The 57671-nt window shown below is 48.4% G+C and carries 58 protein-coding genes and 1 other annotated feature (2 of these 59 cut by a window edge); of the genes, 38 read left to right on the top strand and 20 right to left on the bottom strand.

What is annotated here, in order from left to right:
- Window positions 1-800, top strand: partial view of an aminodeoxychorismate synthase component I gene (pabB, locus tag DFR62_RS07370; RefSeq protein WP_121299184.1) — the end only. Its footprint begins 961 nt before the window's first position; the window shows 800 of its 1761 coding nt (coding positions 962-1761); its start codon lies off the left edge, out of view; its stop codon occupies window positions 798-800.
- Between the two features lie 78 nt (window positions 801-878).
- On the opposite strand, the gene DFR62_RS07365 is transcribed toward pabB, so the two are convergent.
- The 4 genes from DFR62_RS07365 to DFR62_RS07350 form a co-directional block, all read right to left on the bottom strand.
- Entirely contained in the window at window positions 879-1187 is a 309-nt protein-coding gene (locus tag DFR62_RS07365) for an inner-membrane translocator (RefSeq protein WP_121299182.1), read from the bottom strand.
- Window positions 1188-1322: 135 nt separating this feature from the next.
- On the bottom strand, window positions 1323-2069 hold the full coding sequence (locus DFR62_RS07360) for an ABC transporter ATP-binding protein (RefSeq protein WP_058382408.1): 747 nt from the start codon (window positions 2067-2069) through the stop codon (window positions 1323-1325).
- 1 nt (window position 2070) lies between these two features.
- Window positions 2071-3702, bottom strand: a complete 1632-nt coding sequence (locus tag DFR62_RS07355) for an ABC transporter permease (protein WP_121299180.1) — start codon at window positions 3700-3702, stop codon at window positions 2071-2073.
- 75 nt (window positions 3703-3777) lie between these two features.
- A complete protein-coding gene (locus tag DFR62_RS07350; RefSeq protein ID WP_121299178.1) occupies window positions 3778-4854 on the bottom strand; it encodes a Fe(3+) ABC transporter substrate-binding protein in 1077 nt (358 codons plus the stop codon).
- A 278-nt stretch (window positions 4855-5132) separates the two neighbouring features.
- Between DFR62_RS07350 and DFR62_RS07345 the strand changes: the two genes are divergently transcribed.
- From DFR62_RS07345 to DFR62_RS07320, 6 genes are all read left to right on the top strand, one after another.
- Window positions 5133-6626 carry an amidase gene (locus DFR62_RS07345; RefSeq protein ID WP_121299176.1) on the top strand — a complete coding sequence of 498 codons (1494 nt, stop codon included), beginning with the start codon at window positions 5133-5135 and terminating at the stop codon, window positions 6624-6626.
- Window positions 6627-6767: 141 nt separating this feature from the next.
- On the top strand, window positions 6768-7412 hold the full coding sequence (locus DFR62_RS07340) for a nitrous oxide reductase accessory protein NosL (RefSeq protein ID WP_121299174.1): 645 nt from the start codon (window positions 6768-6770) through the stop codon (window positions 7410-7412).
- A gap of 36 nt (window positions 7413-7448) precedes the next feature.
- A complete protein-coding gene (locus tag DFR62_RS07335; RefSeq protein ID WP_121299172.1) occupies window positions 7449-8717 on the top strand; it encodes a right-handed parallel beta-helix repeat-containing protein in 1269 nt (422 codons plus the stop codon).
- Window positions 8714-9163, top strand: coding sequence for a nitrous oxide reductase accessory protein NosL (locus DFR62_RS07330; protein WP_121299170.1), 450 nt, complete (start codon window positions 8714-8716; stop codon window positions 9161-9163). The genes DFR62_RS07335 and DFR62_RS07330 overlap by 4 nt, the downstream gene beginning before the upstream one ends.
- Window positions 9160-9972, top strand: a complete 813-nt coding sequence (locus DFR62_RS07325) for an ABC transporter permease (RefSeq protein WP_241663077.1) — start codon at window positions 9160-9162, stop codon at window positions 9970-9972. Before DFR62_RS07330 ends, DFR62_RS07325 begins: the two co-directional genes overlap by 4 nt.
- Window positions 9969-10547: an ATP-binding cassette domain-containing protein gene (locus DFR62_RS07320; RefSeq protein ID WP_158290792.1), complete on the top strand. Its 579-nt coding sequence runs from the start codon at window positions 9969-9971 to the stop codon at window positions 10545-10547. Before DFR62_RS07325 ends, DFR62_RS07320 begins: the two co-directional genes overlap by 4 nt.
- Before the next feature lie 61 nt (window positions 10548-10608).
- Here the strand turns inward: DFR62_RS07320 and DFR62_RS07315 are convergent, their stop codons facing one another.
- Both DFR62_RS07315 and DFR62_RS07310 read right to left on the bottom strand, forming a co-directional pair.
- Window positions 10609-11892, bottom strand: coding sequence for an L-lactate MFS transporter (locus DFR62_RS07315; protein WP_121299166.1), 1284 nt, complete (start codon window positions 11890-11892; stop codon window positions 10609-10611).
- A gap of 565 nt (window positions 11893-12457) precedes the next feature.
- Window positions 12458-13387, bottom strand: coding sequence for a LysR family transcriptional regulator (locus DFR62_RS07310; RefSeq protein WP_121299164.1), 930 nt, complete (start codon window positions 13385-13387; stop codon window positions 12458-12460).
- Window positions 13388-13545: 158 nt separating this feature from the next.
- Between DFR62_RS07310 and DFR62_RS07305 the strand changes: the two genes are divergently transcribed.
- The 6 genes from DFR62_RS07305 to DFR62_RS07280 all read left to right on the top strand — a co-directional run bounded on the left by DFR62_RS07305 (window position 13546) and on the right by DFR62_RS07280 (window position 18318).
- Window positions 13546-15150: a gamma-glutamyltransferase family protein gene (locus tag DFR62_RS07305; RefSeq protein ID WP_121299162.1), complete on the top strand. Its 1605-nt coding sequence runs from the start codon at window positions 13546-13548 to the stop codon at window positions 15148-15150.
- A 32-nt stretch (window positions 15151-15182) separates the two neighbouring features.
- On the top strand, window positions 15183-15713 hold the full coding sequence (locus DFR62_RS07300) for a chromate transporter (RefSeq protein WP_121299577.1): 531 nt from the start codon (window positions 15183-15185) through the stop codon (window positions 15711-15713).
- Window positions 15710-16249, top strand: a complete 540-nt coding sequence (locus DFR62_RS07295) for a chromate transporter (protein WP_121299160.1) — start codon at window positions 15710-15712, stop codon at window positions 16247-16249. Before DFR62_RS07300 ends, DFR62_RS07295 begins: the two co-directional genes overlap by 4 nt.
- A 94-nt stretch (window positions 16250-16343) precedes the next feature.
- Entirely contained in the window at window positions 16344-17024 is a 681-nt protein-coding gene (locus DFR62_RS07290; protein ID WP_121299158.1) for a FusB/FusC family EF-G-binding protein, read from the top strand.
- Between the two features lie 12 nt (window positions 17025-17036).
- Window positions 17037-17324: a hypothetical protein gene (locus DFR62_RS07285; protein ID WP_121299156.1), complete on the top strand. Its 288-nt coding sequence runs from the start codon at window positions 17037-17039 to the stop codon at window positions 17322-17324.
- A 103-nt stretch (window positions 17325-17427) separates the two neighbouring features.
- Complete coding sequence (locus tag DFR62_RS07280; protein ID WP_121299154.1) at window positions 17428-18318, top strand: fumarylacetoacetate hydrolase family protein; 891 nt, start codon at window positions 17428-17430, stop codon at window positions 18316-18318.
- Between the two features lie 40 nt (window positions 18319-18358).
- Here DFR62_RS07280 and DFR62_RS07275 read toward each other — a convergent pair whose 3' ends face one another.
- A complete protein-coding gene (locus tag DFR62_RS07275) occupies window positions 18359-19108 on the bottom strand; it encodes an SDR family NAD(P)-dependent oxidoreductase (protein ID WP_121299152.1) in 750 nt (249 codons plus the stop codon).
- Between the two features lie 172 nt (window positions 19109-19280).
- Here DFR62_RS07275 and DFR62_RS07270 point away from each other — a divergent pair, with 172 nt between their 5' ends.
- The 4 genes from DFR62_RS07270 (at window position 19281) to DFR62_RS07255 (ending at window position 21490) form a co-directional block, all read left to right on the top strand.
- Window positions 19281-20537: a Y-family DNA polymerase gene (locus DFR62_RS07270; RefSeq protein ID WP_121299150.1), complete on the top strand. Its 1257-nt coding sequence runs from the start codon at window positions 19281-19283 to the stop codon at window positions 20535-20537.
- A 116-nt stretch (window positions 20538-20653) separates the two neighbouring features.
- Window positions 20654-20803, top strand: a complete 150-nt coding sequence (gene rpmG / locus DFR62_RS07265) for a 50S ribosomal protein L33 (protein ID WP_058382433.1) — start codon at window positions 20654-20656, stop codon at window positions 20801-20803.
- Window positions 20804-20842: 39 nt separating this feature from the next.
- On the top strand, window positions 20843-21112 hold the full coding sequence (gene rpsN, locus DFR62_RS07260) for a 30S ribosomal protein S14 (RefSeq protein WP_058382434.1): 270 nt from the start codon (window positions 20843-20845) through the stop codon (window positions 21110-21112).
- Window positions 21113-21136: 24 nt separating this feature from the next.
- Entirely contained in the window at window positions 21137-21490 is a 354-nt protein-coding gene (locus DFR62_RS07255) for a hypothetical protein (RefSeq protein WP_121299147.1), read from the top strand.
- A 113-nt stretch (window positions 21491-21603) separates the two neighbouring features.
- On the opposite strand, the gene DFR62_RS07250 is transcribed toward DFR62_RS07255, so the two are convergent.
- Complete coding sequence (locus tag DFR62_RS07250; protein WP_121299145.1) at window positions 21604-22791, bottom strand: M20 family metallopeptidase; 1188 nt, start codon at window positions 22789-22791, stop codon at window positions 21604-21606.
- A gap of 168 nt (window positions 22792-22959) precedes the next feature.
- Here DFR62_RS07250 and DFR62_RS07245 point away from each other — a divergent pair, with 168 nt between their 5' ends.
- The 8 genes from DFR62_RS07245 (at window position 22960) to DFR62_RS07210 (ending at window position 32367) form a co-directional block, all read left to right on the top strand.
- Window positions 22960-24351: a M20/M25/M40 family metallo-hydrolase gene (locus DFR62_RS07245; RefSeq protein WP_121299143.1), complete on the top strand. Its 1392-nt coding sequence runs from the start codon at window positions 22960-22962 to the stop codon at window positions 24349-24351.
- Complete coding sequence (locus tag DFR62_RS07240; protein ID WP_121299141.1) at window positions 24335-25570, top strand: M20 metallopeptidase family protein; 1236 nt, start codon at window positions 24335-24337, stop codon at window positions 25568-25570. The genes DFR62_RS07245 and DFR62_RS07240 overlap by 17 nt, the downstream gene beginning before the upstream one ends.
- Window positions 25567-27114 carry an ABC transporter substrate-binding protein gene (locus DFR62_RS07235; RefSeq protein WP_121299139.1) on the top strand — a complete coding sequence of 516 codons (1548 nt, stop codon included), beginning with the start codon at window positions 25567-25569 and terminating at the stop codon, window positions 27112-27114. Before DFR62_RS07240 ends, DFR62_RS07235 begins: the two co-directional genes overlap by 4 nt.
- A gap of 49 nt (window positions 27115-27163) precedes the next feature.
- Window positions 27164-28078 carry an ABC transporter permease gene (locus DFR62_RS07230; RefSeq protein ID WP_121299137.1) on the top strand — a complete coding sequence of 305 codons (915 nt, stop codon included), beginning with the start codon at window positions 27164-27166 and terminating at the stop codon, window positions 28076-28078.
- A 71-nt stretch (window positions 28079-28149) separates the two neighbouring features.
- Window positions 28150-28995, top strand: coding sequence for an ABC transporter permease (locus tag DFR62_RS07225; RefSeq protein WP_121299575.1), 846 nt, complete (start codon window positions 28150-28152; stop codon window positions 28993-28995).
- A gap of 18 nt (window positions 28996-29013) precedes the next feature.
- The gene (locus DFR62_RS07220; protein ID WP_121299135.1) at window positions 29014-29976 is read left to right on the top strand and encodes an ABC transporter ATP-binding protein; all 963 of its coding nucleotides are present in this window, start codon (window positions 29014-29016) and stop codon (window positions 29974-29976) included.
- A gap of 17 nt (window positions 29977-29993) precedes the next feature.
- On the top strand, window positions 29994-31019 hold the full coding sequence (locus tag DFR62_RS07215; protein WP_121299133.1) for an ABC transporter ATP-binding protein: 1026 nt from the start codon (window positions 29994-29996) through the stop codon (window positions 31017-31019).
- A 16-nt stretch (window positions 31020-31035) separates the two neighbouring features.
- On the top strand, window positions 31036-32367 hold the full coding sequence (locus tag DFR62_RS07210; RefSeq protein ID WP_121299131.1) for a hypothetical protein: 1332 nt from the start codon (window positions 31036-31038) through the stop codon (window positions 32365-32367).
- A gap of 93 nt (window positions 32368-32460) precedes the next feature.
- Here the strand turns inward: DFR62_RS07210 and DFR62_RS07205 are convergent, their stop codons facing one another.
- On the bottom strand, window positions 32461-33684 hold the full coding sequence (locus DFR62_RS07205) for an MFS transporter (protein ID WP_121299130.1): 1224 nt from the start codon (window positions 33682-33684) through the stop codon (window positions 32461-32463).
- Window positions 33681-34355 carry an ArsR/SmtB family transcription factor gene (locus DFR62_RS07200; RefSeq protein ID WP_121299128.1) on the bottom strand — a complete coding sequence of 225 codons (675 nt, stop codon included), beginning with the start codon at window positions 34353-34355 and terminating at the stop codon, window positions 33681-33683. The genes DFR62_RS07205 and DFR62_RS07200 overlap by 4 nt, the downstream gene beginning before the upstream one ends.
- Before the next feature lie 157 nt (window positions 34356-34512).
- Between DFR62_RS07200 and DFR62_RS07195 the strand changes: the two genes are divergently transcribed.
- From DFR62_RS07195 to aldA, 3 genes are all read left to right on the top strand, one after another.
- Window positions 34513-34755, top strand: coding sequence for a hypothetical protein (locus tag DFR62_RS07195; RefSeq protein ID WP_121299126.1), 243 nt, complete (start codon window positions 34513-34515; stop codon window positions 34753-34755).
- A gap of 19 nt (window positions 34756-34774) precedes the next feature.
- Complete coding sequence (locus DFR62_RS07190) at window positions 34775-35473, top strand: Type 1 glutamine amidotransferase-like domain-containing protein (RefSeq protein ID WP_121299124.1); 699 nt, start codon at window positions 34775-34777, stop codon at window positions 35471-35473.
- Window positions 35474-35572: 99 nt separating this feature from the next.
- Entirely contained in the window at window positions 35573-37012 is a 1440-nt protein-coding gene (gene aldA, locus DFR62_RS07185) for an aldehyde dehydrogenase (protein ID WP_121299122.1), read from the top strand.
- 51 nt (window positions 37013-37063) lie between these two features.
- Here aldA and tyrS read toward each other — a convergent pair whose 3' ends face one another.
- Together tyrS and DFR62_RS07175 are read right to left on the bottom strand one after the other, a co-directional pair.
- Window positions 37064-38278 carry a tyrosine--tRNA ligase gene (gene tyrS / locus DFR62_RS07180; protein ID WP_121299119.1) on the bottom strand — a complete coding sequence of 405 codons (1215 nt, stop codon included), beginning with the start codon at window positions 38276-38278 and terminating at the stop codon, window positions 37064-37066.
- A gap of 79 nt (window positions 38279-38357) precedes the next feature.
- Window positions 38358-38599 (bottom strand) — a binding site (T-box leader).
- A gap of 295 nt (window positions 38600-38894) precedes the next feature.
- The gene (locus DFR62_RS07175) at window positions 38895-39434 is read right to left on the bottom strand and encodes a helix-turn-helix domain-containing protein (protein WP_121299117.1); all 540 of its coding nucleotides are present in this window, start codon (window positions 39432-39434) and stop codon (window positions 38895-38897) included.
- A 499-nt stretch (window positions 39435-39933) separates the two neighbouring features.
- Between DFR62_RS07175 and DFR62_RS07170 the strand changes: the two genes are divergently transcribed.
- The 4 genes from DFR62_RS07170 (at window position 39934) to DFR62_RS07155 (ending at window position 42941) form a co-directional block, all read left to right on the top strand.
- On the top strand, window positions 39934-40362 hold the full coding sequence (locus DFR62_RS07170; RefSeq protein WP_121299115.1) for a DoxX family protein: 429 nt from the start codon (window positions 39934-39936) through the stop codon (window positions 40360-40362).
- A gap of 148 nt (window positions 40363-40510) precedes the next feature.
- Window positions 40511-41266, top strand: a complete 756-nt coding sequence (locus tag DFR62_RS07165; RefSeq protein ID WP_121299113.1) for a GTP cyclohydrolase II — start codon at window positions 40511-40513, stop codon at window positions 41264-41266.
- Complete coding sequence (gene ribD / locus DFR62_RS07160; protein ID WP_121299111.1) at window positions 41259-42353, top strand: bifunctional diaminohydroxyphosphoribosylaminopyrimidine deaminase/5-amino-6-(5-phosphoribosylamino)uracil reductase RibD; 1095 nt, start codon at window positions 41259-41261, stop codon at window positions 42351-42353. Before DFR62_RS07165 ends, ribD begins: the two co-directional genes overlap by 8 nt.
- A gap of 12 nt (window positions 42354-42365) precedes the next feature.
- Window positions 42366-42941, top strand: a complete 576-nt coding sequence (locus DFR62_RS07155) for a 5' nucleotidase, NT5C type (protein ID WP_121299109.1) — start codon at window positions 42366-42368, stop codon at window positions 42939-42941.
- Between the two features lie 195 nt (window positions 42942-43136).
- Here the strand turns inward: DFR62_RS07155 and DFR62_RS07150 are convergent, their stop codons facing one another.
- Window positions 43137-44624: a DHA2 family efflux MFS transporter permease subunit gene (locus tag DFR62_RS07150; RefSeq protein ID WP_121299107.1), complete on the bottom strand. Its 1488-nt coding sequence runs from the start codon at window positions 44622-44624 to the stop codon at window positions 43137-43139.
- A gap of 21 nt (window positions 44625-44645) precedes the next feature.
- The gene (locus DFR62_RS07145) at window positions 44646-45221 is read right to left on the bottom strand and encodes a TetR/AcrR family transcriptional regulator (protein WP_121299105.1); all 576 of its coding nucleotides are present in this window, start codon (window positions 45219-45221) and stop codon (window positions 44646-44648) included.
- Window positions 45222-45387: 166 nt separating this feature from the next.
- Between DFR62_RS07145 and DFR62_RS07140 the strand changes: the two genes are divergently transcribed.
- Window positions 45388-46383, top strand: a complete 996-nt coding sequence (locus tag DFR62_RS07140) for a YhdH/YhfP family quinone oxidoreductase (protein WP_121299103.1) — start codon at window positions 45388-45390, stop codon at window positions 46381-46383.
- An 84-nt stretch (window positions 46384-46467) separates the two neighbouring features.
- On the opposite strand, the gene DFR62_RS07135 is transcribed toward DFR62_RS07140, so the two are convergent.
- Window positions 46468-47124, bottom strand: coding sequence for a Type 1 glutamine amidotransferase-like domain-containing protein (locus DFR62_RS07135; protein ID WP_121299100.1), 657 nt, complete (start codon window positions 47122-47124; stop codon window positions 46468-46470).
- A gap of 140 nt (window positions 47125-47264) precedes the next feature.
- On the opposite strand from DFR62_RS07135, the gene DFR62_RS07130 reads away from it, so the two are divergent.
- Window positions 47265-47876: a TetR/AcrR family transcriptional regulator gene (locus DFR62_RS07130; protein WP_121299098.1), complete on the top strand. Its 612-nt coding sequence runs from the start codon at window positions 47265-47267 to the stop codon at window positions 47874-47876.
- A gap of 26 nt (window positions 47877-47902) precedes the next feature.
- Complete coding sequence (locus DFR62_RS07125; protein WP_121299096.1) at window positions 47903-50230, top strand: MMPL family transporter; 2328 nt, start codon at window positions 47903-47905, stop codon at window positions 50228-50230.
- Between the two features lie 164 nt (window positions 50231-50394).
- Here the strand turns inward: DFR62_RS07125 and nhaC are convergent, their stop codons facing one another.
- From nhaC to DFR62_RS07105, 4 genes are all read right to left on the bottom strand, one after another.
- On the bottom strand, window positions 50395-51858 hold the full coding sequence (nhaC, locus tag DFR62_RS07120; protein WP_121299094.1) for a Na+/H+ antiporter NhaC: 1464 nt from the start codon (window positions 51856-51858) through the stop codon (window positions 50395-50397).
- A 245-nt stretch (window positions 51859-52103) separates the two neighbouring features.
- A complete protein-coding gene (locus DFR62_RS07115) occupies window positions 52104-52871 on the bottom strand; it encodes an ABC transporter permease (protein ID WP_121299092.1) in 768 nt (255 codons plus the stop codon).
- Window positions 52868-53758: an ABC transporter ATP-binding protein gene (locus tag DFR62_RS07110; protein WP_121299089.1), complete on the bottom strand. Its 891-nt coding sequence runs from the start codon at window positions 53756-53758 to the stop codon at window positions 52868-52870. Before DFR62_RS07110 ends, DFR62_RS07115 begins: the two co-directional genes overlap by 4 nt.
- On the bottom strand, window positions 53733-53984 hold the full coding sequence (locus DFR62_RS07105) for a PLD nuclease N-terminal domain-containing protein (protein ID WP_101191920.1): 252 nt from the start codon (window positions 53982-53984) through the stop codon (window positions 53733-53735). Before DFR62_RS07105 ends, DFR62_RS07110 begins: the two co-directional genes overlap by 26 nt.
- A 180-nt stretch (window positions 53985-54164) precedes the next feature.
- On the opposite strand from DFR62_RS07105, the gene DFR62_RS07100 reads away from it, so the two are divergent.
- Window positions 54165-54683: a helix-turn-helix domain-containing protein gene (locus DFR62_RS07100; protein WP_121299087.1), complete on the top strand. Its 519-nt coding sequence runs from the start codon at window positions 54165-54167 to the stop codon at window positions 54681-54683.
- Between the two features lie 122 nt (window positions 54684-54805).
- On the opposite strand, the gene DFR62_RS07095 is transcribed toward DFR62_RS07100, so the two are convergent.
- Window positions 54806-56464, bottom strand: coding sequence for a M4 family metallopeptidase (locus tag DFR62_RS07095; RefSeq protein WP_121299085.1), 1659 nt, complete (start codon window positions 56462-56464; stop codon window positions 54806-54808).
- A gap of 410 nt (window positions 56465-56874) precedes the next feature.
- Here DFR62_RS07095 and DFR62_RS07090 point away from each other — a divergent pair, with 410 nt between their 5' ends.
- Window positions 56875-57345 (top strand): peptide-methionine (S)-S-oxide reductase, encoded by a 471-nt coding sequence (locus tag DFR62_RS07090; protein WP_121299083.1) that lies wholly within the window; start codon window positions 56875-56877, stop codon window positions 57343-57345.
- Window positions 57346-57366: 21 nt separating this feature from the next.
- On the top strand, window positions 57367-57671 hold the 5' portion of the coding sequence (locus DFR62_RS07085) for an ion channel (protein WP_121299082.1). It continues 88 nt past the right edge of the window; 305 of the gene's 393 nt are visible here — the first part of the coding sequence; the start codon lies at window positions 57367-57369; its stop codon lies beyond the right edge, outside the window.

The raw sequence follows: 57671 nt of genomic DNA, 5'->3' as shown, positions 1-57671 counted from the left end.
AAAAAAACGCCGTCTTCAACGTGCCGATCCGTACCGTCGTCATCGATCAGGACAAATCGGCTGCGCGCTACGGCGTGGGCGGCGGCATCACCTGGGATTCGACATCTGAAGGCGAGTACGAGGAGCTATTGACGAAAGCCCGCGTGCTGACCGACCAGCGCCCGGAATTCGCCTTGCTCGAATCGCTCAAGCTGGAAGACGGAAACTATCCGCTGGTCGCGCTTCACCTCGCGAGGCTGAAAAAAAGCGCGGCATATTTCCGTTTTGCATGGGATGAAGAGGCTGTGTTGAAACAATTGGAATCACTTGCCTCACAGCATGCGACAGGCCTTTTCAAAGTTCGCCTGACGTTTGAGCGCAGCGGCAGGATGGAGCTGACTGCACAGCCGGCAGCCCGAATCGAGCAGCCGATCCGCTGCGCACTCGCCAAATCGCCGGTCGACAACCGAAATGCATTTCTCTATCACAAAACGACCAACCGCGGCATCTATGAACAGCACCAACAGCACGCACCTGACGCTTTTTCCGTACTGCTATGGAATGAACGTGAAGAATTGACCGAGTTCACCATCGGCAACCTGGTCGCAGAAAAAGACGGCCGTTTCTACACGCCGCCCGTCTCAAGCGGACTGCTCGGCGGCACCTACCGCAAACAGCTTCTTGAAGAAGGGCGCATTGAAACGAAAGTGCTGAAAAAAGACGAGCTCGACACATTCGACGCCATCTGGTTCATCAATAGCGTCCGTGGGTGGATGAAAGTGGATCTTGATGATATCAATCAAACGGATGAAAATCTTTAAAGCGACGAGCTTTTTCAGCAGGCTATATAAATCAAAAAATGCCAAGCCACGCTTAACATCTGCGTAGTTTGGCATTTTTTATGCTCGCGCACGACGCTTATTGGCAACTAGTTTTACGATAGCCAATACAAGCCCTATCACGAAATGGATCGTGCCATTGGCCATTACAACGAGACCTATGAATACCGCCATTATGGCGCCTCCTTGGCCGGTAGCCCCAATATCAACCAGGATGAAACGGGCAGCATAGCCAAGGCCAATGCCAAAAACAGCCAATAATACGCCCGAAGCCCAGAGCGGAAATTTTCCGCTTCTGTGCGATTTTATGATAAAAAGATTTACTGGGATCAACAATGCTGCAAGAAATAAATACATCAATACATCCATACAATCCCCCCGTCTATTCTTACTATTTAATGTACGGCAAAAAGGAAGATTTTTCAAAAGTGCTAAGACAGCTCTTTGTTTAGCTGATCAACAAAAAAGCCGGCCCTCCATAACGGAAGGGCCGGCTTTTCTGTATTACACATTGACGACGGGCTGGGATTTCAATACTTCTTCGGATTCGGCAATGGCTTCTTGGCGGAATGTATCGAGCATATCGCACGGACGCCCGACAAAATCCATTTTTCCGTCTTTCAACTTCACAATGCGGTCGGCAAGAATATGCGCGTCTTTTTCATCGTGTGTCACGAAGATGGATGTGATGTTCGCCTTTTTCAAAATCTCCCGAAGATCTTTGCGGATTTTTCCTTGCAGCTCGGCGTCCAAATTACTGAACGGTTCATCCAACAGGATCAAATGAGGGTTCGGCGCAATCGCGCGGGCAATTGCCACACGCTGCTGCTGGCCGCCGCTCAATTGATGCGGATAACGCTTTTCGTATTCCTCTAATTCGACGAGTTCAAGCATTTCATGCATGCGTCTCTTCTTATCGGCTTTTTTCATGCCTGACAAGCCGAACATGATATTTGCGGCAACCGTCATATGAGGGAACAAGGCGTAGTCCTGGAAGACCATGCCGATGCCGCGTTTTTCAGGCTGCAGAAATGTCTTGTCGTCGAACAAGGTTTCGTCCTGGATGACCAGGCGTCCATTTTTCGGCCGCTCAAGCCCTGCGAGCAAGCGCAAAATCGTGCTTTTTCCGCTGCCGCTGCGCCCCAGTATCGAAATGACCTCACCTTTTTTTATGTCCAGCGTGAACCGATCAAGTGCAGGGGCCTGTGTATTCGGATAGGAAAAACTCACATCTTCAATGGCGACAAACATATCAATCCATCTCCTTCTCGAGTATCTTATAGAAAATCACAATGGCCAAGGCGCTAATACCGACAATCAAAAGGGAAGCCTGGGAAGCCTCCATGATTTTTTCATCACTTGCGTACTGGAAAGCTTTTGTTGACAATGTATCAAAATTAAACGGTCTGAGGATCAATGTCAAGGGAATCTCCTTGAGCACATCGATGAAGACCAGGATAAATCCACTGATAATCGCGCCTTTCATCATCGGTACGTCGACTTTGAAAAAGGTCTTCGTCGGGCCGGCACCGAGGAGCCTTGAAGCATCCCGGAAGTTCGTGCCGATTTTGTCATAGCCTGTTTCGATCGAATTATAACCGATGGCGAAGAACCGGATGATGTATGCCGCGAGCAGCAGAACGATGCTGACGCTGAGCACCAGCGTGGTCTCAAGGCCGATCGCCATATAAACAGGAGCGAGGTAGCCGTCGAGTGCGACAAAAGCCGTGACGACGGCAACTGCAATAACCGCTCCCGGAATCGAATAGCCGAGCACCGTCAGTTTCGGCAACAGTTTTGTATACTTGCCCTGCACCATGCGGGCGAAATTTCCGACGATGAGCGCAAGGATGACGATCAACGTGGCGCTGAGCCCGGCGACAAACACCGAATTCTGCACGTAGCGCAAGAATTCTTCCATCGGGATTGTCCCGAAGGTCAAAATCGTCCAGTCAATCAGCTGAATGACTGGGATGAAGAATCCAAGGCTCAAAATTAGCATGCCGTAGCCTGCCGCCGCAAAGCCTTTCCATCCGCTTAGCGGGATGAGCTGGAGCGGGCGCACTTTCGTCGAGAAATAACTGTATTGGCGCCTGCCGCGAAGCAATTTCTCGATGAGCAGGATGATGATGACGAAGCCCATGAGTGAAGCGGCCAGTTTGATCGACGTATCCAAATCCCCAAGGCCGAACCAGCTTTGGAAGATGGCAGTCGTAAAGGTTTGAATGCCGTAATATTTCACGACGCCGTAATCATTCAGTACTTCCAATACGACGAGGCTTGCGCCGGCGATGATGGAAATTCGTGAAATCGGCAGCACCACTTGGAAAAACGTGCGCCAAGGGCCTTTGCCGAGCAAACGCGTGCTTTCGATCAATGATGCCGATTGTTCGGACAAGTAAACTTGCGTAATCGTATAAACATACGGGTACAAAAACATTGTGTAAATGAAAATCGCCCCGGGCAAGTTCATGATATCGAAATACGCCGGGTCCAGTTCCATTCCGAATCCCTCGCGCAGCGTCGTCTGCACAGCGCCGGTGAAATTCAAGATGCCGTGGTACGTATAAGCACCGATAAACGGCGGGATGGAAAGAGGGAGGATCAACGCCCACTTCAAAAAGCGGCGGAATGGAAAATCGTATTGCGCGATCAGCCAGGCAAGGCTCAGCCCGATGAGAATCGTGAAGAACGCTGTCGCGAGCGTCAGGATCAGTGAGTTGATGACAAACTGACGCAATACGAACTCTTTCATATGTTCCCAATTGTCATTCGAGGGCGTGAAAAACCCGGTGACAATGGTCAAGTTCGGCAGGAACAACATCAGGATGATGACGACTGCCCCTACAGTCCAGATATTGAAATTGGCCAATCTGCGTTGCAAAATCCAGGCACCTCTTTCCAACTCGCAAGAAATCCCTTGCCGCACTAAACCAGCGGCAAGGGGAGATCATTTAGGTTATTTCCAGCCGACTTCGTTGAACAATAGAATCGCCTTGGCGTTGTTTTCGCCGAGTGCAGACATCGAGATGTCCTGCTCTTTGAAGTCACCCCAAGATTGTAGCAATTCGGATGGTTCCACTGCTTCGTTTACTGGGTATTCATAATTGACAGAAGCGAATGTTTCTTGTGCTTCCGGTGCGGAGAGAAACTCCAGCAATTTAATCGCATTTTCTTGGTTCTTAGCTGATTTTACCACACCAGCGCCGCTGACGTTAACGTGCGTGCCTGTTGTATCCTGGTTCGGGAAAAATACATCGAGGCTTTCAGCGACTTTAACTTCTTCAGGGTCTTCAGAATTCAGCATTTGGCCGAAATAATACGTGTTCATGATGGCCACATCGCCGACGCCCGCTGCGATCGCTTTCGCTTGGTCACGGTCGCCGCCTTCAGGGTCGCGTGCAAAGTTCTCGACCATGCCGGCTGCCCATTCTTTCGCTTCTTCTTCACCGTTCAATTCAATGAAAGAAGCGAGCAAGGATTGGTTATAGATGTTCTCTGAGCTGCGGATCAAGACGCGTCCCGCCCATTCGTCTTCCGTCAAAGCTTCGTAAGTGGAGAGTTCGGACGGATCGACTTTTTCTTTATCGTACATGATGACACGTGCGCGTTTTGTCAGGCCATACCACATTTGGTCTTCGTCCTGGAAGTTGGCAGGAATCTGTTCATCCAGCACATCGCTTGAAACCGACTGCAAAATGCCGTCTTCTTTCGCGCGGTGCAGGCGGCCTGCATCAGCTGTCAAAAACAAATCGGCTTGCGTTGCATCGCCTTCGCGCTTGATGCGCTCTAGAAGCTCATCTGCTTCGCCTTTAATCAAGTTAACCTTGATGCCGGTTTCTTCTTCGAATTTCTTGTAAAGCTCATCGTCCACATCGTAGTGGCGTGCGGTATATAGGTTAACTTCGTTACTGGCAGTTTCAGTTTCGTCACCGGACGTTTCCGCCGGTTCTTCTTCTGAGCTGTTCGAGCTGCCGCATGCAGCAAGCACGAGAAGCGTGCCGAGCACTAATAAGAATGAAAGCAATTTCTTCATGGATGTCTCTCCTTTGAATTGGTTGATGAATCTTATTCAAATGAAAACGATTCTCATTTACTAGTATAGCCAGCCATGTATTAAAGTCAACGGTTTTAGGGGAAAACTTGTTTTAAATGTGTCCATTTTCGTTATATTTTAGATAACAAATGGAAGCGCTTAGTTCGAAAGCTTCCCAAAGTCTCATCGAACCCTTGGCTATTTGCCAGTCTCAGGAAATGCTACACTTGAGAATGAGCAACAATGGGACTGATCTAATGGAAACGGGGGCATACGGAATGGATATGAAAACATACTTGTCGCTCGATGCGACAGCGCTTGCGGAACTGGTGAAAAAAGGGGAAGTCAGCCCAAAGGAATTGGTGGAACTGAGCTTTCAGCGTCTGGATGAAGTGGAGCCGAAACTTCATGCTTTCACAGCGGAGCGCCACGAGCAGGCCTTGCTGGATGCGGAGAATGGAGGAAGCGGCATTCTCGGTGGTGTGCCGGTTGCCTTGAAGAACATCTCCCAGGCACTCGCGGGACAGCGCTTGAGTGCGGGATCGAAATTGCTGGCAGACTTTCGCCCGGAACGCGATTCTCATTTCGTCGCGCGCTTGAAAGCGGCCGGGCTTATCCCGATCGGGCACACGAATACGCCGGAATTCGGCTTGAAAAATATTTCAGAACCGGAGCTGTTCGGCCCGACGCACAATCCGTGGAATACGGATCATTCACCAGGCGGCTCAAGCGGCGGGGCGGCGGCCGCTGTCGCATCTGGCATCGTGCCCTTCGCCGGTGCGAGCGACGGGGGCGGCTCGATTCGCATCCCAGCTTCGTTTACCGGATTATTTGGGCTCAAGCCGACGCGCGGCAGAACGCCTGTGGGACCGGGAGCCGGACGGCAATGGCAAGGGGCATCGATCGACTTTGCGCTAAGCCGGACGGTACGGGACAGCGCTGCGCTACTGGACGAATTGCAGATCATCCAACCGGAAGCTGCGTTTCAAACGCCGCTATTTCCAGGGAAATATACGGAACAGCTGGACCGGAAGTTTGATAAACCCCTGAATATCGCGTTCTCGCTGGAATCGCCTGTCGGCACGCTAGTGTCGGAAGATGCGAAACAAGCCGTGCTGAAGACGATGCGCTGGCTTGAAGGACAAGGGCACAGAGTTGAAGAACAAGCCCCTGATATCGACGGCATCCAATTGATGCGTGAATATTATTTGATGAACAGCGGGGAAATGGCGCTGCTTCAGAAAAACCTCGAGAAAACATTCGGCCGCCGTTTGACGGAAGACGATATGGAAATCGAGTCCTGGCTGTTGGCGACTGCTGGCAAACGGGTTTCGGCCGCCGATTATTCAGCGAGCCTCGCTGCATGGGACGCGGCCGCTGCGAAAATGGCAGAAATGCACGCGCATTTTGATTTCTACATTACTCCCGCGACAGCGCACCCTGCCCCAGAAATCGGCGAATTGAGCCATTCTAAAGAATCGCGTACGCGCTTATTGCAAGCACTCGACATGGCGCGTGATACTACCGATCAGCAAGAACTCATCTATGCGATGTTCTTGCCGAGCCTCAGCTATACGCCGTTTACGCAGCTGGCGAATTTAACCGGCCAGCCGGCGATGTCCTTGCCACTTCATGTGACCGAGGCGAACTTGCCGATCGGCGTCCAAGTGATGGCGCAAAAAGGAGAAGAGCATCGCTTGCTCCAATTGGCGAACCAGGTCGAACAAAGCGACTTATGGATCGGCCAGCGCGGCAACCCGTTCTTCGCTTGAAACAACTAACGATATCCTAGGCTCCCTGCATGCTGCAGGGAGCTTTTTTTGATTGTTAGCCATCAATCAGTCACCAGGATTTCAAACTTATTTCACAACTGGCCCCTATGCTGAAACCATTGAAAAAGGAGGCATATTCAAATGAAATCATTTTATCTAACAGCATTAATCCTCGCAGCCGTGCTCATGCTCGGTGCGTGCGGAAGTGAAGAAACAACCGGAGAGGCGCAGGCATCGCCAACGCAGCCACAAACCACCAACACAATAGAAGAAACGAAAACACTGGCTCATCCGCAACTGGCAGAACCGGATGAAGACACGGTATGCGAATATTGCCAGATGACGGTCTATATTGCGACCCATGAACTCGGCGCTTTCACGGCACAAGGCATCAAAGCGGACGGCTCGAATGCATTCTTCGATGATGCCGGCTGCATGCTCAACCAGGAGCGTGTCGATGGGGAGGAAATGGACAAATTCGTCCGCGATTACAATTCACTCGAATGGATTCCGCTTGAAGAGGCGGTCATCGTCAAAAGCGGCTTGAAGACCCCGATGAACTACGGTTTTGCGTTCTTCTCGGAATCCTCCGCAGCGGATGCGTTCATTCAAGAACAAGGAGACGCAGAACGGTCGGATCTGGCCGCCCTCGATGCGATGTCTTATGAGCGGCACGAAATGCGCATGGAAAAAATGGGGGATGGCCATGGCCACGGCGAATCATCAGAACATATGGAGCAAGGGCATAGCCATGACGGGGACGGCATGAAAGATGGAGAAGAATAAGCCTGGGCATTCATCACTGCACTGGGGTGAGGTCACATGAAACGGATCGTTCTGCTGTGGATGCTGTTCTTGCTATGGCCGGGAATTGGCTATGCGGAGAGTTTGCAACAAACGATCGATGCATTACCGGATGGGTCGGAACTGGTGCTCGAACCCGTTGTCTACCATGAAGAGGTCAGCATCACAAAACCGTTGAGGATTATCGGATCGCCCGGCACGATCTTTCGCGTAGACGGCGAAAGCCCAGCGATTTCTATTGAAAATACACAAGACGTGCAGATGCGGAATGTCGATATCGAACAAGGCGACACGGCTGTGCTGATCAAAAGTAGTGAAAATATCACTATCGAGGAAATCGAGGTCAGCGAGGCGGAGCAGGCAGTGGAAGTGCATGATTCCAAAACACTGACCTTTCGTGAGCTTTTAGTGGAAGGTCCAGCCGGGCATTATTCAGCTAAAGGGAACGGCGTAGCGCTCTATAATAGTGAAGATATTCAAGTGTCAGACAGCGCCATTCGCCATATGCGGGACGGCATCTACGCAGAAAAAACAACGAATCTGCAGACGAGCGGCAACCGGATTGAAAATAGCCGGTACGGCGTCCACCTCATGTACAGCAGGCAAGCGGATCTTTCCGGAAATGTGCTGTCTGAAAATGTAGCGGGTGTCATGCTGATGATGACTGAAGACAGCCGCATCCAGGAAAATACGATCCATGAACACACCTCGCCGAATGCTTCGGGGTTAGTGCTCTACGAGGCGCAAAACATCCAGGTAACCGGAAATGTTATTAACGCCAATGCCCTTGGCTTATCGCTTCAGAAAGTGAAAAATTCACAAATTGAGAACAACAAATTTTACGGAAACCAGATCGGCATGGAATTCATCCGTTCAGCGGAAAACAACACTAGAGGTAACGAATTCACTGGCAACATCGTGCAATTGCGTTCGGACGCCCTTGGCGGAATGCTGGCCGGGAATTATTACGACGATGCCTCCTTGCTCGACCTCGATGAAGACGGCTACGGCGACACACCTTACACAGCGCTGCAGAGCTACGGGCAATGGATGGTGAGAGAACCCGCTTATCAGTATTTCATCGAAGCGCCGGCAGTGGTCCTGTTAAATGAAATGGATCGCCAAATGAACAGCATGGAAAGTGCGGTATTGATGGATTCCAAACCTTTGGCCAAGCCGCCCTCAGAAGCGACTGGCAATCCGCCCATGTCACTTTGGCGGCTGTTTTTGGGGGCAATGCTCTTGGCGTTCGGTGGCTGGATTTGGAAAAAGGAGAGTGTGGCATGAAGAAATGGATCCTGATCGCGATAACAGTGATGATCCTGTCAGGGTGCGGCGAGACGGATTTCACTCCTCGCGCTATCGAGGCAGAGACGGATATCTGCGCCGTCTGCAATATGAGCATTACACATGAAGAATACGCAGCCCAGCTGATCGAAGAGGACGGGGATCATCTGGTATTCGACGATTTAGGCTGCCTGATTGAACATATCAATGAGATGGACCAAGCGGAACTCGGCGCCGCGTTCATCAAAGACGCGCAGACAAATGAATGGCTTAATATCGAACGCGCGGCGTATGTGTACGCTCCGGGCGAATGGACGCCGATGAGCTATCACGTACTGGCTTTCGAAAACACGGATGCGGCGCAGCAATGGCTCGATGGCGGACAGCAAGGCGAGTTATTGGCGCTCGATGACCTTTATGGATTCGATTGGGGGAACCATCATTGAACAGCGGATTCATGAGGCTGGAATGGCGGCAAATGCTGAGAAGCCGCTGGTTGCAGCTGGTCGGGCTGTTATTCGTTTTCGTCTTTGCGGCAGTCATGGCCATCCAGCAGCTGGCGATTCCGCCGTCTTCCGGGTTCAGCAGGCAGGCTGCAGCGATGTTCAATGTCCAATTGTTTTTGCTGCCATTATTCCTGTTGACCATTGGCAGCATGAACATCGCAGGCGATGCCGAATCGGGCTGGCTTCACTTATTGAAAACCTATCCGATGAAAATGAGCCGTTATATCGCCGGCAAATACATGGCGTTGGCCGGCGCTTTTCTGCTCATCGCGCTATTGTCCATGGGCGCAGTGCTCGCCATTAGCGGCATCGCGGGTGCGCTGTCGGGGATGGGCGTCTATATCGTTACGTCGCTTTTACTGATTTTCATCTTCTCGGCACTTGCTTTATTGCTCGGATCGATCGCGAAAAACCGGCTCCATGCGCTTGCCTTGTCGCTCGTCTTTTGGGCCTCCTGGCTTCTATTGATCCCATACGCCTTGATGGCTATCGGCACGGCCCTTGCAGGTCATGTCGTCAAAACGTTCATTATCTTCAACATTCATGTGAACCCTGTGGAATGGGTGCGCTTTTGCTTTTTTCTCGCCACCGGAAACGGGGATGCGCTCGGGCCGGCGTTTTACGGTTTGACCGGTTTCTATACGGAACCTTTAGGCGTTGTGACGGCCATTGCGGTTACGTCATTATGGATCGTCTTGCCGCTATCGGTTGCGGGGATGGTCTTGAAAAGGAGGGAGCGGCAAACATGAGGCTGAAAGTCGATAAATTGACGAAAATCTATAAAGGCGGCCAAGGGATACGCGACCTGGAGCTGCAGCTTCAAAAAGGAGAAATCACGGCCTTGACCGGTGCGAACGGCGCCGGGAAAAGCACCTTGCTGCGGCTATTGACGAATGAAGAGTCGCCGACTTATGGTACGGTCGACTGGTGCGGTGATCAAACGGTCAATTTCATGCCCGATGAACTTCAGTTTCCCCCTGAACTGCGCGCAGGCGAAGTCATTCATCTGCTTGCCGGGCTCAAGAAGCTGCCTGTCTCGGAAGAAGAGCGTGTACTTCGCCGCGTCGGGCTTTATGAAGCGAAGGGGCAGAAAGTGAGCCGTTTTTCAAAAGGCATGCGCCAGCGCCTGAACCTCGCGCAATGTCTACTGGGACCGGCGAGCCTGCTATTGCTCGATGAACCGACCAATGCACTCGATGTCGAGTGGATCGCAAAGCTCCAGGGCATTCTGCAAGAAGAGCGGGCGCTTGGCAAAACCATTTTATTTACGACTCATCTCGAGCGTTTTGCGGAAGAGACAGCTGACAGGATTGTGAAATTATAATATAGAAGGAAATAGAAAAAGCCCTGGAAAAGGAATTCCTTTTCCAGGGCTTTCATTCGTTTTAAGAAGAAACGGCTTGTTGGGTCGCTTGGACCTTGTCGTCTTTTTCGTAATTGCGTTCCACGCGGCGGATGTCCATGCGGATCAAGATGGACAAGACGAGCGCAACGGAGATCAATCCGATGAAGATGTAGAAGACCGGGACATAGCTGTTGGTTGCAGCGTAGACTTGTGAAACGATCGCCGGCCCGATGATCCCGCCGAGAGACCAAGTCGTCAGCAAATAGCCGTGGATGGCGCCAAGCTGTCTAGTGCCGAACATGTCGCCGATGAAGGCAGGCAAGTTCGAGAAGCCGCCGCCATAGCAGGAAACGATGAGCAAGATGAACACTTGGAAAATGATGACGTTCGTGATGCCCGGAAGCATGACGAAAGCGACGATCTGGATGATGAAGAACATCATGAACACAGTCGGGCGCCCGATATAATCGGAAATCGCGGCCCAACCGAGGCGTCCGCCGCCGTTGAAAATCCCCATGATGCCGACAAGTGTCGCGGCACCGGCTGCCGTCAAGCCGACCAATTCCTGCGCCATCGGAGAAGCGACTGAGATGATCATGATACCGGCGCTCACGTTGATGAGCATCATAGTCCACAGCATCCAGAAGCGGCGTGTTTTCACGGCCTGCCTGGCTGTCAGTTGTGCCAAGTCTTTTTTCATGACTTTTTTGCCGGAAGCAAGGTCCGCTTCCATTCCTTTAGGCATGAACCCTTCAGGCGGCGGTGCGATATAGGAAGCGCCGAGTGAGATTAAGATGAAGTAGCTGATCCCGAGAATATAGAAAGTCGTCGTTACGCCGACAGAAGCAATCAAGCTCGCTGCAACCGGTGCGGTGATGAGTGCACCGGCACCAAAGCCCATGACGGCCATGCCAGTTGCGAGGCCGCGGCGGTCAGGGAACCATTTGACGAGTGTCGAGATCGGCGCGATATAACCGACACCGAGCCCCATTCCGCTCATGAATCCATATGTAAGCAAGAACAATACGAGCGAATCGATTTGTGTCGCGAAGCCTGCGCCCGCTTGTCCAAGACCGAACAAGAAAGCGGCCACCATGGCGGATTTCCGAGGCCCGTTCTTTTCGACAAAGCCGCCGAAGAACGCAGCGGAAATCCCGCCGAGTGCCATCATGATCGTGAAGGCGTAAGTGATTTCTGTTGGAGACCAACCCATCGTTTCGCTGATGGGTTTCGTATAGACGCTGTAGGCATAAGCCGCTCCGATCGACAATTGGATCGCGATGGCGGATAACGCGATCAACCATCTGTTTTTAGTAGTCTTCATTGTGAAATTCCTCCTTTGTGAGTGAAACTGTTCTTTCGAGAATACATGCTTTTCACTATTTCGACAAACTAATTTTCAGAATAGAAAAACTAATCTAATAAAAAAATGATATTGCTGTTAATGCAGACTAGTGATTTGCGCGTCTCAGGAGGTAAAAATCACTCGTTTTTAATGAAAAAGGAATAAAATAGGTGTTTTAAAGTAAGCGTTTTCAGAAAAGGGCAATTTAGATTGGGAATATATACTCATTTTTCACTGAGGGAGAAATTTTCTGGTTTAAAGGAGAGATTTTATGTTTGGGAGAGATGAGGAGTGTTTGGAATCCAGTGTTCATGCGGTTTTGAAGGTTCTTAGAAAAAGAATTTCAATTATTCTAAAATATTCTGCTTCAGTCTTTATTTTCTCTCTTTTAGTCCAATAAATGCTATTTCAGGCAATATAATTATCGGAACATAAGAAAACCGGAAACCCTTGGCTTTTGAGGAGTTTCCGGTCCTTAAATGTAGCGGTTTATTTAAACTTACAGCTGGGGCCCAGTTCAATTAAAGTAAAGTGAAAATGCTCCTTACAGTTCCGCCACTCCCTTTTTCGTATGCACCGATACTTTTTCGTCGAGAACGTAAGAGTCGAGAAAGTCCAAGAACAGCTGGGCAGCTTGTGTATGGAAGCTCGCGCGATGGGTGATGTAATGGAAACGGCTCTTGTTCGGGAAATCGGCCAGCGTAATGGCGCCGATCGACCCGGTTTTTGTTTCGCTTTTGACGGTGGATTCCGATAGATAGGAAATGCCGAGGCCGAGCGCGACCGATTCCTTGATTGTCTGGGAGCTGCCGAAGCTCATCACTTTCTTCGGCGCAATGCCAAGCTGTGCGAACAGTTTATCGGTGACATCACGCGTGCCGGAGCCGGGTTCGCGGATAATCCATGTTTCCGCTTCAAGCAAACGCCGATCGACCTGTGAATTGCGGATGATCGGATGGTTGGGGCGTGCGATGATGACCATTTCTTCTTCCGTGAATAATTCGATGTCGATATCCGGATTGCCGATATCACCTTCGACGATAAAACCGATGTCGAGTTCCTGTTTATGGGTTTGCTCGATGATGGTCTTGGAGTTATGGATCGTAACGGTAGGTGTGATGTTGGGGTGACGCTTATTGAATGCATAGATGATGCCTGGCAGAAAGTACTCGCCGAACGTATAGGCTGCCCCGATCGACAATGGCATGGCCGCCGACGGTTCAAGTTCCATCAGGGCGATTTTCAATTGATCGTATTTCAGGAGAATCTCTTTGGCCTGTGCGTAACTTACTTGCCCAGCTTCTGTTAACTGGACGTATTTATTGTTGCGGTCGAACAGCCGGACGCCGAGCTTTTTCTCTAGTGCCTTGATGCTCAGAGAAATAGCGGAAGGCGTCATGTGAAGCAGCTCGGCTGCGCGCGTGAAACTTTTTTGCTCTGCTGTGGTCACGAAGATCTCTAGTTTATGGTCCATAATTTCACCTCAATGAGTTTTTTTAATCATACTATTAAATATATTTAATTTTACTTATGAAAGATATTTTTGTAAAATTTGAATAATACAAAAATGACATCTTTATTCGGAAAGGTGATAGTTTATTCATCTGGATGAAAGTAATAGGAGGAAATGATATGGATTATTCGAACCATCCCTTTCCAGGGAAACGCCATACGGTCTTCGGCAAAAAAGGCATGGTCGCAACATCACAGCCGCTTGCCGCACAGACTGGGCTTGAGATCTTGAAAAAAGGCGGCAACGCCATTGATGCAGCGATTGCGACAGCCGCAACCTTGACAGTCGTTGAACCGACTTCAAATGGCATTGGGGGAGACGCATTCGCCCTTGTCTGGGTGAAAGGCGAGTTGCATGGCCTGAATGCATCAGGGCCATCTCCTCAGGAACTCACGATTGAATCGGTGAAGGCGAAAGGGCACGATAAGATGCCGACCCACGGCTTGGTGCCAATTACGGTGCCGGGCGTCCCGGCGGCATGGGCGGAGCTGTCGAAACGATTCGGCAAATTATCGCTCGCGGAAACATTGGAGCCAGCGATACGTTACGCGGAAGAAGGCTATCCGCTGACGCCGATTCTCGGCAAGTTCTGGAAAAAGGCATATGACAATTTCAAGAAGACTTTCACCGATAAAGAATTCGAAGCCTGGTTCGAAACTTTCGCACCAGATGGCCGCGCGCCGGAAATCGGCGAAATGTGGAAATCACCAGGCCATGCCGACACGCTCCGTAAAATCGGCGAAAGCGATGCAAAAGCCTTTTATGAAGGGGAGCTGGCAGAGAAAATCGACAGCTTCATGACTGAACATGGTGGCTTCCTGAAAAAAGAAGATTTAGCCGCATACAAAGCTGAATGGGTCAAGCCAATCTCAACGAGCTATAAAGGGCACGAAGTATGGGAAATCCCGCCGAATGGCCAAGGCATGGTCGCGCAAATGGCGCTCAATATCTTTAAGCAGCTGGACGCACCCGTTTGGCAACAAGCCAACACGCTGCATCAGCAAATTGAATCGATGAAACTGGCTTATACAGATGGCCAGGCATTCATTACCGAACAAATGGATATGCCGGTGACGGCTGAACACTTATTGTCAGACGATTATGCAGCGAGCCGTGCGAAAGAAATCGGCACGGAAGCGATCGACCCGGTCGCATACGAACTGCCAAAAGGCGGTACCGTCTATCTCGCAGCGGCCGACGAAGAAGGCAATATGATTTCATATATCCAAAGCAATTATATGGGCTTCGGTTCAGGGATTGTCATTCCGGGAACAGGCATCGGCTTGCAGAACCGCGGCGCGGATTTCTCGCTTGATGACAGCCACCCGAATGCCTTGAAACCCGGCAAGCGGACATTCCATACGATCATTCCCGGATTTTTGACGAAAGCGGGAGAAGCGGTCGGGCCGTTCGGCGTCATGGGCGGCTATATGCAGCCACAGGGTCATTTCCAAGTGGTCGTAAATACGCTCGATTACCTGTTGAATCCGCAAGCGGCACTCGATATGCCGCGCTGGCAATGGATGGGCGGCAAAAAAGTCACTGTAGAAGCTGAGTTCCCGAACTATTTGGCACAGGAATTGCAGCGCAAAGGGCATCAAGTGGAAGTGATGGCAGATCCGGGTAGCTTCGGACGCGGCCAGATCATCTGGCGCAATCCCGAAACAGGCGTGCTTGCAGGAGGCACGGAATCCCGGACGGACGGAGCGATTGCTGTTTGGTAAAAGAACAAGGCGTCAAATCGATCGATCTCACCATGGCCTTTTTTCGGGCGGGCATGCTCGGATTCGGCGGCGGTCCGGCAGTCATCCCGATCATGCAGCGTGATGTCGTGGATCGCTACGGTTGGTTGACGGACGAAGAATACGGCGACACGATCGCCTTATCGAACACGATGCCGGGACCGATCGCGACCAAGCTCGCAGGTTATATTGGCTACCGTGTGGCGGGGCTTCGCGGCTGCTTGATCGCACTCGCTGCTTCTATCATCCCGACCGTCGTCCTAATGATTCTCCTGCTCGGCATCCTGCAAAATTATAAAGACGTGCCGTGGGTTGCGAATATGTCGAATGCAGTCGTTCCGGTCGTTGCCGTCATGCTCGGTGTCCTGACCTGGAATTTTATCCAGCAATCCGAGAAGGCGCTCGGCTGGAGCAAAGCCATTCTATTGATCGTGGTTTCCGTCATTTTGCTCGAAGTGCTCGGCATCCACCCGGCCTTTCTCATCGCCGGCTTGATTCTTCTGGTCCTCGTGCCATTCATTAAAAGGACGGTGAAGAGAACATGATTTACTGGCAGATATTCCTGGCGTTTTTCATTCCCGGCATCCTTGGTTACGGGGGCGGGCCGGCATCGATTCCGCTTGTCGAGAAGGAAGTGGTCGACCGCTATGGCTGGATGGATACCCAGGAGTTCAGTGAAGTACTGGCGCTCGGCAACTCTTTGCCTGGACCGATCGCGACAAAAATGGCGGGCTATGTCGGCTATGCCGAGGGAGGCGTTCTAGGGGCAGTGGTTGGCCTGTTCGGCGCCGTCGCCCCTTCGTTGATTTTGATGATTGCGCTGATGGCGATTCTCTTCAAATACAAAGATTCCCGCGAAGTGAAAAACATCTCGAAAGTCGTCAAGCCGGTCATCGCTGTATTGATCGGCGTCATGACACTCGATTTCATCCTGACCTCAGAAGCGTCGCTCGGCGGCATCCAGACCGCAATACTGATGGTGGCCAGCTATCTAATGCTCGAGAAATGGAAACTGCATCCCGCATTGGTCATTGGTTTAGCGCTGCTTTACGGCGCTGTCACGGGAATTTTCATAGCTTAACGAAAGGCATCCTGGCTTCAGGGTGCCTTTTCTGCGATGACGGACAAAATATGGTAAAATCACAGGAAAGTCATACCTTTCAAGGAGGCTAGCGATGGCTATCATCAAAGAATCGACGGATCGGACGAATGTTTCAGGCCAGCCCGAAGCGTTTATCCGCAACCATCAATATAATTTCATTAAAGAGCAGGCCTTGGCGCTTGTGACGGCACATGCGACAGCGAACGATGCTGAAGTATTGAGCGTGCTGCGCCATTTAAGCCATGAGAAAGTATTCGCCATGTTCCCGGCGTTAACGGAAGAGCAGAAGAATGTATTGCGCCCGCTGACGGCCGTCAAAGACACTGACGCTGCGGAAGAGTTTCTGTCGGGGCTGCGCCCTTACTTGATTCCCTTTCCAACCGTCAACCTCGACAATTTGAAACGTTTGTTTCCAAAAGCGAAAAGGCTGAAAGGGCCGAATCTCGCAGCAATGGATTTTCACGCCTTATCGTATTTGTCCTGGCAGGAAAACACCAATCGCTTTTTGGTGGCCGAACGAAACGGCCGCCTGCAAACCGTGAGCGGCCAATTCGGCGCGAGCCGCAAGCAGGGCGTCTGCATGATTTGCCATAAACACAGTTCGGTCGGCTTATTCATGGCCAAGACCAAAGGCGCGAATCTCGACAGCTACGTCAAGCACGGCCAGTACATCTGTGCAGATGAAGCGGCGTGCAATGCGCGACTGACGACCGTCGACCGCCTCGAGAAATTTCTGGATCGGCTGGAACGCTAAATGGAGAATGGCATGGATTGGGTATGGCTAATCGGCTTGTCATTAGGTGCTGTTGGTGCGGTGTATGTATTGCTGAGCCAGCAAATCCAGGCATTGGAGGTGCGCATGAAGCATATGTCAAAACGCATAGAGCAATTGGAAGCGGAAGTGACGTTGGAAGAACCTGCGATCAATGACGAGCTGCGGCGCTTGATCGCTGAAGGTCAGGAAGTCCGGGCCGTGAAAGCGGCGCGTGTCGCATTCGGCTATTCGCTCATAGAAGCGAAGCAGTATATCGATGGATTAAAAGAAAACGATTGAAACCAACAGGCTTTCCTCTAAAAGGAAGGCCTGTTTTTCTGTCTTTCGGCAGGGTTTCGGCCGGAAGAAACCGAAATAAAGGGAAAGGAAAGGGGGAGGTGTCATGCGCCTCGCGACAATCCAGTGGAACGGCACAGAAGAAGCAGCGCTGGTCATGAAGGACGGCTTTTTGCCATTGCGCAAATTCAACGAACATACGGCAGAAAACTGGCCGACCGATTTGTTTGCGCTGATCGAAACAGGAGAACTCGAGCTCTTGAAGAGATGGTTGAGAGAGGAATTCGAACGCATGCCTGAAGGGGCGCTCGAAGAATCGCTCATGTCGTTTTCCGAAGCGGATTACGCGCCTTTATACCGCCATCCGCGAAAAATCTGGGGCATCGGGCTGAATTACGCCGAGCATGCGGCCGATTTGAAGGAAGTATCACCAGACACCGAACCGGCGAGTTTCATGAAACCCGATACGACGATTATCGGACTGGGCGATGCAATCGAGCTGCCGAAGCAGTCTAACCGGGTGACGGCGGAAGCGGAGCTCGGCATCATTATCGGAACCGAATGTAAGAACGTCTCAAGAGAAGATGCATTCGATGTGGTGGCGGGTTTCACGACGGTTATCGATATGACCGCTGAAGACATTCTCGAGAAAAATCCGCGCTATTTGACGCGCGCGAAGAGCTTTGACACTTTCTTTAGCTTCGGGCCGGAACTCGTGACGCCTGACGAAGTGGAGGCTGTGCTTGAACTGACGGTGGCGACCGTCAAGAACGGCGAAGTCCACCGGAAAAACAGCGTCTCAAATATGACGTTCCGGCCGCGGGATCTCATTGCGTTTCATTCGGAAGTGATGACGCTATTGCCTGGAGACATCATCTCAACTGGAACGCCGGGGGCAGTCGTCATCCGCGACGGCGATGTGGTCGAATGCCGCATCGATGGATTTAAGACTTTGTACAACGCGGTTGAAGATTTGAAGTTGCCAGGCCGCGAATAAAAAAGACGGACACCCCCGAATGGTGGGTGGCCGCCTTTTTCTATAATGCGGCCATGCCGCCATCCACGCGGTACTGGGCGCCTGAGATGAACGTGCTTTCATCGGAAGCGAGGAACAGCACCAGATTGGAGATGTCTTCGGATTCGGCGTAGCGGCCGAGCGGAATCGTTTTCGACAAAGTTTTTTCGGTTGTACCGAGTCCTTCCTCAAGCGAGCGCATCATGCGTGAATTGACTGGCGATGGGTGGATCGAATTGACGCGGACTTGATGGCGTGCACTTTCGTAAGCGGCGGCTTTCGTCAAACCGACGACCGCGTGCTTTGATGTGATATATGGGCTGACGTTCGGTGAACCGCTAAGGCCCGATACCGATGACATATTAATGACGCTCCCGGTGCCTTGCTTGTACATGACTGACAGCACATGTTTCATGCCGAGAAAGACGCCACGCACATTGATGGCGATGACTTGATCGAAATCTTCCACTGTCTGCGCGGTGAGCGGAGCAACTTTTCCTTCGATCCCTGCATTGTTGAAGAACACGTCGATCTTGCCGAATGCTTCGACCGCTTTGTCGACATAGTTTTTGACGTCCGTTTCTTTGGAGACATCGGCTTGGACAATTTCCACGCCGCCCCCGAGTTCTTGCTTCGTATCTTGGAGCGCTTGTTCAGAAATGTCGACGAGTACGATTTTTGCCCCTTCCTCCAAAAAGCGTTTCGCCGTCACTTTACCGATAGCGCCAGCGCCTCCGGTAATGACGGCCACTTTCCCTTCCAATCTTGCCATTATCCCACTCCTCCCTTGAATTGTTCTTTCCATCTTTGCTCTATCAGTTTACTGATTATCCCAAATTAGTTCAAAACATTCCGTCTTTCTTGAAGTTCCTTTCTTTTGTCTCTTGCCGCTTTCTACCTTTTCCATTAAAATAAGAACAAACGTTCTATATGGGAGTGGCGTCATGAGAAAACAAACAGGAAAGCCCCGCTATATCGCCTGTATCGACATGCGCAGCTTTTACGCCAGCTGTTCAGCGGTCGAGCGCGGCCTTGATCCGATGGAAGCGTGCATCGCCATCGTCGGGAACCAGGAGCGAAAAGGCAGCGTCGTGCTCGCAGCCTCGCCGGAAATGAAAAAACGCTTCGGTGTCAAAACCGGCACACGGCTATTTGAAATTCCGGATCATCCGGATATCCTGCTCATTGAACCAAGGATGCAGTTTTATTTGGAGATCTCGATGGCCATTACCGACCTGTTCGCCCAGTATGTCCCGAAAGAAGACATCCATGTCTACAGCGTCGATGAGAGTTTCATCGATTTGACAGGCATCATCCATTTGTATGGAACTCCTGAAAAAGCAGCGGTCGACATGCAGGATTCGATCATGCGCCAGTTCGGCTTGCCGTCCGCAGTCGGCATCGGGCCGAATATGCTGCTGGCCAAGCTCGCACTCGATCTCGAAGGCAAGAAAAAAGGGCTCGCGCATTGGACGATGAAAGACGTGCCGAGAAAATTATGGCCGGTTTCACCGCTCAGCAAAATGTGGGGCATCGGCAGCCGGATGGAGCGCAACCTCAACAATATGGGGATATTCACAGTCGGCGATTTGGCGAGGGCGGATGTCAAACGGTTGGAGGACCGCTTCGGCATCATGGGCCACCAACTGCACCAGCACGCGAGAGGCATCGATTATTCGGAGCTCGGGTCGTTGCTTATCGAAGGGCAGAAAAGTTTCGGGAAAGGCCAAATTCTTTACCGCGATTATGAAACGCGTGAAGACATCCTGACGATTGTGCTCGAAATGTGCGAAGACGTCGCGATGCGCACACGCGAAGCGCGCATGGCCGGGCGTACGATTCATCTCGGCATGAGCTACAGCAAAACCTCATTCGGCGGCGGCTTTTCGCGATCGCGTTCGATCGACGAAGCAACCAACGACACCTTGAAAATCTACGCCATGTGCAAAGAACTGTTCCGGGAATTCTACACCGGGCAGCCCGTCCGGCAAATCTCGCTGTCCATCACCAACCTGGAAGACGAGACCTCGATGCAGCTGAGCTTGTTCGAAGCAGATAAATGGCAAAGGCGGCGCCTTGGCGCGGCGATGGATGCGATCAAGCGCAAGCACGGGCCGACCGCGATTTACCGGGGCGTTTCCGGTACAGACGCCGGCACGGCGATTGACCGCACGAAGCTGATCGGCGGGCATAAAAAATAAGGAAATGGCAGCTTCGGCGCTGCCTTTTTCGCTGCAGGAAAAATTCTTGTGCTTTCCGGGGGAAGAGTATATAGTGTAAATAGTAATAATTACGATTTATAGGAGTGGAGAAACAAATGAGAGTGAACATTACATTGGCCTGCACAGAAACGGGCGACCGCAATTACTCGACGACCAAAAACAAGCGCAACAACCCGGAGCGCATCGAATTGAAAAAATATTGCCCGCGCTTGAAAAAAGTGACTTTGCACCGCGAAACCAAGTAATCTAGCAAAAATTATTGCATAATAGAGAGGAGCCTATCGATGGCCAAGAAATCAAAAGTAGCACGCGATAAAAAACAACGTGACATGGTGGCGCGCTATGCGGAACTCCGCAAAGAACTGAAAGCGCAAGGCGATCACGAAGCATTGGCGAAACTGCCGAAAGATTCGTCGCCGACCCGTTTGAAGAACCGTTGCGAAGTGACCGGACGCCCGCGCGGCTTCATGCGCAAATTCGGCATGTCCCGCATCGCATTCCGCGACCTTGCACATAAAGGGCAGATCCCCGGCGTCAAAAAATCAAGTTGGTAAGACAGTGAAAGAGGAGTGGGGGCAATGAACGACGGCATGATTGCCTATTTGCTGAAAAGCGAAGTAGCAAAACTGGGTGAGGAGCAGCGGCAACTGTACCGCTTTATCATAGAACTGGAAGATGCGCTGGCTGAACAAGCGGATACAGTAGAGGAGTTTCGCCGTTTGCTGGTGCTTCATTCGCCATTCGAGCAGGCAGCTTACCGCTACAACCGCTCGCTCAAGGAAGTCTCCGCCATGATGCAACAAATCGAAGCGGAGCTCGGCGATAAGATCGAAGCCCGTCGAGAACGCGCGAAATGGCTCGACTACACAGATCGTTTCGCCGGTGAAACAGGACGGGAAGACAAGCAGTTTTTTTTATTCGTTAGTGAATGAATTCCCGTATAAAATAATATTTTTATCGTAAAAAAACGAAATGTCCTCGCTTTGAAAAAGTGGACATTTCGTTTTTTTCTTATTCAATTGATTTATCTTCCGGAGTGTAAGTCTCAAGAAATACTGCTCTTATCAGTTGTTTGAACCGCTTCGGTGCTGTTCCCCCCGATTTCGATGCAGAGTTCCGCTAAAAGTGCGCAACGTTCTGTAAAACGGTCGAATTGGATGTGTTCATGGATTGCGTGAGGGCCGTCTCCAGGTATGCCAAGTCCATCAAGTGTAGGGATACCAAGCGCCGATGTGAAATTCCCGTCACTTCCGCCGCCAGCTTTTGCTTCGGAAACTTCAATTCCAACTCGTTTGCCTGCTTTAACGGCTTTAGCGTAAAGGGGGCTGTTATTGTTGTTTTTCTCTAACGGTGGCCGGTTTAATTCGCCTTCAATGGAAATTTTTGCACTAGGGTGATAAGCAGTTAAATTTTCGAGCGATTTGATGATTTTATCAGCTTCTTCATAGGAAGTGACACGGAAGTCGATATCAGCTTCAGCATAATCAGACACGACGTTGCTGCTTGTACCTCCTTTTATAGTCCCAACATTCACAGTGGTTCCTTTTTCATAATTTGTCAGCTTTTCCAGTTTTATAATATGTTGCGCTATTTCATGAATGGCACTGACCCCATCTTCATGGTGGTTTCCGGCATGGGCACTGATCCCTTTTACTTTTAACGTATATCTACCGACGCCTTTTCTTTCGGTCTTCAATGCGCCTGATCCGGTCACGGGCGGCTCCATCACTAATACGACATCGCAGGTTTTGGCTACTTGTTCGATAAGCTTCCTCGAGGTTTTGCTACCGACTTCTTCATCGGATGTAAATAAAAAAACCGGTGAAAAAGGCAGTGTCTCTAAGTTGGATTTTAATGAATGAGTGGCCCAGATAGAAGACAAAAGCCCTGCTTTCATATCGAAAATCCCTGGTCCATGAATATTATTTTCTTTTTCCGTTAATGGGATGGCATCTACTTCCCAGACCGTATCAAAATGGCTGAGAAACAGAACCCTTGGCCCGTCTTGAGGCGAGGCTTGGGAAAATAGCAGATGATCTCCAGCAGTTTCGTTTTTGATAGTTTCTAAGTTCCATCCGCCCCCTAATCTTTTTAGGAATATTTCCTTTAATTTATCCCCGCAGCGATCAACCAGCTCTTTATTATGGCTAGGGGACTGGGCCTCCACTAATGCTACTAAATCCGTTTTGATTAAATCTTCGTTTTCCCTCAAATATTTTAAATTCTCGTTCAAGTCAACATCTCCTCACAAATTTAATTAAATACCATACTAAATAAGAAAAACATATAAATCAATAAATTCAGAAAATATTTAATATTCTATTGACTCGACTTTTTACTCACTGTAAAGTTATAAAAAAGATTACGGCATTTTTCCTAAAATGCAGATGAGGAGGATAATTTGGTAAATAAAATTGAGCAGATAATTGAAGAGAATCGGCATATGTATATAAAATGGCTCACAGATTTTTGTGAAATCCCAAGTGTGGCTGCACAAAAACGAGGCATGACAGAAGCGGTAGATTATTTGGACTCTTTATTTGAGCGAGCGCTAGAAACAACTCCTGAAAAATTGGAGACGGACGGCTTTCCGGTAGTGTTTGCTGAACTGCCCGGGAAAAGTGATAAAATATTGAGCTTTTACAACCATTACGATGTTCAGCCGGAAGACCCGGTGGAACTTTGGAAGACACCTGCTTTTCAACCGGATATTCGCGAAGGCAAAATTTTCGCAAGAGGAGTAGCGGATAATAAAGGCAATCTCATCGCCCGTGTAGCGGCATTGCATGCGATCAAACAAGCTGGCGAAGAATTGCCGGTCGCCATCAAGTTTATCTTTGAAGGAGAAGAGGAAATCGGCAGTTTACATTTGCCGGCATTTGCCAGAAAATATGCTGATAAAATTCGCGCCGATGGCAATGTCTGGGAATTCGGCTACCGCGATGCCGACGGAGCGCTGCAAGTGTCACTGGGCGTCAAAGGCATGTTGTATGTGGAGCTGAGCGCACAGGGCGCGAGCAGCGATTTACACTCGGCGCAAGCGGCTATCATCGAAAGTCCGGCGTGGAAACTGATTTGGGCTTTGAACAGCTTGAAAGGCCAGGATGAAAAAGTGCTCATTCCAGGGTTTTATGATGACATCACACCTATCTCGGAGCTCGATCAAGAAATGCTGAAGCATTACCGCTTTGATGAAGAAGAAACTTTGAATAAATTGGCGCTCGACAATTTTCTGTTGGACCTGGAAGGATCAGAGTTGAAAGAAAAGCATATATTTGAACCGACCTGCAATATATGCGGCATCCATTCCGGCTATGCAGGGGAAGGAACCAAAACCGTGTTGCCGTCACAAGCGAAAGCCAAAGTCGACTTCCGGCTGGTGCCTGGTCAAGATCCAGACAAGATTCTCAAGCAATTGCGCCAGCATTTGGACGACCAAGGATTTACCGATATCGGCATACAAGTGACAAGTGCAGAAAGGGCAGCACGTACGAGCCCGGATGCAGCAATTGTCGAAGCCATGCTCAATGTAGTGGAAAAGCATTCCTCCACAAAGCCGAATATCGTCCCAAACACTCCGGGGACTGGTCCGATGTACGATTTGTGCCAGGCTTTAGGCATTCCTTCTGCTTCTTTCGGTGTCGGCAACTTTGAATCGAATACGCACGCACCAAACGAAAACATCAATATTGAAGATTATATTGACGGAATAAAAATGGCAGCAGCTTTAGTCTTTGAGTTCGGCGAAAAAATCAACTCAAAAGGGGCGCGGTATAGTGACAGCATCAACTGAACAGCGGCAGACGTTTTCTGACCTGAAGCATTCCCATCCGGACTGGCACCATCCAATAAAATCAGTATTCAAAGAAGTGGTAGAAATACGAAGAGACTTGCGGAAACATCCGGAACTGGCTTTTGAAGAAACTCGGACAGCGACAATCGTCGCTGAAAAGCTGAAAAATTGGGGCTACGAAGTGCAAGAAGAAGTCGGGAAAACCGGCGTCGTCGGCATATTGCGCAGCAATAAACCCGGTCCTGTCGTAGGGTTGAGAGCAGATATGGATGCTCTGCCGATGATGGATGAAATTGATAAACCCTACAGTAGCGTCAATGATGGACTGGCCCATACGTGCGGCCACGATGCCCATACAGCGATTTTATTAGGCGTTGCCAAAGTGTTAGCGGAAAAGGGCATAACCGGGGGCACCTTGAAACTGGTTTTCCAGCCCGCAGAAGAGATCGGGGCAGGCGCTAAAGCGATGATCGAAGACGGAGCACTCACCAATCCGCAAGTGGAAGTCATGGCCGGCTTGCACGTCCACCCGACTGTACACACGGGCATGTTTGCGATAACGAAAACCGAACACAGTTGCGCAGCGGTGGATATTTTTGAAATGGAAGTGACGGGACAAGGGGGACACGCAGCGCATCCGCACAAGACGGTGGATCCCATCGCCATTTCCGGCCAGGTACTGGTCTCGCTGCAACAAATCGTCAGCCGGCAAATCGATCCGCTCGATTCGGTCGTTATCAGTTTCGGGCAAATAGAAGCGGGCACCAAAGCGACGATTATCCCTAATTCAGTCAAACTTAAAGGAACAGTCAGAACTTTGAATCCTGAGACACGAGCACAAATGCCGAAGCGGATCGAAATGATCGCCAAAGGCATTGCCACAAGCTTCGGCGGCGATTGTTCCTTGGACTATCATCATGTGACGCCTTCAAACAGAAATGATCCAGCGGTCAGAGAAAAGCTGTTATCCACTATTGAAAGCTTGTATGGCAAAGATTCGATTAAGCGGACGACGCCTTCGATGGGCGGGGAAGATTTTTCCTATTATTCGGAGCAGGTGCCCTCGGTCTTTTTCCAGCTCGGCACGAACGGCGGCGATAACACCGCCTATCCGAACCACAATACGAAGTTCAATGTAGATGAAGAATCCTTTTTATACGGCATTTCGGTATTGAGCATATTTGCAAATAACTATTTAAATAAGGGGGAAACGGAATGAAAAAGTATGTATGGACAACAGTTTTAGGGTGCGGCCTTGTCATAGCGGGCTGTTCATCGGAAGATGCGGGTGAGTCGGGTGCAGGAGAGCCGGTAGAAACGAGCGACAGCAAAACACTGACGATCGCCAACGGAACAGATATTGTGACATTTGATATTCATGACCACAATACGACTTCAACAGAAGCAGTGCATGTCAATATGTTCAACTATCTGCTAACAAATGAAGGGGAAGAGGGCTTCCAAAGTGATCTGGCGGAAAGCTGGGAGAACGTAGATGACCGGACGTGGGCATTCGAATTACGTGAAGGCGTAAAATTCCATAACGGCGAGGACCTCACAGCAGAAGACGTAAAGTTCACCTTGGAACGTGTAGCCAATGATGACACACTTCTTGAACACGGAAACTATAACCAAATCTCTGAAGTGAACGTCATCGACGATTATTCATTTGAAATTGTTACGGAAAACCCGGAGCCCGCATTGCTGAACCGCTTGTCGCGTCTAGGTTCAAGCATTTTGCCAAAAGACTATATCGAAGAGGAAGGTTGGGAAGTATTCCTTGAAGAACCGGTCGGGACCGGCCCTTATAAATTGCAAGAGTGGAGAAAAGATGACCGCTTAGTACTCGAAGCCAATGAAGATTATTTTGGCGACGAACCGAAGTGGGAAGAAGTTGTTTTCCGCAGTATTCCGGAAGACTCTACCCGAGTTTCTGAACTGTTGACGGGTGGTGTCGATGTAGCGGTAAACATTCCACCGACCGATGTGGAACGAATTGAGTCCACTGAAGGCGTGACAGCCGTTCAATCCCCGACCCAGCGCGTCATGATGATGGTGTTGCGAACAGATGAAGACAGTGTTACGGGAGATCCAAAAGTGCGTGAGGCTATCGATTTGGCGATCGATAAACAGGCAATGGTCGATTCGTTGCTTGAAGGCGCAGGCACTGTAACCCGCACAAGAATAACACCTGGAAATACTGGTGCTAATGAAGACCTGTACGGCGAATCTTTATATGATCCTGAAAGAGCGAAAGAGTTATTGGCAGAAGCGGGATATGCGGATGGTGTGGAATTGACGATGAGTGCGCCGAATGGCCGTTACCTGAAAGACAGAGAAAGTGCCGAACTGATGGCTGCGATGTTATCGGAAGTAGGTATTACGATTAACTTGGAATTCCTTGAATGGAGTGCATTTGCCCAGAGATACCAAGAGCGTTCGTTTGAAGATATTTTCTACATTGGTTATGGCAACTCGATGTTTGATGCCTCACTTGGTTTAGAGCGTTTGACAACCGAAAGTGCAGAAGGTGAAACAGATTATGATAATGAAAAAGTAAACGAATTACTTCTAGAAGCTGAGCAAAACATGAATGCAGAAGAACGAATCGAGCAGTTCCAAGAAGCTCAAGAATTAATTGCAGAAGACCGTCCGCAAATCTATACATTCCAACTTGACGCCATTACAGGCATCAACGACCGAGTGGAGTTTGAGCCGCGCTTGAACGAGATGTTCTATGCTGATTCAATCACATTGAAATGATGAAAAAAGGAGGGAAAACCTCCTTTTTTTCAATAAGGGAGGAATGTAGATGAAGTATTTCTTGAAAAGCTTATTAAAAACCATTCCTGTACTTTTCCTTATCACGCTTATTGTCTTTTTACTAGTGAGAGTAACGGGAGATCCGGTGTCGTTGATGCTGCCGGAAACAGCCACTGCAGAAGAGCGTGATTCATTGAGGGAATCTTTGGGATTCAATGAACCTCTCCCTGTTCAATATTTCACTTATTTAGGGAACTTGGTACAAGGGGACTTTGGGGACTCATTCAGATATAACACCGATGCTTTGTCGCTCATTTTGGAGCGGCTGCCGGCCACATTGGAGTTGGCCATCGCATCGATGGTTATTGCGGTCATCATTTCGGTGCCGCTCGGAATTTTGTCAGCCGTAAAGCGCAATAGCTTTTTTGACCTCTTCATTACAGGTGGAGCAGTTTTAGGAAAAGCAATGCCAAACTTTTGGCTTGGCATTATGCTGATTCTTTTGCTATCAGTGACATTTCAGGTATTCCCTGTTTCGGGCCGAGGTACATTATGGCATTTAGTGCTGCCAGCTCTGACCTTAGGAACCGGAATTGCAGCGGAAATGACTCGGTTGATCCGTTCCAGTATGCTGGAGATTTTGGGACAGGATTTTATCCGTACGGCCAGAAGCAAAGGATTAGGCGAGGCGATTATCGTCAATAAACACGCTTTCCGTAATGCATTGATTCCAGTAGTAACGATTATGGCTCTACAAACATCGACCTTGATCGGTGGAACTTTGATTACTGAGACGGTTTTTGCATGGCCTGGTCTTGGGCAATTACTTGTTCAATCGGTGAACTTGCGCGACATGGCAGTGGTTCAGGCAGCCACTTTCATTATTGCGATATTTGTTATTTTGAGTAATTTATCAGCGGATTTGATTTACAGATTCTTAGACCCGCGTATCAAATATGATTAAAGGGGGGGACAGATTTGGCCCAACTTACTGATACTGCAGCGCTGCCGAAGGCGACAAAATACAAGAGCTCCATGAAGAAGCTAGCGAAAAGCTTGTTGAGGAGCAAGACAGGGATGGCAGGGCTGATAATTGTAGTGACTGTAGTATTGATCGCCATTTTAGCTCCCGTACTAGCACCACATGACCCGGCACAAACCAATGTCGTGGACCGCTTATTGCCGCCGTTTTGGCTTGGCGGTACGATGGAATTCCCGCTGGGCACCGATAATTTGGGGCGTGACATTTTAAGCCGCATTATTTTCGGCTCCCGCATATCGCTATTAGTTGGAATCAGTGCGGTTTTACTGGCTGGGGCTATCGGTATGGCCTTAGGTTTGATTGCCGGATACTACGGGAAGTTTTGGGATTTCCTTATAATGCGGACAGTCGATTCCTTATTGGCCATCCCGAATATCTTGTTCATGCTTATTATCCTTGCTGTGATGGGACCAAGCTTGATCACTTTAATTCTGGTGCTCGGCGGAACATCGTGGGTTGTTTATGCAAGGATGGTGCGAAGCGAAACACTTAGTGTTAAAGAACGTGATTATGTGCGTTCGGCAAGAGCGATTGGAGCAAAAAACGGGCGAATTATCAGGAAATATATTTTACCAAATGTCATTTCTTCTTTTATTGTCATTGCGACATTGAATGTAGCGACGACCATTATTTTAGAAGCCAGCTTAAGTTTCCTTGGATTAGGAATTCAATCACCCGATGTTTCCTGGGGATTGATGTTGAGCGATGGCAGGGAATATATTGCAACTAGCTGGTGGGTAGCCACATTCCCAGGTATTGCTATTACCATTACAGTGCTAGGCGTCATTTTTCTCGGAGATTGGTTGAGAGATGTACTTGATCCTAAAATTAAAGAGTAATTGAAAGAAGGTGAGATCATGACGAAAAACTTGTTGGAAATAGAAGATCTCAAAGTGCGCTTCAAAACTGAAGATGGATATATTTCTACAGTAAATGGTGTGTCATTTTCCGTTAAGCAAGGTGAAACTTTGGCGATTGTTGGAGAATCTGGTAGCGGCAAAAGTGTTACATCTCTAGCATTAATGGGGATTTTACCAGCAAATGGGGAAATATATGACGGGAAAGTAACATTCGAAGATAAAAATCTGCGCACCCTCAGTAAGAAAGAGTACCGTAAAATTCGCGGCAATGAAATTTCAATGATATTTCAAGAACCTATGACTGCGCTGAATCCGGTATTCAATATCGGTTATCAATTAAGGGAAACCCTGATTCTGCACTATGATATGACAAAAGAGCAGGCAAACAAAAAAGGAATTGAAATGCTAGAGACGGTAGGGATTCCTGATGCAGACAAAGTAATGGGCCGCTTTCCGCATCAACTATCAGGTGGGATGCGGCAACGTGTGATGATCGCCATGGCCCTTTCCTGCAACCCTAAACTTCTAATCGCGGATGAGCCTACTACTGCTTTGGATGTCACTATTCAAGCACAAATTCTCACCTTGATGAGAAATATAAAGGAAAAATCCAATACCAGCACAATCATCATTACCCATGATCTTGGGGTGGTTGCAGAACTGGCGGATCGTGTCATTGTCATGTATGCGGGGGAAGTGGTGGAAGAAGCGCCAATTTACGAGCTTTTTGAAAATCCTCTACATCCCTATACAAAAGGATTGATGGCTTCAATTCCGAAAGTCCACGATGTGGTGGATGAACTTTATTCGATTGAAGGAACAGTCCCCAATCCTTCCAACATGCCGAGTGGCTGCAAATTTTACCCGCGTTGTCCGTTGGGGAATATTGAATGTACGAAAATCCATCCGCCTTTGGAATATATTTCAGCAGATCATGCAAAACGGTGCATCAAAGTTTAAAGGCAGGAGATGACTTCATGAATGTGATTGAAAAAAATATTATAATGGAAGTAGAAGATCTTAAAAAGCATTTCGATATCTCCAAAGGTTTTATAAAAAAGGTGAATTCAAAAGTACGTGCAGTCGATGGTTTGAATTTTCAGGTGTATAAAGGCGAGACGCTGGGCATCGTAGGGGAATCTGGTTGTGGGAAATCTACTACGGGGCAGTTGATGCTTGGGTTATTGGATGCAACGGAAGGCCATATTTATTTTCAGGATAGAGATTTGGCTGAGATGACTCAAGAAGAACTTCGCCTTGCCAGAAGAGACTTGCAGGTAATTTTCCAAGATCCCTATTCTTCACTCAATCCGCGAATGACTGTAGAAGAGCTCATCGGGGAACCATTGATTGTGCACGGTATCGCTAAAGGCGAGGAGTTGAAGAAACAGGTACTGGATTTGATGAACCTGGTAGGTCTGCAGAAACACCAAATGACGCGTTTTCCTCATGAATTCAGTGGCGGACAAAGACAGCGCATCGGCATTGCACGAGCTTTAGCGTTAAAGCCTAAAGTCATCGTATGCGATGAGGCAGTTTCTGCACTGGATGTCTCAATTCAAGCGCAAATCTTGAATTTGTTGAAAAAGCTTCAAAAGGAACTGGACTTGACGTATATTTTCATTGCCCATGGCTTGCCAGCAGTAAGGCATATTAGCGATCGGATTGGGGTAATGTATTTAGGGAAGATGGTGGAGATGGCGGATAGAGATGAAATATTTCATCACCCGCTCCATCCGTATACGCATGCATTGCTCGATTCTGTGCCGATTCCAGATCCAAGATTAAGGAAAGAGCATTTATTAATAGAAGGAGAAATCCCCAGTCCTACCAATCCTCCTTCAGGGTGTGCATTCCACCCAAGGTGCCCGTTTGCCACAGAGCATTGCAAAAAAGTTACCCCAGAATATAGGGAGATATTGCCTGAACATTATGTAGCCTGCCACTACCCTTTAGTGGATAAAGATACAGATGTTCTGCCACATTCCTCCGACAAGGCATAAAAAGGAGAGAATACGCGTGAAAGTACGAATTGGAGCCGTTGGGCCTGCAGATTCACTTGAAGTGATCCGCCAAGTAGCAGCCTTAGACAATAGAATAGAGTTAGTGGAATTTGAGTATTCCGCTGCAGAGCAATTGCCTGATATTCTAGGAAAGCATCGCTATGAATTCACCCAATGGATTTTCTCAGGGCCTATCCCTTATGACTATTGTGTCAAAAACGAACTGATTACACCTGAAGAAGCGGCATATCCCCCTCTTCACGGAATGGCGCTATTAGGGACATGCCTGCAAGTCATGCATAATCATGATCAATTCATTAAAAATATGAGTCTCGATGTAGTGGATGAGAGTATTGTCCATTCACTTTTCTCGGAATATCAATTGAATAATATCCAGTTTGAACTGCACCATTACGAAGGAACTGTAAACTACCAAGAAATCATCAACTTTCATGTGGGGAATTACCGATCTGGAAAAACAAAAGCCGCTTTGACTTGTTTAGCGAAAGTATATTGGGAGTTAACTTCATTAGGCATTCCTTGTTATCGCGTCAAACCTTCAAAGCTGGCAATCCAGACGATTTTCAATTTGCTGGTTTCTAGAGCCCAAAGCCACGTATATGAAAAACAAAAGGTGGCTGTGGTAGGTTTCGAGCTTCTGAAAAGCGAAAAGACGCCTAAAAAAGCAGATTACAGTTTTTATGAAAGAGAAAAAGCGCTGGAGTTCGAACAGGAATTGCTTCAAATCACGAAAAAGTTAAATGGATCTCTGATCAATAAGGGAAGAGGGATTTATTTCATTTACACTACACAGGGCGATTATGAATTACTATTCTCTTCGAATTCGATTATGCAAATCGCTAAAGAAATAAGTATGCGCACGGCTCTTGATTTCCATATCGGGATCGGTTCCGGCTATACGATACATGGAGCAGAGTTAAACGTCCAAACTGCATTTGAACATGTTGCCGGAAAAAATGAAATGAAGGCGATTTATGTCGATGAGAGTGGGGTAATAGAAAATCTGTCTGACTCAGAAACTACGAGTGATTCAGAAAATGCCAGTCAATTACCCGAATATTGGATTGTTATTTTAGCGAAGCATAACTATCGGGTAACCATCCCAATAAAAATCTATCAATATGTAAAATTGAAAAACATCCCTTGTTTTACCAGTGATTTAATTACAGGACTTCTAAAAAGTTCAGAAAGAAATTCTAGAAGAATATTGAATGAAATGGAACAGATGGGTTTAATCCAGGAAGCAATGGAAGAACAAAAATCGGGCAAACGCGGCAGACCGAAGAAAGTATATGAATTTATCCTGAACAAGGAAAAAGCTGAATGACTAAAATCCCCGGCACAAGGATATCCTTGTGCCGGGGATTTTAGTTATCGCTCGAATGCTTTGCCCTAACTCGCGTTTGCTGAACGAGAAATACTAAAGGGAATTTGGAAGCGTTTCTTTCATGCGAAGCGCAGCCATCACACCGGCAATCATCGGCAGAAGGGCGACCAAGCCGATCGCCCATTCGACATTGATGACGTCAGTCAAGATGCCGGCGAACAAAGCGCCGAATGCATAGCCGCTGTCGCGGAATGAACGGTAGACGCCCATTGAAGAAGCACGCCAAGAAGGTGGGGCCACGTCGCTGATCGCTGCTTGCAAGGTCGGATAGACCATTGCCGTCCCAAGGCCGAGAAGGATGGATGCCACAATCCATAAGCTGTATTGGTCGACCATCAGCAAAAGCCAAAGCGAGGCAGCCTGCAGCCACATGCCGCCGGCGATCAGCCATTTCCGGCCCCAGCGGTCACTCAAGAATCCGGTGAATAATTGGAAAAATCCCCAGGCGGCCGGATACAAAGCGACGAGCAAGCCGATTTCCGGGACGCTCAATCCGACACTTGCGAAAAATAGCGGAAACAAGCCCCACGCCATGCCATCTTTCAAATTCGTGGAAAGCCCGGCGAAGGTAGCGGTCGACAGTGTCGGGTTTTTGAACGCTGTGCGCTTGAACACTTCACCTGCGGAAAGGGCCGCCTCTTGTGATGACGACTTGGCCTGACGCTTCAAGTGTTCGCCGGTATCCCGGACGAGAAACGATAGCATAAGGCCGATCGCTACGACTGCCAATCCAATATAGAACGGTTCGGGGCGGTTTGAGAAAGTCGAAGCAACGTAACCGGACAACGCGGCCATGACGGCAACACCCGTATAGCCCGCAAATTCATTGAGCCCGACCGCAAGCCCGCGCTCTGTCGGCTTCGCGAGGTCGATCTTCATATTGACCGTCATCGACCAGGCGAGGCCTTGGTTAATGCCAAGGAAAATATTGGCGACGACGATCATCCACCAGGCGTCGGCGAAAATGACGAGCAGTGGTACAAAAAGCCCCGCACTCCATCCGACAATCAGCACTTTTTTGCGGCCCAGCCGGTCGGCGATGGCACCGGCAAAATAATTGACGATTGCTTTCGAGAAACCGAAGCTGATAATGAATGACAGCGCGGCACTCGCTGAAGCGAGCCCGAATTCTTCTTCTCCGATAATCGGCAGGACAGTCCGTTCGAGCCCGACCATCGAACCGACGAAAAAGTTCGTCAGCACGAGAAGGAGAAACTGGAAGATATTTTCTTTAATGCCGAATTGGATGTTTCTCATCGAATCTCCCCATCGTCCGCATCGATTTCCTGGGAAATGGACGAATCCGTGGGCCCTTCGTCCAAACGGTACGCTTCAAACCCGCGTTCGCGCAGAAAACGTACGGCGTCACTTGCGTACAGGCAATAAGCGCCCCGGCAATAGGCAATGACTTTCTTGCCAATCGGCAAGTGCTCCAGGTTTTCTTCGAGTTGCGCTAGCGGAATCGACACGGCATCCGTCAAGTGGCGGCTGGCGTACTCATCTTCAGCCCGCACATCGATCAATACCGCGCGTCCGCTAGCCACTTCTTCCAATGCCTCGGCCGAGGACATGACCGGAACCGAGCCACCCGCTGTCGTTTCCATCGTCCGGACCTCGCCCATATCGGGGAATTGCCGTTCAGCGAGCCGTTTTGTCAACTGCAATAATTCGGCGACTTCATTATCGGCAAGTTCATAATAATGATGGTTTTTCACTTTCGAAGAAGCGACGAGCCGCGCTTCACGCAATGCTTGCAGATGCTGTGAGGTATTCGCCACCGACATATGCGTCTCTTTCGCCAGGCGTTCCACCGTTTTCGGTCCCTGCGCCAAATAATCGAGCAGCTCGAAACGCCCTGGGCTCGACAAAGCTTTGCTGATTTTCGTGAAATGCCCATAGGCAAAATTTTTGAATTCCCGTGCTTCCATCCGGATCAGCCCTTATCTATTCAAGTATTTTATTGAATAGGTAAAGTGTAATGGAATGACGCCAGATTTGTAAAGAGTTGGTGCTTGGTTAGCTTTCTTCGATCATTTGAAACTTTATACGATTAAAAGCGTAATTAGCAGCAAGGAGTGGTGAATAATGGCACATTGCACAAATTGCGGAGTTAAATGGAAAGCGAAAGATATCTGGAAACTGGGCATGGCAAAAGACGGCAAGAATTGCCCATCGTGCGGCGCGAGACAGTATGCATCGTTCAAGAATGGCGGGTTTTTGATGGGACTCGGCTATGTGAGCGGAACAATCGGGTTATTGCTCATCGTTCTGTTTCCGTATTATATCCGTTTAAGCAATCAGAAAGATAAAGAGTTGTATGGGGAATAGAGAGGCAGGAGGAAACACAATGAAACAGATTATCGCACTAGGCGGAGGCGGCTTTTCGATGGAGCCTGACAATCCACTGCTTGATTTATACATATTGGAACAATCACCAAAAGAAACGCCGAAAATCTGCTTTATCCCAACAGCGAGCGGGGACGCGGACAGCTATATCGCACGCTTCTACGATTTCTTCGAACAGCAAAATTGCGAGCCGACGCATCTGTCGTTGTTCAAGCCGCCGGCCCAAGATCTGGAAGAGTTTGTCTTGTCGCAGGACATTTTGTATGTCGGCGGGGGCAATACGAAAAACTTGCTCGTACTATGGAAGGAATGGGGCTTGGACCGGATTATCGAAAAAGCCTGGAATCAAGGCATTGTCCTGGCAGGCATCAGTGCGGGGTCGATTTGCTGGTTCGAACAAGGGGTCACCGATTCTTACGGCGATGAACTTCATCCATTGGACTGTTTAGGCTTTTTGTCCGGCAGCAATTGCCCTCATTACGATGGGGAATCGCACCGGCGTCCGACGTTTCAACGGCTGCTTAAGCAAGGGCAGATCAAGCCAGGGCTAGCCGCAGATGACGGTGTGGCGCTTCATTTTATCGGACAGGACTTGCACAGCGCTGTCAGTTCACGGCCTTATGCCAAAGCTTACCGGGTAGGCGAAGGATATGAACATGAACTGGAAACTAGGTTTTTGGGAAACCCTAACGCTGTGTAAAAGTTTAATTCCTGTCTAAGCATGTTAGTGCAGAAGGCCAAGTTTACCGGTAACCATAAAGGGAAAAACCTACTAATTGGAAAATTAGGAGGAGATCTTTTGCAAACTCACCAGATGTATGTAAACGGCGAATATATAAAGTCCACTGGAGACGAATGGATCGACATCATTAACCCGGCAACTGAGCAAGTGATTTCCAAGATCCCTAAAGGAACGGAAGAAGACGTAGATAAGGCAGTAGAAGCGGCGCATCAAGCTCAACAGGCATGGGAATTGACGCCGAATATCGAACGCGGGAAAATCGTCCGCAAGCTAGGCGATAAGATTGCCGAAAACCGCGATACATTTATCGACTTATTGCAGGAAGAGCAAGGGAAAGACTATGAACTGGCAAGCGGTGAAGTCGATCTCGCGATTGATTACTTCCATTATATGTCCGAATGGGCACGACGCATCGAAGGGGAAATCGTCCCGAGCGACCGTCCAAACGAAAACATCTTAGTCTACAAAAAGCCAATTGGCGTCGTGGCAGGCATTATCCCTTGGAACTTCCCAATCTTTATCTTGGCAAGAAAAGTTGCGACCGCTTTGGTGACAGGCTGCACAATTGTCATCAAGCCGAGCCAGCAGACACCGAATACCGCAATGGAATTCACGAAACTCGTCGACGCGATGGAAGAAATCCCAGCAGGCGTCTACAATGTCGTAACCGGAACCGGTTCTGAAATCGGCAATGCGCTGGCTTCGCACAAGAAAGTTCAGATGATCACGATGACAGGAAGCTTGCCGGCCGGCACGAAAGTAATGGAAGCGGCAGCGCAAAACATCACCAAGGTCAATCTCGAACTTGGCGGTAAAGCGCCAGCCATCGTCACGCAGCATGCAGATTTGGACTTGGCCGCAAAAGCCATCACCACATCGAGACTCGCAAACGGCGGACAGGCGTGCACCAATGCGGAGCGCCTTTATGTCCATGAAAGCGTAGCGGAAGAGCTCAGCCAAAAACTTATCCAGGCATTCGAAGCGACCAAGCTCGGCGACCCGAGAGAAAGCAAAGACGTAACAATGGGGCCGCTGATCAGCCAGGACCGTCTGGAGACTGTCGAAGGCATGGTTAAAGACGCTGTGTCGCAAGGGGCGACCGTTGCGACAGGCGGGGAACGCGCGGATTTGGCCGGGTTCTTCTACAAGCCAACTATTTTAACGAACGTGACGCACGATTCCGATATCATGCGGGAAGAGATCTTCGGGCCAGTATTGCCTATGACCACGTTCAGTACAATAGAAGAAGCGATTGACATGGCCAACGACACGGTCTTTGGCTTGTCTTCTTCGATCTATACAGACGACCTGAACGAAGCAATGCGCGTCGTCAATGAAATGAAGTTTGGCGAGACTTACGTCAACCGCGAAAACTTCGAAGCGGTGCAAGGTTATCACGCCGGCATGCGTCAATCCGGACTCGGCGGTGCGGACGGCAAGCACGGCATGGAAGACTTCCTTGCAACGCAAGTCGTTTACATGCAGTATAAAAAATGAAGTAAATAAAGGCGCAGAAACGGATATCCGTCTCTGCGCCTTTTCTTATGATTATTTTTCAAAACGCACGAAGCGCTTTTTGCCGATCTGCAGGACATCGCCGTTTTGGACGACGGTGTCGAGTTCTTCGCGTGTCAGCTTATCGCCGTTGAACGATACGCCGTTTTGTTCGATGAGCCGCACAAATTCGCTTTTGCTGCGGACAAATCCGGATTCCACGAGCTGCGGAATAATTTCTTCAATACGTTCCTTGCCGATTTCCACCAGCAGCGAAGGGATATTTTCCGGGATTTCACGCTTTTGGAAGGCGGTTTCGAAGTAGCGTTTCGCTTCTTTCATCGCGTCTTCGCCGTGGTAGAGCGCCGTGATGATTTCCGCCAGTTCCAATTTGATATTGCGCGGGTTTTCACCGTCTTCGAGCCGGTCGAGCAAGGATTCGATCGCCAAGGGATGCTCATCGGTCGTCAGTTCAAAGTATTTGAAGACCAGGGGATCCGGCACTTCCATCACTTTTTTGAACATGACTTCAGGCGCTTCGCTGACGCCGATGTAATTGCCCAGGCTTTTGCTCATCTTTTCAACGCCGTCGAGCCCTTCAATCAGCGGCATAAAGATGGCGACTTGCTTTTCCTGGCCCATATGCTTTTGGAGTGTGCGGCCCATCAAAATATTGAAGGTCTGGTCGGTACCGCCGATTTCAATGTCCGCCTTCAGTTCAACGGAATCGTAGGCTTGCATGAGCGGGTAGAAAAACTCATGGAGACCAATCGGCGACTGGTTTTGGTAGCGGTTCTGGAAATCGTCGCGTTCGAGCATGCGCGCGACCGACGTGCTTGCGGCAAGCTTCAAGACCTCTTCGAAATTCAGCTTCGACAGCCATTCGCTATTGAAACGCACCGTTGTCTTCGTTTTATCGAGCACTTTGAAGATCTGTTCATAGTAAGTCTCCGCATTCTCCCGGACCGCTTCATCACTGAGCGCGGTCCGTCCTTTGGCCTTGCCGGAAGGGTCGCCGATGCGCCCGGTGAAGTCACCGATCAAAATGACCGCCTGATGGCCGAGGTCCTGCAATTGCTTGATTTTGCGCAAAACTACTGCGTGGCCAAGGTGGATATCAGGTGCGGACGGGTCGAGCCCAAGCTTGATGGTGAGCGGGCGCTGTTCATTATATGAGCGTTCGAGCTTTTCGAGCAATTCGCCTTCCTCGATGATTTCGGCAGCTCCTTTTTCGATGATTTTCATTTGTTCAGCGGGTGTGAGTCGCATGCTAACATCTCCTTGTCCTGGAATAGTCCATATCGCGAAAACGATCAGAATACAAAAAAGCGCCCTCTAGGGAAAAACCCTAAAGGACGCGGATATGCGTGTTACCACCTTAGTTTGGAAACTGCTCACACAGCTTCCCTTGGAAAGTACGGCCGAAGCGATACTCCTGCATGGATTACGGATGCAACTCCGGTGTAGCCTACTGAAGGTTCGGTACACAGCTCAAAGAGGTATTTCCCCGGACACCGCATGCGCCTCTCATCAACCGGCCGCTTTCTGTATGCTTCAGTCACAAGTACTCGTTCTTATCATCGCTTTTGTTCTTATATGCCGAAATGCTCGGGCAAATATTCGTTACGCAGATATTGTTTCTCATTATAACTGGATTAAAAAAGAAGTCAATCACGGAATATAATCAAACTGTTAATTCACTTTTGACCAAAGCATCTCTGCGATGAATCCGGTTCATGCTTTGTTGAGAACAGAATACGAAAAGGCCAGTGAAGCATAGTTTCCAAACCCGTCAACGAATGAATCGGTGAAAGCACATCACCGAGTTGCAATCACCAACTAGCTGCTAAGACTTTCCAGGCGGCTAATAAAATGCACCTGTACGTCAGAGTATATCCATCAGTTCGGTATCGGAATAAATTGAAATGTATACTACAGCTTTCTCTTCTCCAATATTTTTCACGAAATGGGGAACGCTGGCATTCCAGCTGAAAGAGTCGCCTTTTTCCACTATAAAAGAATCTTCCCCTTGCTCAGCAAGAATTTTCCCTTCTAGCACCAGATGGGATTCTTCCCCTTCATGTGCATGGGGATCCCCTATCGATGCGCCGGGAGGAAACTCAACAATCATCGTACGCAGTCCGCCCTTTGAAGCCAAGTGCTCAATTTTCAAATTATTATACGAAGAGCTTCTTCTATCCTCTTTACGTACAACGCGCATATGCTGCTGCTTTTCCAGCAGTAAATAAGCAAGAGGAACTTTCAAAAATGCAGCAATCGTATTGAGTGTATTGATGGAAGGTGAAGTATTGTTGTTCTCGATATTGCTGATGAAGCCTTTCGAAAGGCCGGTGCCTTCGGACATTTGGGCGATGGTGATTTTTTTTCGGTTTCGAATAGCTCGGATTTTTGCTCCAATTTCCAACAAGATGACCTCCATTTGTTTTCTTTTAAGAAACTTATTTATATATTAACAAATAAAATATTGACATTCCACCTTTATGAAGTTAACTTATAGATAATAATTATTCTTTATACGAAACAAATAAGACTTATTTTTTGGCTTAATGTTTTCTTATAAGAATATTAATTTCTAATGGGGATTTTTATTTCATATTAAAGATAGGAGGAAATATAGTGGGAACTTCTTCAGTTTATGAACTAAGCGAGCTGCCATTGATGACGTCAGCAGGGGGAATGACGAATTCTTTAATGAGTGGTGGCTACAGGTGGAGTTCCGAGCCTGCCTAGAAGGACAGGACGTTTTTCAAAAGAAGCAGGGGGATTTCTCAAGTAGCGGATAGTTGTCCAAATTAGCCGAGCGAAGGAACGAGAATAAGCTGCAATTGCATTATTTGAAATACAGCATAACAACGCTATTTAGCAAAACCATTAAATGAATGATAAAAATTGGAGGAAGAAAAGTGAAAAACAAATATGAATTGAGTGCTTTAATCTTACGTTTGGTATTGGGAATCAGTTTTTTAATTCACGGGGTTTCAAAGTTTCAGGGAGGAATTGAAAATACCGCCGGATGGTTCGCGAGCATTGGATTGCCCGAATTTCTCGCATATGCAACAGCTGGTATAGAAGTTTTGGGAGGTCTGGCATTGATACTCGGGTTCTTCACAAGATACATTTCCGTCTTATTTGTTGTACTAATGGCAGGAGCGATTATTCAGGTGAAATTAGCGGCAGGGTTTTTAGGTGATGGGCAAACGGCCGGATACGAATTGGACTTGGCATTTTTAGCGATGTCATTATCCCTTGCCGTGACAGGCTCTAAAGCTTATGCATTAGATCAACTGTTCTTTAGAGGAAATGAAGAAGAAAACAAGGTATCTGTTAACTAGTTAGGATGAATATTTGAGAAAGAGTGCATTGCTTCAATAGGGAGTAGTGCTTTCTTTTAGTGAAAAAGCGCAAAATAGGGCATTATTTAAATTATGTCAGTGAAGAAAGCTATCTTCAAAAAACTAATTAAAAAGAGGTGCGTTGCGAATGGTGCAAGTAAAATTTGATTCTAAGATTCTTTCGGCTTTGGAAAATAAAATCCAACTGATCAATAAAGAGGAAGGGGCTATTTATTTGGTTGGACCGATTCAACTGCCGGTGAACCTATACAACGAAACAGTTGTCTTTCAATGGTATTGCTGGTTGGATTGCGAAGAAGTGACGACAGCCTATGGGAGCATTATTGAAAAACTATCTTCTTCCAACTTAGCTGACCTGCAGCAATCTAGCGTGTTGGCATATGGTGATTTCGCTGAAGGAGCCGATGCCCTTATCCGGATGCATTCCATTTGCCATACAGGTGATATATTCGGCAGTAAGCGTTGTGATTGTGGCTATCAATTGAAAGAATCGATGAAAATGATTGTCGAACACGGAACCGGTGCGTTATTCTATCTAGCGAACCATGAAGGAAGAGGAATTGGCCTATTTAGCAAAGCGATGGCTTATCTTCTTCAGGAAAACGGATATGATACCGTCGATGCGAATGAAACTCTGGGATTCGAAGACGATACCAGAAGCTACGACGATGCCATAAAAGTATTGAGCGCATTGCGATCGAAGCCGGTCACGCTTTTGACCAATAACCCGAAAAAATTGGCAGCATTAACAAACGCCGGCTTGAAACTATCGGGCAGACAAGCTTTATGGGGAGATCACTCGGAATTCAATGAAAACTATCTTCAGACAAAAGTTCATCGCTCTGGCCACTTAGAGGAAGAGGTGGCTTGCCCGAATGCTTAACGATAAGTTTTATATGGACCTGGCTGTTCAGAATGCGCAGGCGATGAAAGGCCAAACAGATCCGAACCCGCTAGTCGGCGCCATTATTGTCAATGACAACCGCATTGTAGGAATCGGCGCCCATATGAAGGCGGGAGAAGCACATGCCGAGATTCACGCCCTTCAAATGGCTGGTGCAAAAGCTAAAGGCGGAACCATCTATGTCACGCTGGAACCTTGCTCTCATCACGGAAAGACTGGCCCATGTGCGGAAGCGATCGTGGAAGCGGGAATTAAGAGAGTAGTCATCGGGACGCTCGACCCGAACCCCATCGTTTCCGGAAATGGCGTTAAAATACTAGAAAATGCAGGAATCACTGTAGTGTCAGGGGTTGAATCAGAAAAGGCTTGGCAGTTGAACGAAGTATTCAATAAATTCATCACACATAAAAAGCCCTTTGTAACACTGAAATCCGGTATTACCTTAGACGGCAAAATTGCGACGCATTCCTATGACAGCAAATGGATTACTTCGGAAGAATCCCGTCTGGATGCACACCAGCTCAGAAATGAAAACATGGCGATTCTAGTAGGGGTCAATACCGTCATCCATGACAACCCGGAACTTACAACCAGAATTCAAAATGGGCGCAACCCGATACGCATCATCATCGATTCCAGTTTGAAGATTCCTGAAGACGCCAAAGTGCTCAATGACAAAAAAGCAGACACTTGGATTTTTACCAGCCAATATCCAGACGCGGCTAAAGAGAAAAAACTGCTGTCGGGCGGCATCAAAGTCGTGCGGACGAGCAGCTTGAAAAACGTTGATTTAAGTGAAATGCTTAATGTGCTGGAGGAGAGTCAGATATCTTCCTTGTTGATTGAAGGCGGTGGAACCATCAACGCTTCTTTCTTGGAAAGCCATTTGATTGATAAAGTGATCTTATACATTGCCCCCAAATTAATCGGCGGTAAAGAGGCACCGAGCTTTTTGGAAGGCAAGGGGTTCAATAAAATGAGTGAAGCAATTGAATTAGCTGATATGGAAATCACGAAGATAGGGAATAATTTCAAAATGGTTGGATACCCCATTTACGAAGCATAAAGGAGTTAAGCCATGAAAATCGGATTCGATATTGACGATACACTAATAAATTTAAGAGAATATGCTTTTCATATCTACAATGTAAAATTGAAGAAAAACGTACCGATCGATGTTTTCCATCGGTTAGAAAGAGTGGAGATACACGAAGCTTTCGAGCTGACAGAAGAGCAAGGAGCAGAAATGTGGAATTCCTCTTTGGAAGAAATTTATTTCAATGCATGTCCCCCTTTTCCGAATGCAGTAGAAACAATACAGGAATTGGAGAGAAGAGGACATGAGATTTATTACATTACTTCAAGGCCGAAAGTGCATGGGGAACGGACATTGGAATGGATGAAGACACAAGGCTTCCCGATTGAGGGAGAACGGTTTTTTTACGGAATGAAAGATCAAGAAAAAATCCAATTCATAGAAAAAATCGAGCTGGATTATTATTTCGACGACAAGCCTGAAGTGTTAAATACATTAGGGGGCAAAGGAAAGACAACGGTAGTTGTAAAAGACCAATCCTATAATCGGAATTTGAACTTCCCGAGAATCCTGGAGTGGAAAGATATCGAAAACTTTATCGATACGAGAGAGTTGTAATGCGTACTTAATTGCTAGCCTATAAACGGCGCTTATTGAGCTGTCACGCTTGTTTTTACAGTTCCAGTGAAAGCTATGGGAAAAGGGTATGGTATTTCTTTTATGATGATGTTGTAGGTGAAAATTGCCCTGCTGATGAAAATTCAGCAGGGCAATTTTTATATGGCTTAAAATGAAATTAAGGAAACTTAAAGGTTAAGTCTTATCCAATACATCTATAACACGTGCTGATCTTGCTTTTTCTGGGGCCAGATGGACGGATTTGATGAAGAAAGAAATCACCAAGCCGATCACAGCGAGCACCAAACCGAATGTAAAGGCATTTTGCACGCCAGCCGTCAGTGCTTCGGGAATAGCGGAAGCGCTGTTTGGATCTGATACAGTTTGCATATAGGTCGATTGTGTCGATGACATGATGGTAATGGCGACCGCTGTCCCGATGGCGCCTGATACTTGCTGAAGCGTGTTCATCAAAGCGGTGCCATCCGGATACAAGTCTTTTGGCAATTGATTCAATGCGTTAGTTTGGGCTGGCATCATCACCAATGAAACCCCGACCATCAAAAGAGTATTCAAGACGACTATGGCAACTGCAGTGGTGCCGGTCGTGACGCCTGATAAGTTCCACAAGGTAATGATGATGATTGAAAACCCGGGAATGACCAATCCTCTCGGCCCGTATTTATCGTAAATCCGCCCGGTGATCGGGGACATCAATCCGTTCAACACACCGCCCGGCAGCAGGATGAGCCCAGCTGTGACAGCTGCCAAGCCAAGTCCTGTCTGCAAATACAGCGGCAGCAGAATGGCTGATGACAGGATGACCATGAACGCGATAAACACCGCGGCGAGCCCAAGTGTGAACATAGGGTATTTAAAGACGCGGAGGTTGATCATCGGCTGGTCCATTTTGAATTGCCGAATGGAGAACAAGAACAATGAGACAAATCCAACCGCAATGGATGCGATGACGATGAAACTGCCCCAACCGCTTTCCCCAGCGGTGCTGAATCCATAGACGATGCCGCCAAACCCGAGGGAAGACAGCACGATGGAAGTAATGTCGATCTTAGGTTTTGTGATCACGCTGACGTTCTGCATGAACATGATGCCAAAAATCAATGCGAACACTAGAAACGGAAGAGACACCCAGAAAATCCAATGCCAGCTTAAGTTTTCAATTAAAAATCCGGAAATCGTCGGCCCGATCGCCGGAGCGAACATGATCACCAAGCCCATCAATCCCATAATCGCGCCTCTTCGATGAATGGGGAAAATCAATAGAATCGTGTTGAACATGAGCGGCAAAAGCAAGCCTGTTCCGATTGCCTGGATGACGCGAGCCACCATGAGAATGCTGAAGCTGGGCGCTAGTGCAGCAATCAAGGTGCCGGTCACTGAAAAGGCAAGCGCGGCAATGAATAGCTGCCTCGTGCTGAACCATTGCAGCAATAAGCCGGACACAGGGACCAATATGCCGAGTGTCAGCAAGTATCCCGTCGTGAGCCATTGGATGGTAGACGATCCCACGCCGAATTGTTGGATTAAATCGCCCAATGCCATATTGAGCGCAGTCTCACTGAACAATCCAATGAAGCCTGCGATTAAGAACGAAATTAAAATAGGGGTCGTTTTGATGGTTTCTTTTTGCTGTCCTGCTATTGTTGTCATATCTTTATCCATTCCTCTCTGAAATGCCTGATTTTAATTCTCTCTTTTTGACAAGATGAAAGGAATTTGATTGGCGATGATTAAAAGCGATTCCTCGCTTTTGGTAGTCAGTGAAAGAAGAATGCCTCCTTCGATCGCGGCCAGAATGAAAATCCCGTAATCTTTAGCCAGCTTTTCACTGTATCCTGCTTCAAAAAACTTAGTGGAGTATAGTTCGCTCCACTCTTCGAATGCCGTTTGACACGCGGACCTGATCGGTTCATTGGTCGAATATTTTTCAGCCGCAATCGTGCCAATCGGAAACCCGACCGGTTCTGTCTCATCTTTCAATAGAGCAGCCAACTGATGAATATGGTCTTGAACCGCTTTGACAGGATCACCGATTTGTTCGAACGACTCTTCAATCCATGCCAAAACAATATCTTTGGTATGATGAATGGCTTCGACAGCCAGTTCTTCTTTGCCATTAGGGAAATAATGGTACAGGGAGCCCTTGGGAATATTGATCTCTTTTAAAATATCATTAAGACTGATTCCTTCGTAGCCGTGCAGGCGGAACAATCTGGAAGCAGCCTCGATCAACGCCACTTTCGTATTGGGTTTAGCCATAATTCACCTCTTTAAATAATTAAACCGACCAGTCTAATATAATTGCTGGATAAATCATTGTCAAAGAATGGGTTTTCTCATAGCAGTAAAATAGTGCAAGGGAATCTCTCTAGATAATGCATGTCACAACGCTGATTCGGGAAAAGAAGAGCAAGGAGGGATTTTAATGGATTCATTTAAAGCGATTGTCATTAAAGAACAAGGGGACGAAATCATTTATGGTGTGGAACAAACCGGAGAAGAGCAATTATCGGACGGTAACGTCTTAGTCAATGTCGCGTATTCGTCTATCAATTACAAAGACATGCTCGCGGTGCAGAAAAAAGGCGGCGTCATCCGCGATTACCCGATGATTCCCGGAATCGACTTCAGCGGGACGGTTGTACATACAGCGGACGGGCGATTCCAGCAAGGCCAGGAAGTGATCGTCACGGGCTTTGAAATGGGGATGAGCCACACCGGCGGGTTCGCCGAATATGCCCGCGTGCCGGCCGAGTGGATCGTGCCTTTGCCGGACGGCTTGAGCTTGAAAGACGCCATGGTGTTCGGGACGGCCGGATTCACGGCGGCATTGTCCATCCAAGCGCTTGAACAAAACGGCATGAACCCTGAGAACAACCCAGAACTATTGGTGACAGGCGCAACGGGCGGCGTCGGAAGTGTTGCGTTGCAAATTCTGTCGAAAATCGGCTACACCAATATCACGGCCTTGGTGCGCAAAGACCATCAAGTGGACGTGGCGAAATCGCTCGGCGCAAACGAAGTCATTTTCCCGGATGATCTGGGCGAACTGAAAAAGCCACTCAACAAGCAAAAATTTGACTATGTCCTCGATACCGTCGGCGGCGATGTGGCATCGGTCCTCATCCCGCAAATTTCCTACGGCGGCAGCATGAGCATGTGCGGCAACGCGGCCGGGCTTCAACTGACCGCGACGGTGCTGCCGTTCATCTTAAGAGGTGTCAATCTGCTCGGCATCGATTCGGTCAATGTGCCGATCGAAAAACGCGGCGCCATCTGGGAAAAGATGGCGGCCGACTGGAACATTACCCAAACGACTTTGACGGATGAAGTCTCGCTCGAAAAAGTCCCTGAAACAATCGAGACGATCAAAAATGGCAAGCATTTAGGGAGAACGATCGTTAATTGCCAAGATGCTTAAAACCACACCAAAAAACGTTCGGCAAGCATGGAACTGTGCTTGCTGAACGTTTTTTTGTTTTGCCCATCGATACAGCCAACGAAGTTAAAAGGTCTCCTCCATTTTACGGATGTTTGAGCGCGACATGACATAGACATCCCCTAAAATATCGATATGGCCGCCTTTTGAGCGCAAGGCACAGTCTTTATTTGACGCGTACACGTTCATTTCATCTGACAGTGCAGACAGTTCTTCTTGAACGAGTGCCATATTGTTTTCGAGGTCGAAATGGGACAGCACGGAAAAAGGGTCTAGCGCGAGGCCGTCGCAAACGGTGTCCATGTCGACAGCATATCCAAAGCGTTCCGAGCACTTCCATTTAGCGGACATATTGATCGCCCCGGCGCTGGCCCCCATGACCAAGGCGGCGCTCGTTTTGATCGGCTCCGCCAAATCATACTCCGTCAAAAACCGGTTTTGCTTAAGCGTATCTCCGCCCAATAGAAAAATGGCCGAGGCATTTCTGATTAAGGCATGGGCTACTTCCTGCTCTACACGCGAATCGATTAGATGATATTCATCGAATGAAATGCCTGCCTGATCCAACCAGGAACGTTCCACTGCGCCGTCAATTTCAGTGTCTGATGGATCCGAGCTGATCATCACGAGCGATTTACGTTCTGGAAGGTCTTCCCTTAAGGCTTTGCTTAGGTTTTCCGGAAAACAATCACTAAACCAACCTAAATAATAATGAGTTTTCATAAGGGCCTCCTTCGTACAGGTGATAATAGCCATTATACAGCCAATCGGTCCACTTTTTATATAATTGCCCAAAGGGAAAAATTGCACATTGGGCAATTTTTGTGGTATAACATGTAAGAATTGAAAAATGAGGTGATGGAATGACTGACAGCGGTTTGCGGGATAAGAAAAAAATCGCGACTCGCCAGGCCTTGGCCGAAGCTGCTTTTAACTTAGCGGTGGAGCATGGTGTGGACGGGTTTGTCGTGGAAGATATCGTTAAAACGGCAGGCTATTCACGCCGGACATTTGCCAATTATTTTTCATGCAAGGAAGAAGCGATCGCCAACTCCTTGACGATGAACGATTATTTAGAGCGCGACGGCCAATTCGCCTCCTCCACGGAAAGTTACACGCCTTTAGATACCATCGAATTGTATATCCGCGGAAGTTTCACGATCAATAAATTGAGGCGGCTTAACGAGCTCATTTCACTGTCGCGGAACTACCCTTCGCTCAAGCTGTATGTAACCGGCGCATTGATGGAAGTACAGGATTTTGCGAAACGCGGAATCAGTGAAGAGTTCGGCAGCGACTATCCGGAAGAGTATTACCCTATTCTGATCGGCGCCGTATTCGGTGCGATTTTGCCGGTGCTGGATGAAAGCATCGCTGTCAAATTGCCAGAAGACGGGGAGCAGGACGAGACCGATAATGAATTTAACCAATACATCGATATCGTCTTTGCCCATTTACGAAAAGGCTTTAACTAACAAAAATAGAGAACGGAGTTGCACAAGTGTCGAGATTTTTTTACAGTATCGGAAAAACAGCCTATAGCAAGCCTTGGATTTTTATTGCCAGCTGGCTGCTCATTTTAGGCGTCATCATCACAGCCATTGTCACGAATGGCGTGAATACAAGCAGTGAAACAAGAATTGACGGCACCGCCGCACAGGATGTGCTGGATGAGTTGGCGGAAGAATACCCAGCCGCATCCGGGGGGCAAGGCAGTTATTTGTTCGAAGTGCCGGAAGGGGAAGTCATTGACGATCCGGCCAATGCCCAAGCTTTAGCCATGGCAGCCAATGAAATTTACGGCCTGGATCATGTCGTCAATCCGATGGACATGCTGCAAGACGAAGAAGCGATGGTCCAGATGCAAGAAATGCAAAGCATGCTGAGCCAGCTTCCGGCGTCTGAAGTCAGCCACCGGCCGTTCATCGTCCAGGATATGCCAGTCCCAGGAATCCAAATTTCAGAAGATGGAACGGTCGCATTATTCCAGTTCCAACTGACCAAAACAGCGGAAGACTTGAGTGAAGCGGAACGCGAAGAACTCGCAGATGCCGCGAATATCGCTCAAGACAATTCTTCCATCACGGTCATTCCGACGGGCGCGCTGCAAGGTGTCGATATCCCGATCGGCGGCACGCATGAAATCATCGGGCTCGCGATCGCAGCAGTCATCCTGGTCGTCACGCTCGGTTCACTCATCGCAGCCGGCTTGCCGCTAGTCGTGGCATTGATCGGCGTCGGTGTGGGTGTCGGCGGGACGTTCGCCTTGTCGAGCATGTTCGAAATCAACAGCCTGACACCGGTTCTCGCTTTGATGATCGGCCTTGCTGTCGGCATCGATTATGCTTTATTCATTGTTAACAGGCAGCGCAAACTGATTATCGAACAACAATTAACCGCTAAAGAAGCGGCTGCCCGTGCAGTCGGCACAGCAGGCAGCGCGGTATTCTTTGCCGGTTTGACCGTCATCATCGCACTCAGCGGCTTGCTGGTCATCGGCATCTCGTTCCTTAGCAGCATGGCAATCGTCGCCGCATTGACGGTGCTAATCGATGTGCTGGTCGCGCTCACACTGCTCCCGGCATTGCTCGGGTTAATCGGGGAGCGGATCGTCTCAGCCAAAACGAGAAATAAAACTCAAACGAACAACAGCTCGAAACAAAGCTTTGCCCAAGGGTGGATTACCGGCTTGTTGAAAATGAAATGGGCTGCTGTCTTACTGGTCATTATCGTTCTCGGTACACTCGCAGTGCCGGTCGCGCAAATGAACCTCGGCATGCCATCCGGCGAAAGCGCCAATCAAGACACTGCTGTCAGACAAAGCTATGACGTCATTTCCGACAGCTTCGGGGAAGGGTTTAACGGCCCACTTCTTGTCGTGGCTAAAGACCAGGATGCAGCTGCAGTGGATCCGCAGGAATATTTCCAACTGCTCAGCAATATCTCACAGCTCGACGGCGTAGCTGAAGTATCTCCAGGCGGCTTCAATGAAGACGGAACAATCGCCATCATCAGCATCATCCCAGAAAACGGGCCGACTGATGAAGCGACGAAACAATTGGTGGAAAGTTTGCGGACAGATGCCGCTGCCACTGAAAACACCAACGCAGAAATCGGCGTGACCGGTTTGACGGCGGTCAATATCGACATTTCGGAGAAGTTGGCTGAAGTGTTCCCGATCTATATCGCCATTATCGTCGTGCTGTCACTACTTATTCTGCTAGTCGTCTTCCGTTCGATCCTGATTCCGATCAAGGCAACGGTCGGTTTCCTGTTGAGCATCATGGCAACATTCGGCGCCACAACCGCAGTCTTCCAGTGGGGCTGGCTCGGATCGCTCTTCGGAATCGATACCGGCGGCCCGTTGCTGAGCTTTATCCCGATTATGGTCACCGGCATCCTGTACGGGCTCGCCATGGATTACCAAGTATTCCTTGTGTCGTCGATGCGCGAAGCCTATATACATGGTGAAAAAGGCGATGGGGCCATCGTCAGCGGCTACAAGACGGCCAGTAAAGTGGTTGTCGCGGCCGCATTGATCATGGTTTCGGTATTCTCCGGCTTCATCTTCACAGATGACATCATGATCAAGCAAATCGGCTTTGCCTTGGCGTTCGGCATCCTCGTCGATGCCTTCCTAATCCGCATGATCTTTGTGCCGGCCGTCATGTCGATGTTCGGCGACAAAATCTGGTGGCTGCCAAAATGGCTCGACAAGATTCTACCGGATTTGGACATTGAAGGTGAAAAATTGCTTCACGAATTGAATGAAAAAGATAAAGATAAAGGTAGAGCGATACGCACGAATACTGGAGAAAACTCCATCTAATGATAGCTAAAACTGCCGGGAAGCTTCCCGGCAGTTTTTGTTTGGTTAAAAAATTCTTGAGAATGGCTCGTCAGGAGAAGACGGTTCTGATGGTAACTGAAAAGCGGTCGTAAAAGTAAAAGAAAACCCATCAAGCTTCAAGCAGCTTGATGGGTTTTTGGTATTCACGTCAATACAGAATCTGAAGTGGTGCCCGTTTTCGCGGATTGCCGTGCTTCTTTTTCTTCCAATGCTTTTAATTCTTCCTCGGTCAGGAATTCGACTTTCAGCCCGACGAATGCCATGAAGATGGAAATGATCGGGACGGTGTAATTTAGTACAGCATACGGGGCGTAGGCGAAAGTGCTGACGCCGAGAGTCGCCACGATAAACACGCCGCATGTATTCCACGGAATCAAAGGAGAAGTGACGGTTCCGCCGTCTTCCAATGCCCGCGATAAGTTCTTCGAATGCAATTTTTTGTCTCTATACGCTTTGGCGTACATTCTTCCCGGGAGAAGGATCGATATGTATTGTTCAGAAGCGGTCGCATTCGTGAAAAAGGCAGAAACGATCGTTGCCGCGATCAAACTGCCTGCTGATTTCGCGACCTTGAGAATTTGGTTGACGATCGCTTGCAGCATCCCGACTTGTTCCATGATGCCGCCGAAGATCATCGCGACAATCGTCAAGGACACCGTGTACATCATCGACTCGATGCCACCGCGGTTGAATAGATTGTCGACCATTTCATTTCCGCTCGAGATCACGAACCCGTCGTGGAGTGTATTGACGGCATCGGCTACACTGCCGCCTTGGATAAATACATAACATAGCCAACCGAGCAAAACACCGATCGTCAAAGCGGGGAGTGCAGGAACTTTTTTCGCTACCAAGACGATGACCGCAAGCGGTACGAGCAGGAGCCAGGGAGAGATCACGAAATTGCTTTCCAGCGCGGAAAGGATGCTGTTGATGTTGCCGATATCCACGGCCGTACCGGCAAACTGCCTGCCGAGGATAAAGTAAACGACTAACGCAATAATGAGGCCTGGAATCGTTGTATACACCATATGTTTGATATGCGTAAACAAAGGCGTTTCGGTAATGCCGGCCGCTAAATTGGTCGTGTCAGACAACGGGGACATCTTGTCGCCGAAATAAGCGCCGGAAATGACTGCACCGGCTACCATGGCGGCAGGGATCCCCATGCTCACGCCGATGCCCATTCCCGCAACACCGATCGTTCCCATCGTCGACCACGAACTGCCGATGGCCAAAGTGACGATGGCGCAGATGATGCAGATGGTCACGAGGAATAGGGAAGGGGTGATGATTTTCAATCCGTAATAGATCATGGTGGCCACGATGCCGCCGCCAATCCATGCTCCGATGATCAACCCGACGAGAAGGATGATGACAATCGCCGGAAGTGCCATGCGGATGCCTTTATAGGCGCCTTCTTCGATGATTTCCCATTTATAACCGTAGCGCCAACCGATCAAAGCGGCAATCGCCGCACCAATCAATAGCGGGATGTGTGGGCTGCCTCCAAATTTGATGATAGTGACGGCCATGATGCTGATCATGACAACGAATGGAATTAATGCCATAACAAATGGAATTTCTATTTTCTGTTGATTCTTCATGATTCATCTCCTCAATGCAAGATAATGAAAGCCTTTTCAACTATTTTGCCATGAGCTTCGAAGAGGTGCAAATGATTTTTTCAAAAATTTAAATATCTAAAATTTTTGCGCAAAATATTTTTGCACTATTTTGAAAGTGATTTTTTTGACGAGTATCCCGGAGGATGGTGATTTTAGGTGATCGAAAAAGAAGCCCAGCCCGTTATGGATGGACTGAGCTTCTGTAGTGCGCAAAGGGGACCCGCTTACTGTTTGTTCAGATTGATTTTGGCCAGCCAAATGTTAAACACAATGAACACTCCACACGACAGGATGCTGAAATGATTGACCTCACCACCCGGCAGCAATTGGTTTTCTGCGACGTTCAAGACGCCGCCTGGGGACAGCTGAAACACAAGATGGTTAAAGCTTTTGATCAGGATCAAGAAAATGGAGACGGCAATCGTCGTGACCGCGATGAGAATGGGCCCCTTGATGAATGTGCTGATTAGAATCGCTAGGCTGATGACGTAGAGAATCCACAAACTGTACATCAAAAGAAATAACAAGAAATCGGAAAAAGAGAACGAACCGAATAAAAAAATCGTGTAGCCGTAGGAAACGGCGGCTCCAATGGCAATGGCGAACATGCTGATGAGCCAGTGGCCTGCAAGCTTTGACAATAAATAAGACGGAATGGCAACCGGGCGGGTCAAGATAAAGTCCTGCATGCCGCTATTGCGGTCGGACGCAATGAGCCCCATGAAGCTGACGATTAAAATGATGAGTCCGATTTGATTGAACTGCCCGGAAATGGTCGACAGAAGAACTTCTCCGGAACTCGGTACCGGCCGGTTCGGGTCAATGGTGATGCCATCTGCGCCGCCTACGTTTTCGAGGATCACGTCCATATAGTTATTAATCAAAGGCTGGGTGACACCCAAAATGACGAAAAACAATGTCAGCCAAATAAATTTGTATTCTTTTGCGGCTTCCGCCAGCTCGGTTTGGGTTAGCGTATAAAAGTTGGTCATGTGTCCGACACCATCTCCAGGAAAATTTCCTCGATTCCTTTTTCATAAAACTTGATGGACGTGACATCCAGCTCTTGTGCATCCAAGTCATGGACGACTTTTTTCAAATCAAGTTGTTCAGTCCCTGTCAAAAGGAAAGCGGTAGGGGACAGGCGTTCAATATACGCCACGCCATCACCGGGCCAAATGCCGCTTGCTGGTGGAGTCTTCGCTGTCTTCACCAAAACTTGTGTACGGTCTGCATGCTGAAGTTGGCTGTCGATGGTTCCAGAAATCGCGCCATCTTTGATCACAATGTAGCGGTCGCAAAACGCACTGGCATCATCCAGGATATGTGTGGAAATAATGATGGTCGTCCGTTTCTTCAAGCGGGCGATCAATTTTTTCACTTCGTTCCGGCCGATCGGATCGAGAGCTGAGACCGGTTCATCCAAAATCAATAATTGCGGCTCGTGCAAAATGGCTTGTGCGATTCCGAGCCGCTGCTTCATGCCACCGGATAATTGCTCCACTTTATAGCCCTCTTTATCCTTCAGGCCAACTTCCTCCAACACCGCGGGGATAGCCTCCTGTAAAAATACCGCATCCAGGCCTGATAGTTTTCCGAAGAAACGAAGCGATTCCCCGCAGCTCATCCACGGCTTGAAGTCTGTATGCTGGGACAAATAGCCGATATCTTGCTTGTGCTGGGCAATGGGCTTGGAATGGAAGGTGATGTTCCCTTGTTCATAGTGCAAAACGCCAGTCATGCATTTAATAAGCGTTGTTTTGCCGGCACCGTTTGGCCCCAATAAACCAATGCATTCCCCTTGTGCAACCGTAAAAGAGACATCGCTCAAGATTTTTCGTTTTTTGATCCTCTTATGAAGTTTCTCGACTGTAATCATGGCGAATGACCTTCCTTCCGATGACCAAATACAAGATCGGCCCTAATGATTGGAATAATAAGATGGCGGCGAGCCAAGCATACGGTGCCGCAATCCGATCTTTCCGCTTAAACCAGTCGTACAGTGCGACGCCAATGAGCAATAAGTTGAAAAAGATAATGGGCAAGGCGAACGGCAGGATTTTTGCCCAATCGATTTCCAGTAAAGCAGTAATATCAGTATTCATATTTATCACCCTTTCTATTATCATTATCAATAATGATAATAGAAACGTCAACTACTTTATGCATGCTCCGTATTTTAATCAGGTTTCGAGTTGCCAGCCGGCCATTTAGGTGGAGTTGGTAAATCAACGGAAAGAATATATAATAGCTAATTAAGCGCACTCAAAAAGGGGACATTGCACATGGAATTTGATTTATTTAAAAACCAGGTCAGGTTTAAAATAGCTTTGGAATTGATCGATGTTGAAGAGGGATTATCGATTTTGCAGCTGAATAAACTATTGAAAGAAGTGTCGCAAGCTACTTTGTACAGACACGTGAATTCCATGGTGGAGGATGATTTACTGAAAGTCGTGGGCATCAACCGCAGCGGGAAAGTGGAAGAAAAACTCTATGCACTGAACACGCAAGCCTATAAAGTGAGCCAGGAAGACTGGCAGTCGGCTACTTATAGTGAGAGAATCCGGTTCATCACGTACTATTTCATGTACATTCTGCAAAACTATAAAAATTATCATGAGCGCAGCGTGGAAGAGCAGTCCCAGGATCAATCGACATTTTCTTTAGTGAAGTTGAATCTAACAGACGAATCCTTTAACGAGTTTCAATCAGAACTCAGTTCATTAATGGAAAAATACTATCATGCTCAAGAGCCGGAAGAGGGTACTGAGCGCGCTGTTTCGTTGGTGATTATTCCATAATCCGATAAAAGTATGAACGCAATAAAGCACAGCTGAATGGAATCAGCTGTGCTTTATTTATGGATAAGGAGCGCAAATGAAAGCTGCGCTTATAGCTGCGTTATGTTGCTTTGGCCGATCGATCAGTTAACCCCGACAGCTGAGAATGCCGCTTTGACGCTTGCGACTTCAGCGCTCGATGCCCCGTACAGATCCGTTGCCGCTTGGATGGTGGAAACGCGGAAATGGCTGTAGTTGGAGTTCGGCGTCAAGTATTGCGTGAGTGTGCGGTAGTAGATATCGCCCGCTTTATCGTTGCCGATGCCAGCGACCGTCACGCCGTAATGCGTGCCGCCATTGGCGAGCAGGAACGCCGCTTTATTGCTGATGCCAGAGTTGATATGGACGCCGCCGTAATCACCCGTGCCCGTATAGCGTTTCGAGTAATGGTCCGGGTCTCCGCTTAACGTCGGGTCTTCCATCGAGCGCAGTGCATCGCCCGCGACGCTTGGCGTATAGATGTCTTCGCCCACTTGCCAGTCCGGCTTGTTGTTGAAATGATGTTCCACAAGCGTTCCGAAGATATCGGACATCGACTCGTTGATTGCGCCTGACTCGTTCTGGTAGATCAAGTCGGCAGAAGTATCCGTCACAGCGTGAGTCAATTCGTGCGCGATAACATCCAGCGCACCGGATAGCGGCACGAATGTATTGCCGTCACCATCGCCGTACACCATTTGGGAACCGCTCCAGAACGCATTATTATAACTGCGTCCATAATGGACAGTGGAGATCAATTCAGCGCCGTTGCCGTCGTAGCTATTGCGGCTATGGACGTCTTGGAAGTAATCGTAAGTTTGGCCAGCATAAGTATGGGCATCGACCGCTGCGCCGTCATAAGCGGCGTTGTAGACATTGTCGCTATCAAGCCATAACGTGCCCGGCGTACGTGTACGGTTTTTCGCGTCGTACGTGAAAATGCCGCTGCCACGCGTGCGGTCGACCAGGTAAGAGCCATTGCTGTTGACTAAAGTATTGAACGATTTTGTATCGCCCAATACGCCTTTGCCGGTCGCTGTCGAATCTTCTCCCGTCAAACTCGCACCGCCCCCAGAAGGTTTCGCTTCATGGATCTGGTTGTAGGAATCGAGGATGTCACCCGTTTTGGCGTCCACGAAATATTGATAATTCCCCGGTTCCGGATAGAGGAATTCGAATTCAGCGCTGTAGGCAAAATGCGCTTGACCGTCTTTGGAATAGATGACCAACTCCGGTGTCACTTCAGCTTCAAGCTCCGGGGAACTGCCGATTTTTTCTTTCAGGTCAGCCGCTGCTTTTTCGACTGCAGCATCGGCTTTCACCGTAGCACCTTTTTTCAAGGATTTTTTATCGTATAATTCCGGCGCCAAATTCCCGGAGATGGACGTAAGCACACCGTCTTGGTCGACGTGGGCGTTGATCACGGACCCGAACACGGGAACACCTTTAAATTTCTGCTGGAGCTTCACTTTGGTGAAGCCGAGATCATCTTTTTCCTGACTGATGACTTTGAAGCTGGAAAGGTCTTTTTTATCAATTTTATATGTGTCTTCGTTTTCTTCCAAATATGTAAAGACAATTTCTTTTGCATCTTGATCGGACGGTTCAGTCAATGTCCCAGAAATGAAATCAGGTGTCTGTGTGTCTTTGTTGACATGGACTTTTTCTGTTTCCTGTTTAGATAGGGTATCGGCGGAAACCGCTGTCGCGGATAATGCGAGTGAAGCTGCCAAACTTAAAGTCAGTAATTTCTTTTTGCTCATCAAAAGTCACTCCTTCTCGTCTTACCGGTATTGCAACTCGGTAAAAACATCATAACTATTTAATTATTCTGAATATATAGTGTAGAGTATATATTTTCATGAGCACCCAAAAGTGAAGATTGCACCGCCGGAAATTAGCCTTGAAAATGCTTTTGTATATTCCATAGGCCAATCGAATTTGCCGATAGCGCTATTTCGCTAGAGAAAAAAGACGCCAGAGATTCAAACAGCCAATTATTCTCAAAAAGCGGTTTATTGAAACAATAAATCCCGACGGAACTTAAAAATGAAATGAGGCCATTAAGGAAGGTTCATGTTGAATTCCTTGAAATGCTATACTGAATGAAACAGCTCGGCTCGTGTGAGAGAGCGATAGAAAGATCCATTTACAGGGGAAGAGGAGTGGCAATATGGAGACCATCTATTTTGCAGGCGGATGCTTATGGGGCGTACAGGCGTTCATCAAGACTTTGCCGGGTGTGGAGTCGACCGAAGCGGGACGGGCAAACGGCAGGACGCAATCGCTAGCAGGCGATTATGATGGCTACGCGGAATGCGTCAAAACTACGTTCGATCCTTCGCGCGTGTCGGTCCAACAACTGATGGAGTATTTCTTTGAAATCATCGATCCCTATAGCGTCAATAAACAAGGCGAGGATGTCGGAGAGAAATACAGGACCGGTGTCTATAGCGAAAGCCCCGAGCATTTAACGGCGGCGAAAGCCTTCATTAATGAAAGAACGGATTCGGCGCGCATTGCAGTCGAAGTCTTGCCGCTTGAAAACTACATAGCGAGCGCAGCAGAGCATCAGGACCGTTTGGACAGATGCCCGGATGATTACTGTCATATCCCAACAGCTTTATTGACTAAGTATGCGTAAAGAAAAGAGCGTGATGACCCGATGATTTCACTTATACTGACCTTAAAGCGCTTGCTGTCCGCCATCTACCGCATTGGCAAAGAGCCCTTATTCAGGACCTTGCTGCTGACTTTGGCGTTCATCGTGCTGTCGGGAACTTTGTTCTATTATCAAATAGAAGGCTGGGCCTTGTTTGATGCCTTTTACTTCGCGTTCATCAGCCTGATTCCGACTGGAGTCGATACGGGTCTCGTGCCTAGCGGCAACCTGAGCCGAAGCTTTACGATGATTTATTTGGCTGTCGGTGTTGGTGTAATGGTCATGGTGTTGATGAGGCTCGCATATGC

This window comes from Planococcus citreus, from assembly GCF_003664125.1.
Lineage (GTDB): Bacteria > Bacillota > Bacilli > Bacillales_A > Planococcaceae > Planococcus > Planococcus citreus.
The sequence above is the reverse complement of the archived record's forward strand: the minus strand, read 5'-3'. Positions and strand labels throughout refer to the sequence as shown.

Bases quoted from the DNA above. Each gene is read 5' to 3' on its own strand.
- DFR62_RS07225 (WP_121299575.1), top strand. From the start codon at position 28,150: ATGAAGAAGCTAGCGAAAAGCTTGTTGAGGAGCAAGACAGGGATGGCA.
- rpmG (WP_058382433.1), top strand. From the start codon at position 20,654: ATGAGAGTGAACATTACATTGGCCTGCACAGAAACGGGCGACCGCAAT.
- DFR62_RS07320 (WP_158290792.1), top strand. From the start codon at position 9,969: ATGAGGCTGAAAGTCGATAAATTGACGAAAATCTATAAAGGCGGCCAA.
- DFR62_RS07365 (WP_121299182.1), bottom strand. From the start codon at position 1,187: ATGGATGTATTGATGTATTTATTTCTTGCAGCATTGTTGATCCCAGTA.
- DFR62_RS07100 (WP_121299087.1), top strand. From the start codon at position 54,165: ATGGAATTTGATTTATTTAAAAACCAGGTCAGGTTTAAAATAGCTTTG.
- DFR62_RS07270 (WP_121299150.1), top strand. From the start codon at position 19,281: ATGAGAAAACAAACAGGAAAGCCCCGCTATATCGCCTGTATCGACATG.
- DFR62_RS07135 (WP_121299100.1), bottom strand. From the start codon at position 47,124: ATGAAAACTCATTATTATTTAGGTTGGTTTAGTGATTGTTTTCCGGAA.
- DFR62_RS07165 (WP_121299113.1), top strand. From the start codon at position 40,511: ATGGTGCAAGTAAAATTTGATTCTAAGATTCTTTCGGCTTTGGAAAAT.
- rpsN (WP_058382434.1), top strand. From the start codon at position 20,843: ATGGCCAAGAAATCAAAAGTAGCACGCGATAAAAAACAACGTGACATG.
- DFR62_RS07230 (WP_121299137.1), top strand. From the start codon at position 27,164: ATGAAGTATTTCTTGAAAAGCTTATTAAAAACCATTCCTGTACTTTTC.
- DFR62_RS07150 (WP_121299107.1), bottom strand. From the start codon at position 44,624: ATGGATAAAGATATGACAACAATAGCAGGACAGCAAAAAGAAACCATC.
- DFR62_RS07255 (WP_121299147.1), top strand. From the start codon at position 21,137: ATGAACGACGGCATGATTGCCTATTTGCTGAAAAGCGAAGTAGCAAAA.
- DFR62_RS07345 (WP_121299176.1), top strand. From the start codon at position 5,133: ATGGATATGAAAACATACTTGTCGCTCGATGCGACAGCGCTTGCGGAA.
- DFR62_RS07235 (WP_121299139.1), top strand. From the start codon at position 25,567: ATGAAAAAGTATGTATGGACAACAGTTTTAGGGTGCGGCCTTGTCATA.
- DFR62_RS07305 (WP_121299162.1), top strand. From the start codon at position 13,546: ATGGATTATTCGAACCATCCCTTTCCAGGGAAACGCCATACGGTCTTC.
- DFR62_RS07095 (WP_121299085.1), bottom strand. From the start codon at position 56,464: ATGAGCAAAAAGAAATTACTGACTTTAAGTTTGGCAGCTTCACTCGCA.
- DFR62_RS07300 (WP_121299577.1), top strand. From the start codon at position 15,183: ATGGCCTTTTTTCGGGCGGGCATGCTCGGATTCGGCGGCGGTCCGGCA.
- DFR62_RS07290 (WP_121299158.1), top strand. From the start codon at position 16,344: ATGGCTATCATCAAAGAATCGACGGATCGGACGAATGTTTCAGGCCAG.
- DFR62_RS07195 (WP_121299126.1), top strand. From the start codon at position 34,513: ATGGCACATTGCACAAATTGCGGAGTTAAATGGAAAGCGAAAGATATC.
- DFR62_RS07105 (WP_101191920.1), bottom strand. From the start codon at position 53,984: ATGAATACTGATATTACTGCTTTACTGGAAATCGATTGGGCAAAAATC.
- DFR62_RS07090 (WP_121299083.1), top strand. From the start codon at position 56,875: ATGGAGACCATCTATTTTGCAGGCGGATGCTTATGGGGCGTACAGGCG.
- DFR62_RS07340 (WP_121299174.1), top strand. From the start codon at position 6,768: ATGAAATCATTTTATCTAACAGCATTAATCCTCGCAGCCGTGCTCATG.
- DFR62_RS07330 (WP_121299170.1), top strand. From the start codon at position 8,714: ATGAAGAAATGGATCCTGATCGCGATAACAGTGATGATCCTGTCAGGG.
- DFR62_RS07145 (WP_121299105.1), bottom strand. From the start codon at position 45,221: ATGGCTAAACCCAATACGAAAGTGGCGTTGATCGAGGCTGCTTCCAGA.
- DFR62_RS07215 (WP_121299133.1), top strand. From the start codon at position 29,994: ATGAATGTGATTGAAAAAAATATTATAATGGAAGTAGAAGATCTTAAA.
- DFR62_RS07285 (WP_121299156.1), top strand. From the start codon at position 17,037: ATGGATTGGGTATGGCTAATCGGCTTGTCATTAGGTGCTGTTGGTGCG.
- DFR62_RS07280 (WP_121299154.1), top strand. From the start codon at position 17,428: ATGCGCCTCGCGACAATCCAGTGGAACGGCACAGAAGAAGCAGCGCTG.
- tyrS (WP_121299119.1), bottom strand. From the start codon at position 38,278: ATGCGACTCACACCCGCTGAACAAATGAAAATCATCGAAAAAGGAGCT.
- DFR62_RS07220 (WP_121299135.1), top strand. From the start codon at position 29,014: ATGACGAAAAACTTGTTGGAAATAGAAGATCTCAAAGTGCGCTTCAAA.
- DFR62_RS07140 (WP_121299103.1), top strand. From the start codon at position 45,388: ATGGATTCATTTAAAGCGATTGTCATTAAAGAACAAGGGGACGAAATC.
- DFR62_RS07360 (WP_058382408.1), bottom strand. From the start codon at position 2,069: ATGTTTGTCGCCATTGAAGATGTGAGTTTTTCCTATCCGAATACACAG.
- DFR62_RS07110 (WP_121299089.1), bottom strand. From the start codon at position 53,758: ATGATTACAGTCGAGAAACTTCATAAGAGGATCAAAAAACGAAAAATC.
- DFR62_RS07155 (WP_121299109.1), top strand. From the start codon at position 42,366: ATGAAAATCGGATTCGATATTGACGATACACTAATAAATTTAAGAGAA.
- DFR62_RS07130 (WP_121299098.1), top strand. From the start codon at position 47,265: ATGACTGACAGCGGTTTGCGGGATAAGAAAAAAATCGCGACTCGCCAG.
- DFR62_RS07335 (WP_121299172.1), top strand. From the start codon at position 7,449: ATGAAACGGATCGTTCTGCTGTGGATGCTGTTCTTGCTATGGCCGGGA.
- DFR62_RS07205 (WP_121299130.1), bottom strand. From the start codon at position 33,684: ATGAGAAACATCCAATTCGGCATTAAAGAAAATATCTTCCAGTTTCTC.
- DFR62_RS07295 (WP_121299160.1), top strand. From the start codon at position 15,710: ATGATTTACTGGCAGATATTCCTGGCGTTTTTCATTCCCGGCATCCTT.
- DFR62_RS07275 (WP_121299152.1), bottom strand. From the start codon at position 19,108: ATGGCAAGATTGGAAGGGAAAGTGGCCGTCATTACCGGAGGCGCTGGC.
- nhaC (WP_121299094.1), bottom strand. From the start codon at position 51,858: ATGAAGAATCAACAGAAAATAGAAATTCCATTTGTTATGGCATTAATT.
- DFR62_RS07310 (WP_121299164.1), bottom strand. From the start codon at position 13,387: ATGGACCATAAACTAGAGATCTTCGTGACCACAGCAGAGCAAAAAAGT.
- ribD (WP_121299111.1), top strand. From the start codon at position 41,259: ATGCTTAACGATAAGTTTTATATGGACCTGGCTGTTCAGAATGCGCAG.
- DFR62_RS07115 (WP_121299092.1), bottom strand. From the start codon at position 52,871: ATGACCAACTTTTATACGCTAACCCAAACCGAGCTGGCGGAAGCCGCA.
- DFR62_RS07190 (WP_121299124.1), top strand. From the start codon at position 34,775: ATGAAACAGATTATCGCACTAGGCGGAGGCGGCTTTTCGATGGAGCCT.
- DFR62_RS07315 (WP_121299166.1), bottom strand. From the start codon at position 11,892: ATGAAGACTACTAAAAACAGATGGTTGATCGCGTTATCCGCCATCGCG.
- DFR62_RS07200 (WP_121299128.1), bottom strand. From the start codon at position 34,355: ATGGAAGCACGGGAATTCAAAAATTTTGCCTATGGGCATTTCACGAAA.
- DFR62_RS07350 (WP_121299178.1), bottom strand. From the start codon at position 4,854: ATGAAGAAATTGCTTTCATTCTTATTAGTGCTCGGCACGCTTCTCGTG.